The sequence below is a fragment of the Streptomyces sp. NPDC001137 genome (assembly GCF_040298885.1).
Classification (GTDB): domain Bacteria; phylum Actinomycetota; class Actinomycetes; order Streptomycetales; family Streptomycetaceae; genus Streptomyces.
In genome coordinates, this window is record NZ_JBEPBA010000044.1 from 1 (window position 1) to 48,857 (window position 48,857).

Annotated in this window: 48 protein-coding genes; 32 read left to right on the forward strand and 16 right to left on the reverse strand. The window is 70.3% G+C overall.

The annotated features are described in order from the left end of the window. Positions 1-249: helix-turn-helix domain-containing protein (locus ABT254_RS44635; protein ID WP_351483457.1), on the reverse strand; the 249-nt coding region annotated here is incomplete at its 3' end. A 188-nt stretch (positions 250-437) separates the two neighbouring features. On the opposite strand from ABT254_RS44635, the gene ABT254_RS44640 reads away from it, so the two are divergent. The 7 genes from ABT254_RS44640 (at position 438) to ABT254_RS44670 (ending at position 7,764) form a co-directional block, all read left to right on the forward strand. Beyond that, positions 438-842, forward strand: coding sequence for an ATP-binding protein (locus ABT254_RS44640; RefSeq protein WP_351483458.1), 405 nt, complete (start codon positions 438-440; stop codon positions 840-842). A gap of 61 nt (positions 843-903) precedes the next feature. Then, on the forward strand, positions 904-1,359 hold the full coding sequence (locus ABT254_RS44645) for a VOC family protein (RefSeq protein WP_351483459.1): 456 nt from the start codon (positions 904-906) through the stop codon (positions 1,357-1,359). Positions 1,360-1,925: 566 nt separating this feature from the next. After that, complete coding sequence (locus ABT254_RS44650; protein WP_351483460.1) at positions 1,926-3,557, forward strand: peptide ABC transporter substrate-binding protein; 1,632 nt, start codon at positions 1,926-1,928, stop codon at positions 3,555-3,557. A 138-nt stretch (positions 3,558-3,695) separates the two neighbouring features. Next, positions 3,696-4,625, forward strand: a complete 930-nt coding sequence (locus ABT254_RS44655) for an ABC transporter permease (protein ID WP_351483461.1) — start codon at positions 3,696-3,698, stop codon at positions 4,623-4,625. Continuing rightward, entirely contained in the window at positions 4,618-5,559 is a 942-nt protein-coding gene (locus ABT254_RS44660; protein ID WP_351483462.1) for an ABC transporter permease, read from the forward strand. The genes ABT254_RS44655 and ABT254_RS44660 overlap by 8 nt, the downstream gene beginning before the upstream one ends. Positions 5,560-5,570: 11 nt before the next feature. Beyond that, positions 5,571-6,623, forward strand: a complete 1,053-nt coding sequence (locus ABT254_RS44665; protein WP_351483463.1) for an ABC transporter ATP-binding protein — start codon at positions 5,571-5,573, stop codon at positions 6,621-6,623. Beyond that, a complete protein-coding gene (locus ABT254_RS44670) occupies positions 6,616-7,764 on the forward strand; it encodes an ABC transporter ATP-binding protein (protein WP_351483464.1) in 1,149 nt (382 codons plus the stop codon). Before ABT254_RS44665 ends, ABT254_RS44670 begins: the two co-directional genes overlap by 8 nt. Before the next feature lie 101 nt (positions 7,765-7,865). Here ABT254_RS44670 and ABT254_RS44675 read toward each other — a convergent pair whose 3' ends face one another. From ABT254_RS44675 to ABT254_RS44700, 6 genes are all read right to left on the reverse strand, one after another. After that, positions 7,866-8,864 carry an ABC transporter ATP-binding protein gene (locus tag ABT254_RS44675; protein ID WP_351483465.1) on the reverse strand — a complete coding sequence of 333 codons (999 nt, stop codon included), beginning with the start codon at positions 8,862-8,864 and terminating at the stop codon, positions 7,866-7,868. Next, entirely contained in the window at positions 8,861-9,859 is a 999-nt protein-coding gene (locus ABT254_RS44680; protein ID WP_351483466.1) for an ABC transporter ATP-binding protein, read from the reverse strand. The genes ABT254_RS44675 and ABT254_RS44680 overlap by 4 nt, the downstream gene beginning before the upstream one ends. Further along, positions 9,856-10,767 carry an ABC transporter permease gene (locus tag ABT254_RS44685; protein WP_351483467.1) on the reverse strand — a complete coding sequence of 304 codons (912 nt, stop codon included), beginning with the start codon at positions 10,765-10,767 and terminating at the stop codon, positions 9,856-9,858. Before ABT254_RS44685 ends, ABT254_RS44680 begins: the two co-directional genes overlap by 4 nt. After that, positions 10,764-11,840 (reverse strand): ABC transporter permease, encoded by a 1,077-nt coding sequence (locus ABT254_RS44690; protein ID WP_351483468.1) that lies wholly within the window; start codon positions 11,838-11,840, stop codon positions 10,764-10,766. Before ABT254_RS44690 ends, ABT254_RS44685 begins: the two co-directional genes overlap by 4 nt. Positions 11,841-11,843: 3 nt before the next feature. Next, positions 11,844-13,715 carry an ABC transporter substrate-binding protein gene (locus ABT254_RS44695; RefSeq protein WP_351483469.1) on the reverse strand — a complete coding sequence of 624 codons (1,872 nt, stop codon included), beginning with the start codon at positions 13,713-13,715 and terminating at the stop codon, positions 11,844-11,846. A gap of 288 nt (positions 13,716-14,003) precedes the next feature. Beyond that, positions 14,004-15,047, reverse strand: a complete 1,044-nt coding sequence (locus ABT254_RS44700) for an amidohydrolase family protein (RefSeq protein ID WP_351483470.1) — start codon at positions 15,045-15,047, stop codon at positions 14,004-14,006. A gap of 202 nt (positions 15,048-15,249) precedes the next feature. Here ABT254_RS44700 and ABT254_RS44705 point away from each other — a divergent pair, with 202 nt between their 5' ends. From ABT254_RS44705 to ABT254_RS44725, 5 genes are read left to right on the forward strand one after another with little or no spacing between them, the layout of a single operon-like run. Next, positions 15,250-16,884 (forward strand): peptide ABC transporter substrate-binding protein, encoded by a 1,635-nt coding sequence (locus ABT254_RS44705; RefSeq protein ID WP_351483471.1) that lies wholly within the window; start codon positions 15,250-15,252, stop codon positions 16,882-16,884. A gap of 6 nt (positions 16,885-16,890) precedes the next feature. Further along, on the forward strand, positions 16,891-17,814 hold the full coding sequence (locus ABT254_RS44710; protein ID WP_351483472.1) for an ABC transporter permease: 924 nt from the start codon (positions 16,891-16,893) through the stop codon (positions 17,812-17,814). Beyond that, positions 17,807-18,784, forward strand: a complete 978-nt coding sequence (locus ABT254_RS44715; RefSeq protein WP_351483473.1) for an ABC transporter permease — start codon at positions 17,807-17,809, stop codon at positions 18,782-18,784. The genes ABT254_RS44710 and ABT254_RS44715 overlap by 8 nt, the downstream gene beginning before the upstream one ends. Before the next feature lie 9 nt (positions 18,785-18,793). Next, positions 18,794-19,777: an ABC transporter ATP-binding protein gene (locus tag ABT254_RS44720; RefSeq protein WP_351483474.1), complete on the forward strand. Its 984-nt coding sequence runs from the start codon at positions 18,794-18,796 to the stop codon at positions 19,775-19,777. After that, the gene (locus tag ABT254_RS44725; protein ID WP_351483475.1) at positions 19,770-20,801 is read left to right on the forward strand and encodes an ABC transporter ATP-binding protein; all 1,032 of its coding nucleotides are present in this window, start codon (positions 19,770-19,772) and stop codon (positions 20,799-20,801) included. Before ABT254_RS44720 ends, ABT254_RS44725 begins: the two co-directional genes overlap by 8 nt. 122 nt (positions 20,802-20,923) lie before the next feature. Here the strand turns inward: ABT254_RS44725 and ABT254_RS44730 are convergent, their stop codons facing one another. Continuing rightward, positions 20,924-23,083 (reverse strand): S9 family peptidase, encoded by a 2,160-nt coding sequence (locus ABT254_RS44730; protein ID WP_351483476.1) that lies wholly within the window; start codon positions 23,081-23,083, stop codon positions 20,924-20,926. Between the two features lie 176 nt (positions 23,084-23,259). On the opposite strand from ABT254_RS44730, the gene ABT254_RS44735 reads away from it, so the two are divergent. The 8 genes from ABT254_RS44735 (at position 23,260) to ABT254_RS44770 (ending at position 30,848) form a co-directional block, all read left to right on the forward strand. After that, positions 23,260-23,454, forward strand: a complete 195-nt coding sequence (locus tag ABT254_RS44735) for a hypothetical protein (RefSeq protein ID WP_351483477.1) — start codon at positions 23,260-23,262, stop codon at positions 23,452-23,454. 47 nt (positions 23,455-23,501) lie between these two features. Continuing rightward, entirely contained in the window at positions 23,502-24,374 is an 873-nt protein-coding gene (mshB, locus tag ABT254_RS44740; RefSeq protein WP_351483478.1) for an N-acetyl-1-D-myo-inositol-2-amino-2-deoxy-alpha-D-glucopyranoside deacetylase, read from the forward strand. Further along, positions 24,371-24,781 carry a DUF6113 family protein gene (locus tag ABT254_RS44745; RefSeq protein WP_351483479.1) on the forward strand — a complete coding sequence of 137 codons (411 nt, stop codon included), beginning with the start codon at positions 24,371-24,373 and terminating at the stop codon, positions 24,779-24,781. The genes mshB and ABT254_RS44745 overlap by 4 nt, the downstream gene beginning before the upstream one ends. Before the next feature lie 154 nt (positions 24,782-24,935). Then, positions 24,936-27,218 carry a hypothetical protein gene (locus ABT254_RS44750; protein WP_351483480.1) on the forward strand — a complete coding sequence of 761 codons (2,283 nt, stop codon included), beginning with the start codon at positions 24,936-24,938 and terminating at the stop codon, positions 27,216-27,218. A 144-nt stretch (positions 27,219-27,362) separates the two neighbouring features. Next, positions 27,363-28,313 (forward strand): ABC transporter ATP-binding protein, encoded by a 951-nt coding sequence (locus tag ABT254_RS44755; RefSeq protein WP_351483481.1) that lies wholly within the window; start codon positions 27,363-27,365, stop codon positions 28,311-28,313. Continuing rightward, positions 28,310-29,041 (forward strand): ABC transporter permease, encoded by a 732-nt coding sequence (locus ABT254_RS44760; protein WP_351483482.1) that lies wholly within the window; start codon positions 28,310-28,312, stop codon positions 29,039-29,041. The genes ABT254_RS44755 and ABT254_RS44760 overlap by 4 nt, the downstream gene beginning before the upstream one ends. A gap of 5 nt (positions 29,042-29,046) precedes the next feature. Next, the gene (locus tag ABT254_RS44765) at positions 29,047-30,237 is read left to right on the forward strand and encodes a sensor histidine kinase (RefSeq protein WP_351483498.1); all 1,191 of its coding nucleotides are present in this window, start codon (positions 29,047-29,049) and stop codon (positions 30,235-30,237) included. Then, entirely contained in the window at positions 30,234-30,848 is a 615-nt protein-coding gene (locus ABT254_RS44770; RefSeq protein WP_115906111.1) for a response regulator transcription factor, read from the forward strand. Before ABT254_RS44765 ends, ABT254_RS44770 begins: the two co-directional genes overlap by 4 nt. Before the next feature lie 114 nt (positions 30,849-30,962). Here ABT254_RS44770 and ABT254_RS44775 read toward each other — a convergent pair whose 3' ends face one another. Next, entirely contained in the window at positions 30,963-31,814 is an 852-nt protein-coding gene (locus tag ABT254_RS44775) for a transglutaminase family protein (RefSeq protein ID WP_351483483.1), read from the reverse strand. 32 nt (positions 31,815-31,846) lie between these two features. After that, complete coding sequence (locus ABT254_RS44780) at positions 31,847-32,863, reverse strand: GNAT family N-acetyltransferase (protein ID WP_351483484.1); 1,017 nt, start codon at positions 32,861-32,863, stop codon at positions 31,847-31,849. 140 nt (positions 32,864-33,003) lie between these two features. On the opposite strand from ABT254_RS44780, the gene fdxA reads away from it, so the two are divergent. Then, the gene (gene fdxA / locus ABT254_RS44785) at positions 33,004-33,324 is read left to right on the forward strand and encodes a ferredoxin (protein WP_030929316.1); all 321 of its coding nucleotides are present in this window, start codon (positions 33,004-33,006) and stop codon (positions 33,322-33,324) included. A 140-nt stretch (positions 33,325-33,464) separates the two neighbouring features. Beyond that, on the forward strand, positions 33,465-34,556 hold the full coding sequence (locus ABT254_RS44790; protein ID WP_351483485.1) for a bifunctional succinyldiaminopimelate transaminase/glutamate-prephenate aminotransferase: 1,092 nt from the start codon (positions 33,465-33,467) through the stop codon (positions 34,554-34,556). Between the two features lie 64 nt (positions 34,557-34,620). Here ABT254_RS44790 and ABT254_RS44795 read toward each other — a convergent pair whose 3' ends face one another. Together ABT254_RS44795 and ABT254_RS44800 are read right to left on the reverse strand one after the other, a co-directional pair. Further along, on the reverse strand, positions 34,621-35,079 hold the full coding sequence (locus tag ABT254_RS44795) for an ATP-binding protein (protein ID WP_351483486.1): 459 nt from the start codon (positions 35,077-35,079) through the stop codon (positions 34,621-34,623). A 279-nt stretch (positions 35,080-35,358) separates the two neighbouring features. Continuing rightward, entirely contained in the window at positions 35,359-36,336 is a 978-nt protein-coding gene (locus ABT254_RS44800; protein ID WP_351483487.1) for a heavy metal transporter, read from the reverse strand. A gap of 85 nt (positions 36,337-36,421) precedes the next feature. Here ABT254_RS44800 and dapE point away from each other — a divergent pair, with 85 nt between their 5' ends. Both dapE and ABT254_RS44810 read left to right on the forward strand, forming a co-directional pair. Continuing rightward, the gene (gene dapE, locus ABT254_RS44805; protein WP_351483488.1) at positions 36,422-37,501 is read left to right on the forward strand and encodes a succinyl-diaminopimelate desuccinylase; all 1,080 of its coding nucleotides are present in this window, start codon (positions 36,422-36,424) and stop codon (positions 37,499-37,501) included. Positions 37,502-37,600: 99 nt separating this feature from the next. Continuing rightward, on the forward strand, positions 37,601-38,359 hold the full coding sequence (locus ABT254_RS44810; RefSeq protein ID WP_351483489.1) for an LOG family protein: 759 nt from the start codon (positions 37,601-37,603) through the stop codon (positions 38,357-38,359). 95 nt (positions 38,360-38,454) lie between these two features. Here the strand turns inward: ABT254_RS44810 and folP are convergent, their stop codons facing one another. Next, entirely contained in the window at positions 38,455-39,315 is an 861-nt protein-coding gene (gene folP, locus ABT254_RS44815; RefSeq protein WP_351483490.1) for a dihydropteroate synthase, read from the reverse strand. Positions 39,316-39,479: 164 nt separating this feature from the next. Between folP and ABT254_RS44820 the strand changes: the two genes are divergently transcribed. Together ABT254_RS44820 and ABT254_RS44825 are read left to right on the forward strand one after the other, a co-directional pair. After that, positions 39,480-39,836: a DivIVA domain-containing protein gene (locus ABT254_RS44820; protein WP_351483499.1), complete on the forward strand. Its 357-nt coding sequence runs from the start codon at positions 39,480-39,482 to the stop codon at positions 39,834-39,836. Next, entirely contained in the window at positions 39,833-40,414 is a 582-nt protein-coding gene (locus tag ABT254_RS44825; RefSeq protein ID WP_351483491.1) for a DNA-3-methyladenine glycosylase I, read from the forward strand. Before ABT254_RS44820 ends, ABT254_RS44825 begins: the two co-directional genes overlap by 4 nt. A 24-nt stretch (positions 40,415-40,438) precedes the next feature. Here ABT254_RS44825 and chcB read toward each other — a convergent pair whose 3' ends face one another. Beyond that, positions 40,439-41,242, reverse strand: a complete 804-nt coding sequence (gene chcB, locus ABT254_RS44830) for a 2-cyclohexenylcarbonyl CoA isomerase (protein WP_351483492.1) — start codon at positions 41,240-41,242, stop codon at positions 40,439-40,441. A gap of 376 nt (positions 41,243-41,618) precedes the next feature. On the opposite strand from chcB, the gene ABT254_RS44835 reads away from it, so the two are divergent. Continuing rightward, positions 41,619-41,786 carry a DUF3117 domain-containing protein gene (locus ABT254_RS44835; protein WP_003966491.1) on the forward strand — a complete coding sequence of 56 codons (168 nt, stop codon included), beginning with the start codon at positions 41,619-41,621 and terminating at the stop codon, positions 41,784-41,786. A 92-nt stretch (positions 41,787-41,878) separates the two neighbouring features. On the opposite strand, the gene ABT254_RS44840 is transcribed toward ABT254_RS44835, so the two are convergent. Then, a complete protein-coding gene (locus ABT254_RS44840; RefSeq protein WP_351483500.1) occupies positions 41,879-42,511 on the reverse strand; it encodes an O-methyltransferase in 633 nt (210 codons plus the stop codon). Positions 42,512-42,812: 301 nt separating this feature from the next. On the opposite strand from ABT254_RS44840, the gene sigE reads away from it, so the two are divergent. Together sigE and ABT254_RS44850 are read left to right on the forward strand one after the other, a co-directional pair. After that, a complete protein-coding gene (gene sigE / locus ABT254_RS44845; protein WP_078912335.1) occupies positions 42,813-43,517 on the forward strand; it encodes an RNA polymerase sigma factor SigE in 705 nt (234 codons plus the stop codon). Next, complete coding sequence (locus ABT254_RS44850) at positions 43,514-44,494, forward strand: anti-sigma factor family protein (protein ID WP_351483493.1); 981 nt, start codon at positions 43,514-43,516, stop codon at positions 44,492-44,494. The genes sigE and ABT254_RS44850 overlap by 4 nt, the downstream gene beginning before the upstream one ends. Before the next feature lie 62 nt (positions 44,495-44,556). On the opposite strand, the gene ABT254_RS44855 is transcribed toward ABT254_RS44850, so the two are convergent. After that, positions 44,557-44,823: a hypothetical protein gene (locus ABT254_RS44855; protein ID WP_351483494.1), complete on the reverse strand. Its 267-nt coding sequence runs from the start codon at positions 44,821-44,823 to the stop codon at positions 44,557-44,559. Positions 44,824-45,295: 472 nt separating this feature from the next. Here ABT254_RS44855 and ABT254_RS44860 point away from each other — a divergent pair, with 472 nt between their 5' ends. The 3 genes from ABT254_RS44860 (at position 45,296) to ABT254_RS44870 (ending at position 48,741) form a co-directional block, all read left to right on the forward strand. Then, positions 45,296-47,161, forward strand: a complete 1,866-nt coding sequence (locus tag ABT254_RS44860; RefSeq protein ID WP_351483495.1) for a S1C family serine protease — start codon at positions 45,296-45,298, stop codon at positions 47,159-47,161. A gap of 204 nt (positions 47,162-47,365) precedes the next feature. Next, positions 47,366-47,806, forward strand: a complete 441-nt coding sequence (locus ABT254_RS44865) for a sec-independent translocase (protein WP_351483496.1) — start codon at positions 47,366-47,368, stop codon at positions 47,804-47,806. A gap of 263 nt (positions 47,807-48,069) precedes the next feature. Further along, positions 48,070-48,741 (forward strand): hypothetical protein, encoded by a 672-nt coding sequence (locus ABT254_RS44870; RefSeq protein WP_351483497.1) that lies wholly within the window; start codon positions 48,070-48,072, stop codon positions 48,739-48,741. Positions 48,742-48,857 lie beyond the last annotated feature (116 nt).

A 48,857-nucleotide genomic window follows, 5' to 3' on the forward strand; every position in this document is an offset into this window, starting at 1 on the left:
CCGGTCGGTGGCCATGGACACGAGAGCGTCGATCAACGCCGCGTCAGTGCAGGCGTAGTGGGCCGCCAGACGGCGCACGCGTTCGGCGCTGACGCCGGCGACAGCGGACTCGATCTGGCTGATCTGCACAGAGTCGATGCCGAGCAACTCCGCTGCTGCGCGGGCCTTCATGCCTGTCGCCTCGCGCAGTCTGCGCAGTTCGGTGCCCAGCCGCACCCGGCGGACCGTGAGCTGCCTTTTCGGCGGCAACTGTTCCTCCTGCCCAACTGCCCTGCGGATGTCGCTCGTTCGGGGCCCAGAATACGGCAACGGCTTGCACCTTCCTAAGTTTAGGAAATACCGTCGGTGACGAACCGCACACGCAGCGGAAGTGCACCGCGGATGCGGCGATGCCACCCTGCGTGAAATCCCCACTCACCTACCGGAGTTGATGACGCATGCCCGAAACCTGGGACTACACCCTCTACATCCCGAACGACCTCAGAGCCGTCACGGTCTGCCGCCGCACGCTGCGCCTGATCCTGACCATCCACGGTCTGATCGGGCTGTCGGACACGGCCGAGCTCCTCGCGGCGGAGCTGGTCTCCAATGCCGTACGCCACACCAAGGGGCCCGCCGCCCTCCGGGTGCGCAGGTCCACGGAGGGCGCCGTGTGGATCGGGGCGTGGGACGCCGACCCCGAACCGCCGGAGCCGCCAAGGCCGTTGGAGCAGGTCGGGGAGGCGGAGGAGGGGCGGGGGCTCGGGCTGGTCATGGCGTGCGCGGACAACTGGGGGTGGCAGCCGTCGGCCAGGTTCGGCGATCGGGGCAAATTCATCTGGTGCGACTTGGCCGTGCCGTAGCGCGTTGGTCGACTCAGGCTGAAGCGGACTGACTGTCAGAACCGCCTGCGATGCTCCGAGGATGGAGATGACAGTGCAGCTGACGATCGACTGCTCCGATCCGCAGAGAATGGTGAGTTTCTGGGCCGAGGCTCTGGGCTACGTGCCTGAGCCTCCGCCGGGCGGGCACGCCTCGTGGCGTGCGTACTGGGCGGCGATGGGGGTGCCGGAGGAGGAGTTGCCGGCCGGTGCGGGGGACATCCCGGAGTCGATCATCGATCCCGAGGGACGTGGACCGAGGGTGTGGTTCCAGCAGGTTCCGGAGCTGAAGGTCGCCAAGAACCGGTGGCACTTCGACCTGAAGGTCGGTGGGGGGCGTGACGTCCCACTGGACGTCCGCACCCAGCGGGTCAACGCAGTGGTGGAACGGCTGGTCAAGAGTGGTGCCACCGTGCTGAGGATCAAGGATGAGCCGGACATGGGGCTCTACGCCGCCGCCATGCAGGACCCCGAGGGCAACGAATTCGACGTGGTCTGAGGGCCGATGGCCCGGGGCGTGACCCTTGGGGCGCCCCGGGTCCGGTGCGGAAGGGTAGGGAAAACCCTCGTTCTCGTCCTGGATCCGTCACGGCGGATCCGGCGGCATTACGCTGCTGCCAGCGTGGGCCCTGTCCGTCATCTGTGAGGGCCCGGCGAGCGGCCCTGTCGTGCGGGCTCGTTGGCTGAAAGTGGTGGGCCGTGCACCCCTGCACAGGTACCGCGATTCCGCAACTGAATTTTCATGCCGTTCGCGTTCGGTATACGGACATTCGAGCCCGATAGATGTGTAACAAGTCCGTTTCGCAGGGATCTTTCAGCAAACACTTTGTCCGGATTTTGGAAGATGTGCGCGTCAGGTGTGATCGAATCGAGACCTTGTGAGTGTGGTTCGGCCATGGCGCATGGCAGATAGTTAGGCGCGTAGAGCTCGGGTAAACGGGTCACACGCTGAAGGCGGCGTCGACTCACGAGCGCGGGGCACTTGACCATTTCAGGCACCGGTGACGGTGATGAGTCCTGTGCCCCCCCATGTGGTGAACCAATGGACTCATGAGGAGGAGCCCCATGCGTGGTGCCAAGAGCGCCAAGTGGGTTGCGATAGCCGCGGTTGTGGCGCTGGGTGCGACGGCCTGTGGCGGTGGGAGCAGCGACTCGGGCAGCGGTGGCTCGAAGAAGGTCGACCCGGCTGGCGTCTTCAGCTACCAGAGCAACGAGCCGCAGCACCCGATCCAGCCGGCCAACGTCATGGAGACGGGTGGTGGCCGCATCACCGACGCCCTCTTCAGTGGCCTGGTCGACTACAACCCCAAGTCGGGCAAGCTGGAGAACCTCGTCGCCGAGTCCGTGAAGCAGGACGACGCCAGCCACTTCACGATCAAGCTGAAGCAGGGCTGGACCTTCCACAACGGTGAGAAGGTCACCTCGCACTCGTTCGTGGACGCCTGGAACTGGGGCGCCGACTCGAAGAACGCCCAGCAGAACGCCTCGTGGTTCGCGGACATCAAGGGCTACACCGACGTCCACCCGGACAAGGGCGACCCGAAGACCGACAAGATGTCGGGCCTGACGACGCCGGACGACTACACCATCAAGGTGGCGCTCGCCAACCCGGTGCCGTACTGGACCTACAAGCTGGGCTACAGCGCGTTCTACCCGCTGCCCAAGGTCTTCTACACGAACCCGAAGAAGTACGGCCAGGAGCCCATCGGCAACGGCGCGTACAAGTTCGCCAAGTGGAACCACAACCAGGACTTCCTGGTGAAGACGTACGCCAACTACGCGGGCCCGAAGCCCAAGAACGGCGGCATCGACTTCAAGTTCTACACGACCTCCGAGGCCGCATATCAGGACGCGGTCTCCAACAACCTGGACGTTCTGGACCAGGTCGCGCCGACCGACATGGCCAAGTACCACCAGGACCTGGGCAAGCGCGCGGTGGACGCTCCGCAGAACGCGATCCAGACCGTCGCCGTCGCCGAGTACGCGCCGACGATCAAGAACCTCAAGGACCGCGCGAAGTTCATCGAGGGCCTGTCCATGGCCATCGACCGGAACACCATCACCAAGACGGTGCTGGCCGGTTCGCGTGAGCCCGCCACCGGCTTCGTCCCGCCGGCCGTCGAGGGCTACAAGGCCAACGCCTGTGGCGAGGCCTGCACGTACAACCCGAAGAAGGCCAAGCAGCTGGTCCAGGAGTCGGGCGGCGCCAACGCCACCATCTCGATCCTGTACAACGCCGACGGCGGCCACAAGGAATGGGTGACGGCCGTGTGCGCCAACATCACCCAGAACACCGGCGTCAAGTGCGAGGGCGACTCGAAGGCCGACTTCAAGACGGCCCTGGACGTCCGCACCAAGAAGAAGGTCCAGAGCCTCTACCGCTCCGGCTGGGTGCAGGACTACCCGCTGAACGCCAACTTCCTCAAGGACCTGTACGGCAGCACCGCCGCGGGCAACGAGGGCGGCTACTCCAACAAGGAGTTCGACAAGCTCGCGGCGAAGGCTGACAAGGCCCCCACGCTCGAGGAGTCGGTGAAGCTGTACCAGGACGCCGAGGCGGCCCTGTACAAGGACATGCCGGCCATCCCGCTGTGGTACTACAAGACGAACGCGGGCTACTCGCAGAACGTCACGAACGTCAGCTACGACACCTTCGGCAAGGTTGTCTTCGGCGACGTCGAGGTCTACAAGAAGTAAGAGGCCGCAACGGTCGATTCAACGAGGCGCCCGCGCAGGCCGCGGGCGCCCCACCGTTCGTAATCGGTGGCCGCCCCGCACCCCTCACAAAGGCAACGCTGCGGGGCGGCCGCCGGAGCGGCTCACAATGGAGGCTCGATGGGGCGCTACGTCGCGCGGCGACTGCTCCAGATGATCCCGGTGTTCCTCGGGACCACTCTGCTCATCTTTCTGATGGTGTATTCCCTGCCCGGTGACCCCGTCCGGGCACTGTGGGGCGACAGACCTGCCGACCCCCAGGCGATGGCACGCCTGAAGCACGAGTACTGGCTCGACCGGCCGGTGTTCGAGCAGTACTGGCACTACATCAGCAACGTGGTCAGGGGGGACTTCGGCACCAGCTTCGTGACCGGGCGCAAGGTCGTGGACGTCATGTCCGAGGTCTTCCCGGTGACGATCCGGCTGGCCCTGGTCGCGTTCACCATCGAGATCGTCGTCGGTCTCGGCCTGGGACTCCTGTCCGGCCTCAACCACGGCAAGCTCTACGACAAGCTGGTGCTGGTCGTCACCCTGCTGCTGGTCTCGATCCCGATCTTCGTGCTCGGTTTCGTCGCCCAGACGGTCTTCGGCAACCAGCTCGGCTGGGTGACCCCGACCGTGCAGGACTCCAACAACATCGGTCAGTTGATCCTGCCCGGTATCGTCCTCGGCTCGCTGTCCTTCGCGTATGTCGCCCGGCTCAGCCGGACATCCATCGCCGAGAACCTCCGTGCCGACTACGTGCGCACGGCTGTGGCCAAGGGTCTGCCGCGTCGCCGCGTCATCGGTGTCCACCTGCTGCGCAACTCACTGATCCCCGTGGTCACGTTCCTCGGTACCGACCTGGGCGCGCTGATGGGTGGAGCCATCGTCACCGAGGGCATCTTCAACGTTCACGGCATCGGCAACACGCTGTACAGGTCGATCAACCAGTCCGACAACACGACGGTCGTCGGCATCGTGACCGTTCTGGTGATCGTCTACCTGATCTCCAGCCTCGTCGTCGACCTGCTCTACGCCGTCCTGGACCCGAGGATCCGTTATGCCTGAGGCACTCACGACCGAAACGGCCCTGGAAGAAGCGATCGCCGCCACGGCGACCCCCAGCTCCTCCCAGGACAAGCCGCGCAGCCTTTGGTCCGACGCCTGGCATGACCTGCGTCGCAATCCCTTCTTCGTCATCTCCGGCGTGCTGATCATTCTCCTGGTGCTGGTCGCCGCAGTGCCCGGGATGTTCACTTCGACCGATCCCCGGCACGCGGACCTGGCCCACCACTACCTGACCGGGCCCAACTGGAGCCACATCGGCCAAGCCGACTGGTTCGGGTACGACGGCCAGGGCCGCAGCGTGTACGCCCGGACGGTCTACGGCGCTCGCGCCTCGATCACCGTCGGTATCTTCACCACCCTCGGTGTCGCGGTCCTCGGAAGCGCCATGGGGATGATCGCCGGCTACTACGGCGGCTGGATCGACTCGCTGCTGTCCCGGCTCACCGACGTGTTCTTCGGCATTCCGCTGCTGCTCGGTGCGATCGTCGCCCTGAACGCCTTCACCCACCGCTCGGTGTGGACGGTGGTGGCCGCGATGGTCTTCCTCGGCTGGACCCAGATCACCCGCGTCATGCGCGGTTCGGTGATCACCGTCAAGCAGCAGGACTTCGTGCAGGCCGCGCGGGCGCTCGGCGCCGGTACCGGGCGGATCCTGCTGCGGCACATCCTGCCGAACGCGGTCGCCCCGGTGATCGTCGTCTCCACCATCGCTCTCGGTGGCTACATCTCGCTCGAGGCGACCCTGTCGTTCCTGGGCATCGGCCTTCCGGACAGCGCAGTCTCCTGGGGCAATGACATCTCGTCCGCGCAGACGGTCATCCGTACCGCGCCGCACGTGCTGTTCTTCCCCAGCGCGATGCTGAGCCTCACCGTGCTCGCGTTCATCATGCTCGGCGACGCGGTACGCGACGCCCTCGACCCGAAGATGCGCTGAGGGAGGCGTACGTGACGATCATCGAAGACGCCCCATTCGCGCCCGCCCCCAGGGAGGCCCATGACGGGCCACTGCTCGAAGTGCAGGACCTGCACGTCGAGTTCCACACCCGAGAGGGTGTCGTCAGGGCGGTCAACGGCGTCAACTACAGCGTCAGCGCGGGCGAGACGCTCGCCGTCCTCGGCGAGTCGGGCTCCGGCAAGTCCGTGACCGCGCAGGCCATCATGGGCATCCTCGACATGCCCCCGGCGAAGATCCCCCAGGGCGAGATCCGCTTCCTGGGCCAGGACATGCTCAAGATGTCCGCCGAGGAACGCCGCAAGATCCGCGGCAGGCGCATCGCCATGATCTTCCAGGACGCGCTCAGCTCCCTGAACCCGGTGCTCAGCGTGGGCTACCAGCTCGGCGAGATGTTCCGTGTCCACCTCGGTCTCTCCAAGAAGGAGGCCAAGGCCAAGGCGATCGAGCTGATGGACCGGGTGAAGATCCCGGCCGCCGCGGCCCGGGTGGACGACTACCCGCACCAGTTCTCGGGCGGTATGCGCCAGCGCATCATGATCGCGATGGCGCTGGCCCTGGAGCCGGAGCTGATCATCGCCGACGAGCCGACCACGGCCCTCGACGTGACGGTCCAGGCCCAGGTGATGGACCTGCTCGCGGAGTTGCAGCGCGAGTACAACATGGGTCTGATCCTGATCACCCACGACCTCGGCGTCGTCGCCGACGTCGCGGACAAGATCGCCGTGATGTACGCGGGCCGGATCGTCGAGACGGCCCCGGTCCACGAGCTGTACAAGCGGCCCGCGCACCCCTACACGCGCGGTCTGCTGGACTCGATCCCGCGCCTGGACCAGAAGGGCCAGGAGCTGTACGCGATCAAGGGCCTGCCGCCCAACCTGCTGCGTATCCCCACCGGTTGCGCGTTCAACCCGCGCTGCCCCAAGGCCCAGGACGTCTGCCGTACGGACGTCCCGGCGCTGCTGCCGGTGACCGAGCAGGACGGCGGCGAGCTGCCGGGCCGCGCCTCGGCCTGCCACTTCTGGAAGGAGACGCTCCATGGCTGAGCTCAGCAAGAACGACGAGCCCCAGGACGCCACGCCGAACGTCTCCGAGGTGGACGTGGTCGACGCGCACTCCGAGGAGGAAGCCGTCGCCGCCATCGAGGCGCCGGTGGAGCGGGGCGAGCCCATTCTCCAGGTGCGCAACCTGGTCAAGCATTTCCCGCTGACCCTGGGCATCCTGTTCAAGAAGCAGGTCGGCGCGGTCAAGGCCGTCGACGGTGTCTCCTTCGACCTGCACCAGGGCGAGACCCTGGGCATCGTGGGCGAGTCCGGCTGCGGCAAGTCCACGGTGGCCAAGCTCCTGATGAACCTGGAGCGGGCGACGGCGGGCGAGATCTTCTACAAGGGCCAGGACATCACCAAGCTGTCCGGCCGGGCGCTGAAGGCCGTCCGCCGCAACATCCAGATGGTGTTCCAGGACCCGTACACCTCGCTCAACCCCCGTATGACGGTGGGCGACATCATCGGCGAGCCCTTCGACATCCACCCCGAGGTGGCTCCGAAGGGCGACCGGCGCCGCAAGGTGCAGGAGCTCCTGGACGTCGTGGGCCTCAACCCGGAGTACATCAACCGGTACCCGCACCAGTTCTCCGGCGGTCAGCGCCAGCGCATCGGCATCGCCCGCGGCCTGGCCCTGAACCCCGAGATCATCATCTGCGACGAGCCGGTCTCGGCCCTGGACGTCTCCGTCCAGGCTCAGGTCATCAACCTGATGGAGCGACTGCAGGACGAGTTCAACCTCTCCTACATCTTCATCGCGCACGACCTGTCCATCGTCCGGCACATCTCGGACCGGGTCGGGGTGATGTACCTCGGCAAGATGGCCGAGATCGGCACCGACGAGCAGATCTACGAGCACCCGACGCACCCCTACACCCAGGCGCTGCTGTCGGCTGTTCCGGTGCCGGACCCGGAGGCCCGTGAGCACCGCGAGCGGATCATCCTGACCGGCGACGTGCCGTCCCCGGCGAACCCGCCGTCCGGCTGCCGCTTCCGCACCCGCTGCTGGAAGGCCGAGGACAAGTGCGCCGAGGAGGTGCCGCTGCTTGCGATCCCCGAGCGCTTCAAGGGCTCGGACTCCCCGGCGGCCCACGAGTCCGCGTGCCACTTCGCGGAGGAGAAGGACGTCGTGGGCGCGGCCTGACGTCCCCGCAGCACCCGTACGGTTCCCGGCACCCCGCAAAGGTGCCGGGAATCGGCGTTTTCCGAGGGACCGACAGCTCGGCCACGTGCCGCCGGTCTGCCTCAGGCCATGGTCCGCGCCCGCGCCCAATGACAAGCCACCTGCTCCCCGCCGCCCCCGCCCAGCACCTCCAGATCCTGGTTCCGGCAAGCGTCCGCGACCCCCGCCCGCTCCGCCTCCCCGCTCGCCAGCACCTGGCACCGGGCATGGAACCGGCACCCGGACGGAATGCGGGACGGATCCGGCGGCTCGCCGGTCAGTACCACGGGGTCGCCCCCTGCCTCCGGCAGGACCGACAACAGCGCCTGGGTGTACGGGTGCCGAGGAGCCGTCAGGACCTGCTCCACCTCGCCCGTCTCCACGATCCGGCCCAGGTACATCACCGCGACCCGGTCGGCGATGTTCCAGGCCAGGCCCAGGTCGTGGGTGACCACCAGGGCGGACAGGCCCAGTTCGGTGCGCAGCCGCAGCAGGAGGGCGAGGATCTCGCCGCGTACGGAGGCGTCGAGGGAGGCCACCGGCTCGTCGGCGACGATGAGTTCGGGTTCCAGGACCAGCGCGCCGGCGATCACGACCCGCTGGCGCTGGCCGCCGGACAGTTCGTGCGGGTAGCGCAGGAAGAACCGCTCCGGGGGGCGCAGGCCCGCGTGGGCGAGGGCCTCGGCCACGGCCGCCCGCTCGTTCCCCGTACGGCCGTGGATCCGCAGGCCCTCGGCGACCGCGTCGTACACCGTGTGCCGGGGGTTGAGTGAGCCGGTCGGATCCTGCAGTACGAGCTGGACGCGTCGGCGGTACGCCTTCAGCGCCCGGGAGGAGTACTCCAGGGGCTTCCCGGCGAACGTGATGCGTCCTGCGGCCGGTGTCACCAGGCCGAGCAGCGAACGCGCCAGCGTCGTCTTGCCACAGCCCGACTCGCCGACCAGCGCCACGATCTCCCCGGCCCGGATGTCCAGTTCGACACCGTCGACGGCCCGCGCCGCGGGGGCACCGTGCCGCCCGGGAAAGGTCACGTGCAGGCCCTGGGCGCTGAGCAGGGGCGGTGGCGGTGAGGTCGTCGTCATGTGGTGCTCCTCGCGTCCTCGGTCGGGCCGGCCGGTGGTGGGACCGCTGCCCCGACGTGCACACAGGCCGCCCTCCGCCCCCGCCCCGCGTCCCGCAGCCGCTGGTCCTCGGTGGTGCACTCGTCCAGGGCGACCGGGCAGCGCGGGTGGAAGGTGCATCCGGAGGGCAGCGCGGCGGGATCGGGCGGGTCGCCGGGCAGGCCGCTCGGGGCGAAACGGGAGGCCCGGTCGCCGATGCGCGGGAAGGCCGCCGAGAGGGCCTTGGCGTACGGGTGCCGGGCGTCCTCGTAGACCTGCCGGGCGGGGCCCTCCTCGACGACCCGGCCGGCGTACATCACCGCGAGCCGGTCGCAGGTGTCGGCCAGCACCGCGAGGTCGTGGCTGATCATGATCAGGCCGACGTCCTGCTCGGCGACGAGCTGTTCGATCAGCCGCAGGATCTGCGCCTGGATCATCACGTCCAGGGCGGTGGTCGGCTCGTCGGCGATGACCAGCCGCGGGTCGCAGGCCAGCGCCATGGCGATCATGACGCGCTGGCGCTGGCCGCCGGACAGCTCGTGCGGATACGCCGACGCGCGTCCCGCGGGCAGGCCCACCTGCTCCAGCAGCTCTCCGGTCCGCTTGCGCGCGGCGGCCGCCGTCGCCCCGTGGTGCAGCAGGATCGGCTCGGCGATCTGGTCGCCGACGCGGTGCACCGGGTTGAGCGAGTGCATCGCCCCCTGGAAGACGATCGAGGCGCCCGCCCAGCGCACCGCCCGCACCTGCCCCCACCGCATGGTCAGGACGTCCTCGCCGTTCAGCAGGATCTCCCCGGCCACCCGGGTCCCGGCGGGCAGCAGCCTCAGCAGCGCGAGCGCCAGCGTGGACTTGCCGCACCCCGACTCACCCGCGATGCCGAGCTTCTGCCCCGCCGCGAGGGACAGGTCCACGCCCCGCACCGCGGCCGCTCCACCGGCATACGTCACTTCGAGGTCCCGTACCTCCAGGAGTGTCAACGGGCCACCCCCAGCCTGGGGTTGAGGACGGACTCCACGGCGCGTCCGCACAGCGTGAAGGTCAGCGCTACCACCGCGATCGCGATGCCCGGTGGTACCAGGTACCACCAGTCGCCGGAGCTGACCGCACCGGCCTCGCGGGCGTCCTGCAGCAGGCCGCCCCAGGAGATGACCGTGGGGTCACCGAGGCCCAGGAAGGCGAGTGTCGCCTCGGCGAGGACGGACGAGGAGATCATCAGGGTGGTCTGGGCGAGGACCAGCGGCATCACGTTGGGCAGGACATGGCGGGTCATGACGTGCCAGTGCCCGCCGCCGAGCGCCTTCGCCCGTTCGATGTACGGCCGTGACTCCACCGCCAGCGTCTGCGCACGCACCAGCCGGGCCGTCGTCGGCCAGGACGTGACGCCGATCGCGAGGATCACCGTGCCCAGGGAGCGGGACATCACGGTGGCCAGCGCGATGGCGAGCACCAGCGCCGGCATCACGAGGAACCAGTCGGTGATGCGCATCAGCACGGTCGCGTACGGCCCCCGGAAGTGCCCGGCCGTGATCCCGACGACCGTGCCGATCACCACCGACAGCACCGCCGCGAGCAGCCCGACCAGCAGCGAGACCCGGGAGCCCCACACCACCAGGCCCAGCAGATCGCGCCCGAACCGGTCGGTGCCCAGCGGGAATTCACCGCTCGGCGGCTGGAGCGGACTGCCCGGCGCGTCGGTCACGCCGGCCACGTCCGAGCCGACCGTCAGCGGCGCCGTGAGTGCGGCCAGCGCGAACAGGGCGAGCGCTCCCAGACCGACCAGGCCGGCGCGGTGCGTGCGGTACTGCTGCCAGAACCGCACGGCGGAGCGGCGGCGGCGCTGCCAGGCCAGCCGGCGAGGGGTCTCCTGCACCGGTGCGGTCGTCATCGGCCCACCCGGGGGTCGAGCAGCGGATAGACCAGGTCGGCCAGAGTGTTCATGACGATCACCGCCGAGGCGAAGAAGAGGAACAGGCCCTGGACGAGCGGCAGGTCGGGGACGCTCAGCGCCTGGTAGAACAGTCCGCCCAGGCCTGGCCAGGAGAAGACCGTCTCGACCAGGATGACGCCCGCGACCGTCCGGCCGAGATTGACGAAGACCAGGGTGACCGTGGGCAGCAGCGCGTTCGGCACGGCGTGCCGGCGCCGTACTAGATCGTCCCTCAGACCCTTGGCGCGGGCGGTCGTCAGATAGTCGCTGCCCATCTCGTCGAGCAGCGCCGAGCGGGTCACCAGCAGCGTCTGGCCGTACTCGACGGCCACGAGCGTGAGCACCGGCAGGACGAGGTGGTGGGCCACGTCCAGGACGTACGCGAAACCCTCCTTGCCGCCCGACTCCATGCCGCCGGTCGGGAACAGCCCGGGGACGGGGCCGAGGCCCACGCCGAACACGATGATGACCAGCAGGCCCAGCCAGAAGGACGGCACGGAGTACAGGGTCAGCGCCAGACCCGTGTTCAGCCGGTCGCCGAGCCCGCCGTTCCGCCAGGCCGAGCGGGTGCCGAGGAACATGCCGAGCGCGGTGTAGAGCACGAAGGCCGTGCCGGTCAGCAGCAGGGTGTTCGGCAGGGCTTCGGTGATCTTGTCGATCACCGGCGTGCGGAACTGGTACGACGTGCCCAGGTCACCGGTGAGCGCCTTGCCGCAGTAGTCCGTGAACTGCCGCCACACGGGCAGGTCGAGCCCGAACTCCCTGCGGTAGGCGGCCAGTTGCTCCGCCGAGACGGGGCGGCCTCCGGTCATCGTCTTGACCGGGTCACCGGGGATCAGCCGGAACAGGAAGAACCCGGTGACCAGCACGGCGAGCAGCGACACGGCGGCGCCGCCCGCCTTGCCCGCCCCGTACCGCAGGTACGCGGAGGCGGTGCGGGCCCGTGGTCCGCGGGCCGCCGGACCGGCCGGGACCGGTACGGCGGCCTTGTCGACCGCGGCGGACGCCGCGTCAGGGGCGGTTGGCTGCATGGGCTACTCGCGGTCGTCCGCGGTGGCGCGGCGGCGCCGCGCGAGGAGCAGTCCGGCGCCGGCGAGGACCACGACACCCGCGGCGACACCGACGATCACCCCGGTCGAGGAGCCCCCGGAGGAGCCGCCCGAGTCGGCCGGGACCGCCGACCACCAGCTCCAGTAGCCGTCCTGGCCGTAGATGTTGCCGGCGGCCTTGGGCATCGTCTCGATCGACTTGATCTGGTCGGTGCGATAGGCCTCGACGGCGTTCGGATACGCCATGACGTTCATGTACCCCAGGTCGTACAGCCGCGACTCCATCTGCTTGACGATGTCGGCCCGTTTGGCGGAGTCGTACTCGGCGAGCTGCTTGGTGTACAGGCCGTCGTAGGTCTTGTCGCAGATGAAGTTGTCGGTCGCGCCGGTGTCCTTCGGGGTCGCCGGCAGGGCGGCGCAGGTGTGGATGGACAGCACGTAGTCCGGGTCGGGGTTGACGGACCAGCCGTCGAAGGCGAGGTCGTACTTGCCCGCGAGCCAGGGGTCGGTGACGTTGTCCAGGCAGTCGAGGGTCATGCCGATGCCCAGCTTGGCCCACCACTCCTTGAGGTACTGGCCGACCGCCTTGTCGTTGGGGTCGGTGGCGTGGCACAGGACCCGGTAGTTCAGCGGTTTGCCGTCCTTGCCGACCCGCTTGCCGTCGGCGTTCTTCTTGTAGCCGGCCTGGTCGAGGAGCTGTGCGGCCCTGGCGGGGTCGTAGGCGAGTGCCTGGCTCGCCGACGGTTTCCAGAAGTACGTCGAGAAGCGCGGCGGGATGTAGCCCTGGCCCTCGACCGCGTGCCCTTGGAAGACCTTGTCGATGATGGTCTTGCGGTCGACGGCCAGGAACAGGGCGTGCCGCACCCGCTGGTCGAGCAGTGACGGGTCGCCGTCGCCGAACTTCTTGCCGTTCTTGGCCTGCGCGCCCGGGTTGGTCGCGAGGGCGTAGAAGCGCCGGCCCGGGGCGTCGTTGACGCGGATGCCCTTCTGGCCCTTGAGGGAGGCCGCCTGGGCCGGTGTCAGGGCGGGCGCCCCCGCGACGAAGGAGACCTCGCCCTTGCGCAGGGCGGCCACGGCCGCGTCCTGGTCCTTGTAGTACTTGAAGACCAGCTCGTCGAACTTGGGCGCCCCGCGCCAGAAGCTCTTGTTGGCCTTCAGCCGGACGTAGCTGTCCGCCTTGTAGTCGGTGAGGACGAACGGCCCGTCACCGACGACGGGGAAGGACTTGTCGTTGTTGAACTTCGAGAAGTCCTTGACGTCCTTCCAGATGTGCTCGGGCACGATCGGCACATCGAGCGCCGTCATGGTGGCCTGGGGCTTCTTCAGCTCGACGACCAGCTTGGTGGGGCTGGGCGCCGTCACCTTGCGGAAGTTGGTGACGAAGCTGCCGTTCGCGGTGGCGGCCGCCTGGTCGGTCATCAGCTTGTTGAACGTCCAGGCGGCGTCCTCGGCGGTCACCTTCTGCCCGTCCGACCACTTCGCGTCGGAGCGGATCGTGTACGTCCAGGTGAGCTTGTCGGCGGACGGCTGCCAGCGCGTGGCCAGGCCCGGGACCGGGTGGGCGTCCCCGGGGTCGTAGTCGGTCAGGTACTCGTACGTCAGCCGCAGAACGCTCGTGCTGACCAGACGCACCGCCAGGAAGGGGCTCAGCGAGTCGACGCTCTGCGCCACGGCGACGGTGAGGGTTTTCTTGCCCTGGGCGGCCTCCGCGCGCTGGGGCGCCGGGTTGAGCGGAGTCGCGAGGCCCGCCGAGAAGGTCAGGGCGGCGGCGCCGGCGGCCGTCATGAGCCGGACCGTGTGCCATCGCGGCCTTCTCGGATGTGAACGCCTGGTGCCGTGCTGGTCTTGTGTGCTCATGGATCGTGACCTCACGTCATCGCTCGCACGGGGACGGCTGGTTCGGACTTCAGGAGCGGGTTTGGCCTGGTGACGGGCCGACTGGGTGATGAGTGTGTCTACCAGCGGCAGTCTGCGCACGTCAACGGCGCGTGAAACCAATGGTGGCCTGCGAAAACGGCGATTTGATGTTCGCTCGGACCGCTATTGGTCAAGACCTGTGAAGGGGGCCTGGTAGAGCGCTGACGCCGTCAACGGAGGGAACCGGCCACCGTGATGATGTCGTGACTTCTGCGAACGGACGACCCGTCAGCGGACCACAAGGCCGCGCAGCACGATGCGGCGTGGATGCCGCAGCACGGCGGGTTCACGGCGCGGGTCGGAGTCGTAGACGGTGATGTCGGCCAGGGCGCCCTCGGTGAGGCCGGGCAGTCCCAGGAACGCGCGGGCGGTCCAGCTCGCGGCCCCGACGGCGGCCTCGGCGGGCAGCCCCGCCGCGATGAGATGCTCGACCTCCGTGGCCACGTTCCCGAAGGGCGCGGAGTCGGTGCCGGCAAGAACGGTGACTCCGGCGTCATGGGCCTCGCGCACACGCCGGATCATGGTCGCGTGGCCCTTGTGCCACAGGCGCCCGCGCGGGGTGTCCCTGGTGCGGCGCGGGGCGCTCCGGGCGAAGGTGGTGAGCGTGGGGACGTACACCGTGCCGTGCGCCGCCATGAGGTCCACGCACTCCTCGGGCATCCCCATCCCGTGCTCGACCGAATCGACGCCCGCGCGCGCCGCGTTGACGGCACCCTGCCCGGACTGACAGTGCGCGGCGACCCGGCCGCCGGCCGCGTGCACGGCGTCGGTCACGGCGCGCAGCACTTCGTACGGCACCGGGTCCGCCTCGAAGTCCCAGTCGCCCACCAGCTTGCACCAACCGTCGTGAGCCCTTGCCTCCGCGACCGCGGCGGTGACCAGGTCGTCCGTCACGGTGTGGAAGGGGGCGCTCCTCGACAGTCCGGCCCAGGCCAGCCATCGCCCCGCGCTCACCATGCGCGGGCTGTCGGGGGCCTCCCGCATCCCGGCGGGTATCTCCCCCAGGAGCCCCGGGAAGCGCAGTGCCGTCGTCCCTGCGTCCCGGTGCAGGCCGACCTGCTTCGTGAACGCCTCGGCGTCGAAGGCCGGTTCGTCCTCGGAGGGGGCGCCCGGATGGGTGTGCACGTCGACGAGACCGGGCAGCAGGAACCCCCCGTCGGCGAGGGTGTCGGCCGGCTGCGACGGACGCTCGAAGGTGATGCGGTCCCCGAGCGTCCACAGGTCCCGGACCGAGCCACCGGGGAGCACGGTTCCGCGCAGATGCAAGGCCATGGGGCCGCAGTCTCGCCGTTGGACCTGCGGACGGCAAAACGGCGGCTCGTGCCCGGTACACCGTGTGCTCGTCGTAGACCGTGCGGCCGGTCCCCGGGTTCGGGGACGGCCCGTCCCACAGACGGGTGCGCCGAATGTGCGCCTCGTGTCATTTGCTCGGATATTGACCGGTAACGGACCGGCATTCCCGAGGAGGCATCCCATGCCCGGAGCCACGCACGCCACATGGGCCGCCGGCGTCGCGGCGCTCGCACTCGCCGCGACGGCCTGCGGCAGTAGCAGCAGCAGCAGCGGCGGCGGTGGTGACAGCAGTGCGGTGCTCAGCTCCTCCTGGGGAGACCCGCAGAACCCGCTGGAGCCGGCCAACACCAACGAGGTGCAGGGCGGCAAGGTCCTCGACATGATCTTCCGGGGGCTGAAGCGGTACGACCCGAAGACCGGCGCCGCCAAGGACATGCTCGCCGAGAAGATCGACACCACGGACTCGCAGAACTTCACCGTCACCGTCAAGAGCGGCTGGAAGTTCAGCAACGGCGAGGCCGTCACCGCCAAGTCCTTCGTGGACGCCTGGAACTACGGCGCGAGCCTCAAGAACAACCAGAAGAACGCGTACTTCTTCGGGTACATCGAGGGCTACGACAAGGTCCACCCCGAGACCGGCAAGCAGACCGCCGACACGCTCTCCGGCCTCAAGGTCACCGGCCCCCAGACCTTCACCGTCAAGCTCACCCAGAAGTTCTCGACCTTCCCGGACACCCTCGGCTACTCGGCCTACGACCCGCTGCCCCAGGCCTTCTTCTCCGACCACGCCGCCTGGATCAAGAAGCCGGTCGGCAACGGGCCGTACACGGTGGAGTCGTACACCAAGGGCTCGAAGATGTCCCTGAGGAAGTGGGACGCGTACCCCGGCACGGACAAGGCGCAGAACGGCGGGGTGGATCTCAAGGTCTACACCGACAACAACACCGCCTACACCGACCTGATGGCCGGCAACCTCGACCTGGTGGACGACGTCCCGGCCGCCCAGCTCAAGAACGTCAAGGCCGACCTCGGCGACCGGTATCTCAACACCCCCGCCGGCATCATCCAGACGCTCGCCTTCCCCTTCTACGACCCGGACTGGAACAAGAGCGGCTCGGAGAAGGTCCGCAAGGGCCTGTCCATGGCGATCAACCGCAAGCAGATCACCGACACGATCTTCCAGAAGACCCGCACCCCGGCCACCGACTGGACCTCACCGGTCCTCGGCACGAAGGGCGGCTTCCAGGACGGGCTGTGCGGGAGCAGTTGCGAGTACAACCCCAGCGAGGCCAAGAAGCTGGTCCAGGAGGGCGGCGGGCTCCCCGGCGGCCAGGTCAAGATCTCGTACAACGCGGACACGGGCTCCCACAAGGAGTGGGTGGACGCCGTCTGCAACTCCATCAACAACGCGCTCGGCAACGACAAGGCCTGCGTCGGCAACCCGGTCGGCACCTTCGCGGACTTCCGCAACCAGATCGGACAGCACAAGATGACCGGGCCGTTCCGGGCCGGCTGGCAGATGGACTACCCGCTCATCCAGAACTTCCTCCAGCCCCTCTACTACACCAACGCCTCCTCCAACGACGGCAAGTGGTCCAACAAGGACTTCGACAATTTCGTCAACCAGGCCAACAGCGAGACCGACACCGCCAAGGCGATCGGGCTCTTCCAGGACGCCGAGAAGGTCGTCCGCGACAACATGGCGGCCATCCCGCTCTGGTACCAGAACGGCAGCGCGGGCTGGTCCGACCGCCTCTCGAACGTCGCGCTGAACCCGTTCAGCGTCCCCGTCTACAACGAGATCAAGGTCGGCTGACCGCGCATGGGACGGTACGTGGTCCGGCGTCTGCTCCAGATGATCCCGGTGTTCATCGGGGCCACGCTGCTGATCTTCCTGATGGTGAACGTGATGGGTGACCCCATCGCGGGACTGTGCGGCGAGCGGCAGTGCGACCCGGCCACGGCCGCGCAGCTGAAGAAGGAGTTCGGTCTCGACAAGCCGGTGTGGCAGCAATACCTGACCTACATGGGGAACGTCTTCACCGGCGACTTCGGTACGGCGTTCAACGGCCAGGAGGTCACCGAGCTGATGTCGACGGCGTTCCCCGTCACCATCCGGCTGACGATCGTCGCGATCCTCATCGAGATCGTCATCGGCATCACGCTGGGGGTGATCACCGGTCTGCGGCGCGGCCGGCCGGTCGACACCTCGGTCCTGCTGGCCACCCTCGTGGTCATCTCCGTCCCCACCTTCGTGACCGGCCTGCTGCTCCAGCTGCTCCTCGGCGTCGAGTGGGGCTGGATCAAACCGTCGGTCTCCACCGACGCCACCTTCAGCGAGCTGATCGTGCCGGGTCTGGTCCTCGCGTCCGTCTCCCTGGCCTACGTCACCCGGCTGACCCGTACCTCCATCGCGGAGAACCGGCGCTCCGACTACGTCCGCACGGCCGTCGCCAAGGGCCTGCCGAGGCAGCGGGTGATCATCCGCCATCTGCTGCGCAACTCGCTGATCCCCGTGGTCACCTTCATCGGCACGGACATCGGCGCGCTGATGGGCGGCGCGATCGTCACCGAGCGGATCTTCAACATCCATGGCGTCGGCTACCAGCTCTACCAGGGCATCCTGCGCCAGAACACGCAGACCGTCGTCGGCTTCGTGACCGTACTCGTCCTCGTCTTCCTGGTGGCCAACCTGCTGGTCGACCTCCTGTACGCCGTACTCGACCCGAGGATTCGCTATGCCTGAGCAGCACGAGTCCGAGGGCGCCATCTCCTCCGCCGGCATGGGCGGCGCGATGGACCTCGCCGTGAGCGAGGGGGAGACGCTGGAGGGGACCCCCCGCGGCCCGGGCGGCACCGGCCCGGCGGGCAGGCCGCGCTCCCTGTGGTCGGACGCCTGGCGCGACCTGCGCCGCAACCCCGTCTTCATCGTCTCGGCGCTGGTGATCCTGTTCCTGGTCGTGATCTCCCTGTGGCCGTCGCTGATCGCCTCCGGCAACCCCCTCAAGTGCGACCTCGCCAAGGCACAGGAGGGCTCGCAGCCCGGGCATCCCTTCGGCTACGACGGCCAGGGCTGCGACGTCTACACGCGCACCGTGTACGGCACCCGCATCTCCATCAGCGTCGGCGTCCTGGCCACGCTCGGCGTCGCGCTCCTCGGCTCGGTCCTCGGCGGACTCGCGGGGTACTTCGGCGGGGGCTGGGACTCCCTGATGTCCCGGATCACCGACATCTTCTTCGCGATCCCGGTCGTGCTCGGCGGTCTCGTCCTGCTCTCCGTGGTCACCAGCAACACCATCTGGCCGGTCATCGGGTTCATCGTGCTGCTCGGCTGGACGCAGGTCTACCGCATCGCCCGCGGCTCAGTCATCACCGCCAAGCAGAACGACTACGTGCAGGCCGCCCGCGCACTCGGCGCCTCCGACTCCCGCATCCTGCTGCGGCACATCACGCCGAACGCCGTCGCCCCGGTGATCGTCGTGTCGACCATCGCGCTCGGCACGTACATCGCGCTGGAGGCGACCCTGTCGTACCTCGGCGTCGGTCTGAAGCCGCCCACGGTCAGCTGGGGCATCGACATCTCGGCGGCCTCCCCGTACATCCGCAACGCCCCCCACATGCTCCTGTGGCCGGCCGGCGCGCTGGCGGTCACCGTGCTGGCGTTCATCATGCTCGGCGACGCGGTCCGCGACGCCCTCGACCCGAAGCTGAGGTGAGCCGACGTCATGCTGCTCGAAGTGCGGGACCTGCACGTGGAGTTCCGGACCCGGGACGGGGTCGCCAGGGCCGTCAACGGGGTCGACTACGCCGTGGACGCGGGGGAGACCCTCGCGGTGCTCGGCGAGTCCGGGTCCGGGAAGTCCGTCACCGCGCAGGCGGTCATGGGCATCCTCGACATGCCGCCCGGGAGGATCACCGGCGGCGAGATCCTCTTCCAGGGCACGGACCTGCTGAAGCTGAAGGAGGACGAGCGCAGGAAGGTCCGCGGCGCCGAGATGGCCATGATCTTCCAGGACGCGCTGTCCTCCCTCAACCCGGTGCTCTCGGTGGGCGACCAGCTCGGCGAGATGTTCGTCGTGCACCGCGGGATGTCGAAGAAGGACGCGCGGGCGAAGGCCGTCGAGCTGATGGAGCGGGTGCGGATCCCGGCCGCAAGGGAGCGGGTCAAGGACTACCCGCACCAGTTCTCGGGCGGGATGCGCCAGCGCATCATGATCGCGATGGCGCTGGCACTGGAACCCGCGCTGATCATCGCCGACGAACCGACGACGGCGCTGGACGTCACCGTCCAGGCCCAGGTGATGGACCTGCTCGCCGAGTTGCAGCGCGAGTACCACATGGGGCTCATCCTGATCACCCACGACCTGGGCGTGGTCGCCGACGTCGCCGACCGGATCGCCGTGATGTACGCCGGCCGGATCGTCGAGACGGCCCCGGTGCACGACATCTACAAGGTGCCCGCGCACCCGTACACCAAGGGCCTGCTGGAGTCGATCCCGCGGCTCGACCAGAAGGGCCGGGAGCTCTACGCCATCAAGGGCCTGCCGCCCAACCTCATGCACATCCCGCCGGGCTGCGCCTTCCACCCCCGTTGCCCGATGGCCCAGGACGTGTGCCGGACCGACGAGCCGCCCCTGTACGAGGTGAACGGTGAGGAGCCGGCCCGGCGCAGCGCCTGCCACTTCTGGAGGGAGTGCATGAATGGCTGAGCCGATTCTTCAGGTCAGGGGCCTTTTCAAGCACTATCCGCTCACTCAGGGGATTCTCTTCAAGAAGCAGGTCGGCGCGGTGAAGGCCGTCGACGGCGTGGACTTCGAACTCGCCCGCGGTGAAACCCTCGGCATCGTCGGGGAGTCCGGCTGCGGCAAGTCGACGGTCGCCAAGATGCTGGTCAACCTGGAGAAGCCGACGGCGGGGGAGATCCGCTACAAGGGCGAGGACATCGCCAAGCTGTCCGGCAAGGCCCTGCGCGCCGTGCGGCGCAACATCCAGATGGTCTTCCAGGACCCGTACACCTCCCTCAACCCCCGGATGACCGTGGGCGACATCATCGGGGAGCCGTACGAGATCCACCCCGAGGTGGCACCCAAGGGCGACCGGCGGGCGAAGGTCCAGGAGCTGCTGGACGTGGTCGGGCTCAACCCCGAGTACATCAACCGCTATCCGCACCAGTTCTCCGGCGGCCAGCGCCAACGCATCGGCATCGCGCGGGGTTTGGCGCTGCGCCCCGAGGTCATCGTCGCCGACGAGCCGGTCTCCGCGCTGGACGTCTCCGTGCAGGCCCAGGTCATCAACCTGATGGACCGGCTGCAGAGCGAGTTCGAGCTGAGCTACGTCTTCATCGCGCACGACCTGTCGATCGTCCGGCACATCTCGGACCGGGTCGGGGTGATGTACCTCGGGCGGATCGTGGAGACCGGCAAGGACGCCGAGATCTACGACCATCCGACGCACCCCTACACCCAGGCGCTGCTGTCCGCCGTGCCCGTGCCCGACCCGGTGGCGCGGGAGCGCCGGGAGCGGATCATCCTCTCGGGAGACGTGCCGTCACCGACGAACATCCCCTCGGGGTGCCGCTTCCGCACACGGTGCTGGAAGGCGCAGGAGCGGTGCGCGCTGGAGGTGCCCCTGCTGGCGGTGCCGGCCGAGTTCCGGCATGTGAGCGGTCCGGCCGCCCATGACTCGGCCTGCCACTTCGCAGAAGAAAAGGCCGTCGTGCCGACCGAGGAGTAACACGCAGGCAACTTGGCCGACCCGGTTCCGATATACGGACGCGTCAGTCTCTAGAGCGTACGGCCGTGCGGGTGCCGTAAACGGGCCGGGGCTCGCCATGTAGCCCCGGCCCGTTGCCGTGCCTAAACCTGCCCCAGCGACCGCTTCAGGAAGTCGAGTTGGAGCAGCAGCAGGTTCTCGGCGACCGACTCCTGCGGGGTCATGTGCGTGACGCCGGACAGCGGCAGCACCTCGTGCGGTCGGCCGGCGGCCAGCAGCGCGGACGACAGCCGCAGGGAGTGGGCGACCACCACGTTGTCGTCGGCGAAACCATGGATGATCATCATCGGGCGGTGCGGCTCGGCCGCGTCCACCAGGCCCGCGTCGTCGATGAGCGAGTTGCGGCGGTAGACCTCCGGCTGCTCGTCGGGGTGGCCGAGGTAGCGCTCCTGGTAGTGGGTGTCGTACAGCCGCAGATCGGTGACCGGGGCGCCCACCACGGCCGCGTGGAAGACGTCCGGGCGGCGCAGCACCGCGAGCGCCGCCAGATAGCCGCCGAAGGACCAGCCGCGGATGCCGACCCGCGTCAGGTCCAGCGGGAAGCGGTCGGCAAGCGCCCGGAGCGCGTCCACCTGGTCCTCGACGGTGACCCCCGCGAGGTCGTCGCGGACCGCTTTCTCCCAGGCCGGGGAGCGGCCGGGGGTGCCGCGGCCGTCCGCGACCACGACCGCGAACCCCTGGTCGGCGAACCACTGCGAGGTCAGATGCGGATTGTGCGCGGCCACCACCCGCTGGCCGTGCGGACCGCCGTAGGGATCCATGAGGACCGGGAGCGGACTCTCGCCGTCGTGATCGCGGGGAAGCAGCACGGCGCACGGGATGCGCCGTGCGCCCCCCTCGGTGAGGGTCACCCGCGGGGTCATCCCGGGGTCCTCCGCGTACGAGGCGACGGTCGCCGTCTTCCCCCAGCCTCCGGCCGGGGGGACCCCCATCTCCCTTCGGTCGCCGTCGCGAAGCACCCGCACGCGGGCGCCCGGCCGGTCCGGCGCGGCGGACACCAGCACGGTCACGCCGCCGGCGCGCACCGCCGAGTGCACGCCGGGCTCCTGCGAGACCCGCTCCAGGCCGAGTTCGTTGACACGGTAGACATGCACCTCGCCGGTCTCGGGCGCCTCGGCCTCCTCGCCGGCGGACGCGGCGATCAGCACGTTGTCGTCCGAGACGTCCAGCACCGCGCGGACATGCAACTGCGGTCCGGTCAGCGGGCGTTCGCCCACCGCCAGGACCCGCGCACCGCCCTCGTCCACGATGCGCACGAGCTGCCCGGAGGGGCTCCAGCAGGGCACCCCGGGGAAAAGATCAAGCCAAACCTGATCTTCGTCCGCGTGCACCAGCCGGGTCGCGCCCGTCTGAGGGGTCACGGCCAGGAACAACTGGCTGCGCTGGTCGCGCGCTTGCACGAGCAGCAGAGGTGTGCCCGCCTCTGACCAGTGCACATGCGCCAGATACGGATAGCGCGCCCGGTCCCAGACGACCTCCGTGCGCACCCCGTCCAGACCGATCACGAACAGCCGTACGTCCGCATTGTCGGTGCCCGCCGCCGGGTAGGCGACGTGCTGTGGCTCACGTTCCGGGTGGGCCGGGTCGGAGATCCACCAGCGCCGTACCGGCGTGTCGTCCACGCGCGCGACCAGCAGCCGGTCCGAGTCCGGGGACCACCAGAAGCCGCGCAGGCGTTGCATCTCCTCGGCCGCGATGAACTCCGCCAGCCCGTAGGTGACGTTCGCCGACTCCGGCTCCGCGAGGGCCCGTTCGTCCTTGCCCTCGGCACCCACCACCCGCAGTGCACCCTGTGCGACGTACGCGACATGCCTGCCGTCGGGGGAGGGGCGCGGGTCGATCGCCGGTCCGGGGGTGGGGAGTTCACGTGCCGTACCGGCCCGCAGCTCCGCCGTGAAAAGCCGCCCTGACAAGGCAAAAGACGCCAACTCCACGGCCGCGTCGGTGGCGTAGCCGACGATGCCGGCGCCACCCTCGCGGCTGCGCTCGCGGCGCGCCCGCTCCTCGGGCGGCAGGTCCTCGGAGGCGCCGCCGAGCAGGGCGCGCGGGTCGGCCGCCACGCGCTCCCCGCCGTCCTGTACGTCGAGCACCCACAGGGAATTCGCCCTGTCCGTACCGGAGGTGGAGCGCAGGAACACGACACGGGTGCCGTCGGGCGCCACGGTGAAGGCGCGCGGCGCGCCCAGGGTGAACCGCTGGGTGCGGGCGTGCCTGCGGGGGAAGGAGTCGGACGTCGTCGTCATGCCCTGACCATATTGGCCATGCGCCCCCTTGTGCGGCTGTGCGCCGATCGATGCGCGCGGTCGGATAGTTATGATCACTAGCGCATAGTGGGTATCAACCTGCTGTTTGTTGTGTGGTTTTGTCCGGCCCCTAAGTCCGACCCCCGCGCTCTTGGGACCTTTGGAGGTGAGCCGCCGTGGCACTCTCGATTTCGGCGGTGGTGCTGCTGGCGATCATCGTCTTCCTTCTGATCAAGAAGTCAGGACTGAAGGCGGGGCATGCGATCGTCTGCATGTTGCTCGGGTTCTACATGGCGTCCTCGACGATCGCTCCCACCATCAGTGAGCTGACGACGAACATCGCGGGGATGATCGGCAGCATCAAGTTCTGACGCCCGGGCTGCACTGCGCTGTCGGTGCCGCCTCGTAGGCTGGCTCCATGACGGAACAGCCCTCCCGGCGTCTGCTGCTGGTGCATGCGCACCCGGACGACGAGTCGATCAACAACGGCGCGACCATGGCCGCCTACGCGGCCGGGGGTGCCCGCGTGACCCTGGTCACCTGCACCCTCGGTGAGCTCGGCGAGGTCATTCCGCCGGAGCTCGGGCACCTCACCGGCACCGCCCTGGGCGAGTACCGGCTGCGGGAGCTCACGGCCGCCATGCGCGAGCTCGGCGTCGAGGACTTCCGTCAGCTCGGCGGCCCGGGCCGCTACCGCGACTCCGGGATGATGGGTCTGCCCGACAACGACGACCCGGCCTGCTTCTGGCAGGCGGACGTGGACGAGGCGGCCGCCCACCTCGTCGAGGTGATCCTGGAGGTACGTCCCCAGGTCCTCGTCACCTATGACGACAACGGCGGATACGGCCACCCGGACCACATCCAGGCCCACCGCGTGGCCATGCGCGCCACCGAACTGGCCGCGCGGGCAGGGTGGGAGATCCCCAAGGTGTACTGGAACCGCGTGCCGCGGTCCGTCGCCGAGGCCGCCTTCGCCCGCCTTGCGGAGGATCTGCCCGGTCTGCCCTTCTCCAAGGCGGCCGTCATCGACGACGTACCGGGTGTCGTGCCCGACGACCGGATCACCGCCGAGATCGACGGCACCGCGCACGCCGCCGCCAAGGCCGCCGCGATGCGGGCCCACGCCACCCAGATCGAGGTCGCGCAGCCGTACTTCGCGCTCTCCAACGAACAGGCGCAGCCCCTCTTCACCACCGAGTACTACGAACTGGTGCGCGGGGCGGCCGGAGAGCCGAGAGAGACCGATCTCTTCGCCGGGACCGAGTCCGGCGGTGCCGAGGAGGCGTCATGACGGAGCGCGGTTCCCTGCTCGCCCAGCCGCTGCAGCGGCCCTCCGCCGGACGGACGCTCCTGTACGTGGGCCTCTTCGTGCTCGGTGCGGTCGTCGGCGCGGCCGGTGCGCTGGTGCAGGCCGGCTGGTTCCCCGGCGGGCTGCTGCTCGCCCTCGCCGGCGAGGCCGGGCTCTGTGTGGGCGGCGGACGGGCCACCGGCAGCCGCGGCGGGGCGATCGCACCTGCCGCCGGATGGATGATCTCCGTCATCCTGCTCACCGCCAGCAGACCCGAAGGGGACTTCCTCTTCGGCGCGGGAGGCGGCTCCTATCTCTTCCTCCTCGGGGGGATGGCCGTCGCTGTGATCTGCGCCACCCTCGGACAGGGGCGGCACCCAGGTGCCCGTGACGTCCGACTTGGCAAGTGACGTACCACTTCGCCATTAACCGAGCGTGGGAGTCCCGTGTGGGTTTCCCCGGCGGTCATGGGATACGCGCCAGAAGTGGCCAGTATGGTGGTGCGCGCCGCCGAGCCGCCCGTGAGGTTGTGTCGGGCGGCGGAGCCAACCGGGAGAACCTGCCTTGAGTCGTGAAACTGACACTCCGTCCTCCGGGCCCAACGGGCGCGGCCAAGCCGCATACCCGTCGGGCACGCCGCCGTACGGGACCCCCACGGCTTCCGACGCCGGTACGGATGCGGGCCGTTCGGCCACGCAGCCGGAGGACCGCAAGACCGAGACCACGCTGACGACCCGGATCCGGATCAACATCCCCGGGTCGCGGCCCATTCCGCCGGTCGTCGTGCGTACGCCCGTCGCGGGCGCCGAAGGCTCCGACGACACCGGGGAGACCGAGGCTCCGGCGCCCGGTGCCACCCAGGCCATGGGCACCGTCGAGCCCCCGGCCGAGCCCGCCCAGCCCGCCGAGGACAGGACGAGCGGGTGGTTCGCGCCCCGCAAGTCGACGCCCGCCAAGGGCGGTCAGGGCGGCGGCTCCACCAACGGCGCCGGTCTGCCGGGCGGTTCGGGCGCGGGCGCGCCTGCCGCCCCGGGTGCCGGTCCCTTCGGCGCGGGTGCCCCTTCCGGCGGCTCACGTCCGGGCACCGGTCGCCCCGGCGGTGTGGTCGGCTCCATGAGCGTGCCGGGCGGCTCCCGGCCCGGCGGTGCGGGCGGCGGCCGCCCGGGCGGGACGAACGGCGCCGGGCTCCCCGGCGCGACCGGCGGCCCCGTGGCCCCCGGGCACGGCGGCGGCACCGGTTCCTTCGACGTCACGGAGGCGCTGGCCGCGGGCCCGCTCGGCAACGGCGCGCGCCCGGGCAGCCGGGGCGGCGAGCCGAGCCGTGACGAGCTCCCGTACTTCTCGGACGGCGAGCGCGACACCCAGAACGGGCAGAACCGGCAGAACGGCCAGGGCGGTTACGGCGGCCCGGGCGCCGCGAGCGACTTCAACGCGCCGAACGGCCGCGGCGCCCAGGGCCCCGCGGGCCCGACCGTCGGTCCGGTCACCGGTGACGGCCCCGTGACCTCGCCCTTCGGTACCGGACCCGGCCCCCAGGGCCCCGGCGGCTCCGGCGCGCCCGCCGGCCTCGGCGGCCCCGCGGGCATCGGCGGCCCCGGCGGTCCCGGAACCATCGGCGGCCCGCACGGCGCGGGCCTCGGCCCCGGTGGCGGCCTCAGCGACGACACCGCGATCCTCACCCCGCAGAAGCCGGCCCCCGAGCCGGGCCAGCAGGGCTTCCCGGCGCCCGACAACATCTCCGGACACACCGTCACCAGTGGCGTCCCGGTCGGGTCGCCCGGCGCGAGCTCGCCGTTCGGCCCCGGCTCCCACACCGACGGACCGCTGCCGCACACGCCCCCGAAGCTGCCCGAGCCGGCCGGACAGAACAAGCCGGCCGCTTCAGCGCCCAAGAAGCAGAAGAAGGGGCGCAACAAGCTGGTGCTGCTCGGCACCGGCGTGGTCATCGTCGGCGGTCTCGCGTACGGCGCCGGCCTGCTGATGAACCACTCCGACGTGCCCAAGGGCACCACCGTGCTCGGCGTCGACATCGGCGGCGGCACCCGCGACGAGGCCGTCAAGAAGCTCGACGCGGCCTTCGGCGACCGGGTGAACAAGCCGCTGAAGCTGTCCGTGGCCGGCAAGACGGTCGAGCTCAAGCCGGACCAGGCGGGCCTCCAGTTCGACGAGCAGGCCACGGTCGCGGCGGCCGCGCAGGCCGACTACAACCCGATCTCCGTCATCGGCTCCCTCTTCGGCAACCACCGGGTCGTCGACCCGGTCATGCCCGTCGACGAGGAGAAGCTGACCGCCGCCCTGAAGGCCACGGCGGGCGGCTCCGGCTCGATGACCGAGGGCACGATCGAGTTCAGGTCCGGCAAGGCCGTCGCCGTCTACGGCAAGGCGGGCAAGGGCATCGACGCCGCCAGGTCCGCCCAGGCGGTCGAGGAGGCGTACCGCAGCCAGGTGGAGACCAACGCCACCGACCCGGTCACGGTCGTGACCACGACCCGACAGCCGACGGTCACGAACGCCGAGGTCGACCGGGAGATGAAGGCCTTCGCCGAGCCGGCGATGTCGGGGCTCGTCACGGTCAAGGCCGACTCGGGCGGCTCCCCGGTGGCCTTCAGCCCGCAGAACTCCCTGTGGAAGTTCCTCGGCGTCCAAGCCGTGGGCGGCAAGCTGGTCGACAAGCCGGACCTCACCGCGCTGAAGAACCTCTACGGGGGCGCCTTCGACGGCGTCCTGATCACCCGGGGCACCGGCAAGAAGACAGCCGTCACCCCCCAGGACGTCTACGTCGCCCTGCGCCAGGCCCTGCTGAGCAAGACCAACCGGGTCGGGATCATCCAGACCGACCCGAGCTGACGTCAGGCCCGGAAAGGGGGCACCCGGCAGGCGCCGGGCGCCCCCTTCGCCGTATGTCACGGTCCGCCGTATGACATCTGTCATCCGGCGGTCAGGACCGCCGACACTGCCGTGACCTGGGCCTGCGCGGCCACCATGGATCCCATGACGACGACAGCGAAAGCGACCACCGCCCCGGTGGTCGGCTTCGACCAGGTGAGCAAGACGTACGGGACCGTACGGGCCGTCGACGGGCTGACCCTGGCCCTGCACCCGGGGGAGACCGTGGCCCTGCTGGGGCCCAACGGAGCCGGCAAGTCGACCACCCTCGATCTGCTGCTCGGCCTCAAGAACGCCGACAGCGGCACGGTCCGCGTCTTCGGCACCAGCCCGCGTGAGGCCATCGTCGCCGGGCGCGTGGGCGCCATGCTCCAGAGCGGCGGACTGATGGACGAGGTCACGGTCGCCGAGCTGGTGAAGCTGGCCTGCGACCTGCACCCGAAGCCCTACCAGGCGAAGGACGTGCTCGCCCGCGCCGGCATCTCGCAGATCGCCGACCGCAAGGTCAACAAGCTCTCCGGCGGCCAGGCCCAGCGCGTCCGCTTCGCCCTCGCCACGGCCGGCGACAGCGACCTGATCGTCCTCGACGAGCCGACCACCGGCATGGACGTCTCCGCCCGCCAGGCCTTCTGGGCCACCATGCGCGAGCAGGCCGACCAGGGCCGTACGGTCCTGTTCGCCACGCACTACCTGGAGGAGGCCGACGCCATCGCCGACCGGGTGCTGGTCCTGCACCGGGGCCGGCTGCTGGCGGACGGCACGGCGTCCGAGATCAAGGCGAAGGCCGGGGCGCGCAGGGTGTCGTTCGACCTGGAGGGCGCCATCGACGAGGCGCCGATCCGCGCGCTGCCCTTCCTGACCTCGATCACTGTGTCCAAAGGCGGCTCCGCCGCGGGCACCGGTCAGACCGTCCGCATCCAGTCCTCCGACGCCGACGCGACCGTCCACGCCCTGTACGGCCTCGGCGTCTACCCCCGCAACCTCGAAGTCGCCGGGCTCGGTCTGGAGCAGGCCTTCGTCGCCATCACCGCCGCCGAGGAGGCGAAGCAGTCGTGAACAGTCTGATCAAGCTGGAGCTCACGCGCGCCCTGCGCAATCGCAAGTTCCTGTTCTTCTCGGTGATCTACCCGTCGGTCATCTTCCTGCTCGTCTCCAACCAGACGGGGAAGGTCGACGGCAGCGGTCTGAGCGTCGCCTCGTACGTCATGGTCTCGATGGCCTCCTTCGGCGCCCTGACCGCGGTCCTCATGGGCAACAGCGAGCGCATCGCCAAGGAGCGGGAGGGCGGCTGGGTGCGGCAGCTGCGGCTGACCACGCTGCCCGGGCGCGGCTATGTCCTCGCCAAGACCGCCGGCGCCGCCGTCGTCAGCCTGCCGTCCATCGTGGTCGTCTTCCTGGTCGCCGCGGCCGTACGGGGCGTACGGCTGGACGCCTGGCAGTGGTGCGCGCTCACCGGGGCGATCTGGGCCGGCAGCCTGGTCTTCGCCGCGCTCGGCGTCGCCATCGGCTACCTGGCCACCGGGGACGCGGTCCGTCCGATCACGATGATCACGTACTTCGGCCTGTCGATCCTCGGCGGCCTGTGGATGCCGTCCACGACCTTCCCGCAGTGGTTGCAGGACATCGCCAAGTGGCTGCCCACGCACGCGTACGCTGCACTCGGACGGGCCATCGAACAGAGCCGGTCCCCCGAGACCAAGGACCTCGCCCTCCTCGTCGTCTACTTCGTCCTGTTCGCGGGCGGCGCGGCGTGGCTGTACCGGAAGGACACGCTGAAGGCGTGAGCACGATGACGGACGACGGGCTGCCCGCGGAACTGCGGGCCGAGAACGCGATCCGGGTCGGCCAGCCGCCCCGCAACCGGAGCGAGGCCACGCGCAAGCTGCTCTGGATCCTGCCCTGGCTGATCTTTCTCGGATCGCCGGTGCAGGACCTGACCTCCGGCCACCACACGCCCGCCGCGACCGCGGCGGGCTGGGTGGCCCTGGCCTCCTTCACCGGCGTCTATCTGGCGCTGGTCTTCCGGAACATGGGCCGCCCGTACTCCGGACGGGCCGTCGGCGCCCTCGTCGCCGTGCTCGGCACGCTCGCCCTGGTCCTGTGCCTCACCCTCGGCAGCGCGTGGATCGGCCTCTTCGTGTACGTCTCCGTCACCTGCGGCGCCACGCTGCCGCAGCGGATCGCGTACTGGGCGATCGGGCTGAACACCCTTGCCATGCTCCTGGTCCTGTTGCACTTCCGTGCGGACGACTGGAGCCTCGTCCTGGTGGTGCTGCTCCTGGGTTTCGCGATGATGGGCGTGAAGCAACTGGTGCGGACGACCATAGAGCTGCGCAAGGCCCGCGCCACGGTCGCCCAACTGGCCGCCAACGAGGAGCGTCTGCGCCTGGCCCGCGACCTGCACGACCTCCTCGGCCACTCGCTCTCCCTGATCACGCTGAAGAGCGAACTGGCGGGCCGTATGCTCCCCGACCACCCCGACAAGGCGGCCCAGCAGGTCGCCGACATCGAACAGGTCAGCCGCCAGGCCCTGGTGGACGTCCGCGAGGCGGTCAGCGGCTATCGCCGCCCGCGCCTGTCCGAGGAACTCGCCGGCACCCAGGTCGCCTTGACGGCGGCGGGCGTCACGGCCGAGGTCCCCGGCCGGCCGGACCTCACCGGAGTCTCCTCGGAGAGCGAGTCCGCCCTCGCCTGGGCGCTGCGCGAGGCGGTCACCAACGTCGTACGGCACAGCGGCGCCACCCGCTGCACGGTCGAGGTGCTGCACCGCCAGACCCTGGACGGCCCGGTCCTCGAACTCGCCGTCGAGGACAATGGCTCCGGCGGCCCCGGCAAGGGCCCGGGCAACGGTCTGACGGGCCTGACGGAACGCCTGGAGAAGGCCGGCGGCACTCTGGAAGCCGGCCGCGTCAAGCACGGCTTCCGCCTCGTCGCCCGCGTCCCCGCCGACACCCCGTCGGCCGTAGGATCCGGGGCATGAGCTCTACGATCAAGGTGCTCCTCGCCGAGGACCAGTCCATGGTCCGCGAGGCGCTGGCCGCCCTCCTCGGCCTGGAGGACGACATCGAGGTCGTGGCCCAAGTGGCCCGCGGTGACGAGGTGTTGGCGGCCGCCCGCGAGCACGCCGTGGACGTGGCCCTCCTCGACATAGAGATGCCGGGCTGCACCGGCATCGAGGCGGCGGCCCAGGTCCACAAGGCCCTGCCCGCCGTGAAACTGGTCGTTCTCACCACCTTCGGCCGTCCCGGCTACCTCCGCAGCGCCATGGAAGCAGGCGCCGACGCCTTCCTGGTCAAGGACGCCCCGGCAGCCCAACTGGCAGAGGCGGTACGCAAGGTGCTGGCGGGGGAGCGGGTCATCGACCCCACCCTGGCGGCAGCGGCCCTGGCAGAGGGCGCCAACCCGCTGACGGACCGCGAGCGGGAGGTCCTGCGAGCGGCGGCGGACGGTTCGACGAACGCAGAACTGGCGGCAGCACTGCATTTGTCGCAGGGAACGGTCCGGAATTACCTCTCGACGGCAATCCAGAAACTGGCGGTAAGAAACAGAGCCGAAGCCGTCCGGATCGCACGGGAAAAAGGCTGGCTGTAGCTCCCTCAGGGGTGCGGGGCTGCGTTGATATGCGGCTCCGCCGCGTGGGCGCGACAAGCCACCACGCACTGGCACTCGCACAATTACACAGGCCCCACGGCGAATGGGCGAACTTCAGTTGAGCATCGCCCGAGCTGCTCGGGCCTGCCCCCGCACACGCTCCGCGGCAGCCTCATCCACCGCACCGATCAACTCCGCGTACTCCTCCAACTCCACCGCCCCCTCGACGAAGTCCCCCCGCTGGACAAGCAACTGAGCCCGCTCATACCGCAACCGCGCCGGATGCGAGGGCAACAGCAGCGACAGCTCGACCGCCCACAGCGACACATCCGACCGCTCGGGCCGAGCGGCCGCCCACGCCCGGATGTTGTTGAGGATCCGCAGAACCACATCCAGCGGATCCGCCGCCGTCAACATCGACGGATCCAGTGCGGCCCCCGTGGCCCCGGCCACCAACAGCTCGGCGTCGCCGGCACTCAGCACCCGCCCCCCGTCGAACGGGTCCACCAGCACCTGCTGCTCCCGAGGCCCGAACCCGACCACGAAGTGCCCCGGCAGTGCGACCCCGTACACCGGCGCCCCCGCCCGCCGGGCGACCTCCATCCACACCACCGACAGCAGGATCGGCAGCCCGCGCCGCCGCCGCAGCACCTCGTGCAGCAGCGAGGACTCCAGGCGCTGGTAGTCGGCGGGGGAGCCGCGGAAGCCGTCCTGCACCCCGAGCAGGTGGTGCAGCGCCGTTGCCCACGCCATCGGACCGCCCGGCCGGAACGGCACCCGTCCCGCCAGCCGGTCCAGCTCCATCTGCGCGGCGTCCAGGCCCGCCTCGTCCAGTGCCCCGTCCGCCTCCGCGCCCACCAGCAGGCACAACGTCGACAGATCGGGCCGCTCGGAGCGCGCCTCCTCGGCGAACCGCCGCCGCAGTTCGGCGGACCGCTCGGGCGGTGGGGGGTATGGGGGACGCATAGCAGCCTCGTGCCCTCTCCCGGCGATCGGTACTACTGGCCGCTGCCGGGAGCCGCCGGCTCCCGGTAGTGGTGGTACGCGTGGTGCGCGGCGAAACCCATCCCGGCGTACAGCGCCCGCGCTCCCGCGTTGTCCTCCTCGACCTGCAGCCAGGCGGCCGAGGCGCCCTCGTCCAGCGCCCGCCGGGCCAGCGCGGCCATGACGGTGGTGGCCAGCCCGCGCCGCCGCTGCTCCGGATCCACCTCGACGGCCGCGAAGGACGCCCATCGCCCGTCCACGACGCACCGCCCGATCGCCGCGGGCGCCGCACCCTCCGACGGGCCGGGAACCGTCGCGAACCACACCGAGGGGCCGCTCCCCAGCACCTTCAGCGCCACCTCGCTCACCCCCTTGCGCCGGTACCGCGCAAGCCACGCCTCGTCCGCCTTCCGGGACAGCAGGACCCCGGAGGCCTCCGCCCGGTCGGCGATGGGCGCCAGCGCCCCGATCCACAGCTCGGCGGTCACCTCACGCACCCACCCGCGCCGCTCCAGCTCCGCGCACAGCAGCTCCTGCGTGCCTTCGGCACCGGTCGCGGTCTGGATGTACGCGGGCAGCCCACGCTCGCCGTACCACCGTCGTACGACGTCGAGGGCCTCGTCGAGCGGCACGCCCGGGTCGCCGAGCGGCAGCACCGAATTCGCCCGCCGGGTGAACCCGGCCGCGGCCCGCAACTCCCACTCGCCGAGCCGCTCGCTCTCCACCGGCCGCCAGGCGCGCGAGGCGACGTGCGCGAGCTCCTCGTAGGAGGCGGCGGGACCCCGTCGACGGGCCGGTGCGGTGGGCACGACCTTTCCCGCGACCAGGGCGGATTCCGGAATCCGGACGCTCTCGCCGCCCCTGCGTGTGATCAGCAGCACACCGTCGTCCCATGATGTGAGAACACCCACCGTGTCGGTGAACTTCTCCTCCGGGCGAGCAGGTTCGATCAAGCGTCGTACCGAGACCCGTTTCCCCACGTCAGCAGCGGTGATACGAACCTCGAGACGTCCGCCGGCCGAGATTTCCACAGGTCAGTTCACCCCTCCTGTTCGGATCATGCCCAAGAACGGAGATACTAGGGGCGGGCATCGACGACGCCGCGCTCCCGCGCGCCAGGCGGCGGAGCCTACGGAGGCCCGCCAGCGCCCTATCGAGGAGGAACGACAGCGTGACCTACGTCATCGCGCAGCCTTGTGTCGACGTCAAGGACAAGGCGTGCATCGAGGAGTGCCCGGTCGACTGCATCTACGAGGGCCAGCGGTCCTTGTACATCCACCCGGACGAATGCGTCGACTGTGGTGCCTGTGAGCCGGTCTGCCCGGTCGAGGCGATCTTCTACGAGGACGACACTCCGGAGGAGTGGAAGGACTACTACAAGGCGAACGTCGAGTTCTTCGACGAGCTCGGCTCCCCCGGCGGCGCCAGCAAGCTGGGCCTGATCGAGCGGGACCACCCCTTCATCGCCGCGCTGCCGCCGCAGGCCGAGTAGCCATCTGAGCGGCCCGCACAGATCGTGCCGCCTCGGTCCCGTACGGCCGTATCGCCCTGGTGATCGCCGTACGGGACCGAGGCGTTTGCCGTACCAGGGCCTTTGGGCCGTCTGCCGTACCAGAAAGTGAGCCAGATCCCGTGTCCGCAGTCTCCGACCGCCTGCCCACCTTCCCCTGGGACAAGCTGGAGCCGTACAAGAAAACGGCCGCCTCGCATCCGGACGGCATCGTCGACCTCTCCGTCGGCACCCCGGTCGACCCGGTCCCGGAGCTGGTTCAGAAGGCCCTCATCGACGCGGCGGACTCCCCGGGCTATCCCACGGTCTGGGGCACCCCGGCCCTGCGCGACGCGATCACCGGCTGGGTCGAGCGCCGCCTCGGCGCCCGTGAGGTCACGCACCGGCACGTCCTGCCGATCGTCGGCTCCAAGGAACTCGTCGCCTGGCTCCCGACGCAACTGGGCCTCGGCCCGGGCGACAAGGTGGCGTACCCCCGCCTGGCCTACCCGACGTACGAGGTGGGCGCCCGGCTCGCCCGTGCGGAGTACGAGGTCTACGACGACCCGACCGACCTCGACCCGACGAACCTGAAGCTGCTCTGGCTCAACTCGCCGTCGAACCCGACCGGCAGGGTGCTGGGCAAGGAGGAGCTGACCCGGATCGTCGCCTGGGCGCGCGAGCACGGGATCCTGCTCTTCTCCGACGAGTGCTACCTGGAGCTGGGCTGGGAGGCGGACCCGGTCTCGGTCCTGCACCCCGAGGTGAACGGCGGCTCGTACGAGGGCATCGTGTCCGTCCACTCCCTCTCCAAGCGCTCCAACCTGGCGGGCTACCGCGCGGCCTTCCTGGCCGGCGACCCGGCCGTGCTCGGCCCGCTCCTCGAGATCCGCAAGCACGGCGGCATGATGACATCGGCGCCCACCCAGGCGGCCGTGGTGGCGGCCCTCGGCGACGACGCCCATGTCCGGGAGCAGCGCGAGCGGTACGCGGCCCGGCGCACGGCCCTGCGCGCGGCGCTCCTCGACCACGGCTTCCGCATCGAGCACAGCGAGGCCAGCCTCTACCTGTGGGCGACGCGGGACGAGTCCTGCTGGGACACGGTGGCCCACCTGGCCGAGCTCGGCATCCTGGTCGCGCCGGGCGACTTCTACGGCACGGCGGGCGAGAAGTTCGTACGTGTGGCGCTGACGGCGACGGACGAGCGGGTGCGGGCGGCCGTGGAGCGGCTGTAGCCCCCGTGGACGTGACGAGGGGGCCCGGGACGCTGTCCCGGGCCCCCTCCGCGTTTCAGATGGCTCAGCCGCCGATCGGCAGGCCCTTGACCGGCAGGTTGCCGGTGTTCGGCAGGCCGCCCTTGGCCAGCGAGCCGGCCGGCAGGGCGCCGCCGTTCTGGCTCGCGGTCTGCGTGGTGACGCCGACGATCTCCCCGACGGAGCCCGCCGCGGCACCCGCCGCACGCTGCGCGGCCGGGGCCGCCTTCTTCGCCACGCTGCCGCCGGTCTTGCCCGCGGTCGGCACGGCCTTCTTGACCGCGTTGCTGCCGGCGGCGCCCGCGAGCCCGGTCACGTTCTGCGCCGCACCGTCGACGGTGTTGCCGACGCTCGCCCCGTCCAGAGCGGTCAGGCCGCCGACGTTCGGGGCGGCGGGCAGTTCGGGGGCCGCGCTGGCGGAGCCGGCCGCACCGACCCCGGCAGCCGCTCCCGCTGCGACGAGCAGCGCGGCACGGGCGATCCGACGGGTCAGGGGGAGGGACATGATGCTCCTTCGATGGATGTTGATCGTCCGGGCTCGGACGATGTGACTACCGCTCGAAGGCCCCGAAGGTTGCGGCGTCCCAACGTAAAGAGTTGGCAATGCGTCGCATTATCGGCTGCGGATAAAAACGGGCAAAAAGCGTCCGCCCGGAAAGCCTGCCGAATCCTTACATCCCTTTGTTCTCAAGGTCTTTGACGGATACAGGGGTGACGGTGCGAAAACCTGCCCACACCGTGGATCAAACATGCCCGGCATAACCCGTGCGGGTGACGGACCGTACTACTGCGCAGTGACGATTCGGACCGCGTCGGCGGCCTTTTCCGTCCCGCCGGCGCCTTCCGCGGCGGCCGTGTGCCACGGGTTGTCGGCATTTCCGGCGGTCCACTCCCGCCCGCCGTAGGAGACCCGCTCGATGTGCAGGGCGGAGGAGTTGGCCACGGCCCAGTGGGCGAGCTGCCAGCCGCGCCGGCGGACGCTGCGGCCCTTGGCGGGGCTCTTGCCGTCCGCGACGGGGATCGTGACGGTGCGGGCGCTCGTCCCCGTGCTCCCGGTCGGCGAAGGTGCCGGTGTCGACATCGCGTTCACTTCCACGGCGGCCGGCTGCAGTGCGTCGCGCCCGAAGTCCCGTACGAGAGCGGCCCGCACGGCGTCCGGACCCGCCGCCTGCGTGGTGGCGGGGAGGCCGGCGCAGGTCAGAGTGGCCGCCGAGTTTCCGGTGAGGGCGGCGGAGAGGAGGGTGGCGTCCGGCTCGTGCTTGGCGTACGCCTCGGGAAATCCGCTGCGCTGCACACGCTGCGCGGCGACCGTGAGGGGGAGCTTCGCGTAGTCGTGCACCTTGGCCAGGTGCCGGTAGAACATGCCCGCCGCGTACGTCGGGTCCAGGATCTGCTTCCTGGTGCCCCAGCCCTGCGAGGGCCGCTGTTGGAACAGGCCGAGCGAGTCCCGGTCGCCGTGCTCGATGTTGCGCAGCTGCGACTCCTGGAGCGCGGTCGCGATCGCGATGGTCACCGCCCGCTCGGGCATGCCGCGCCCGGTGCCCACCGCGGCGATCGTGGCCGCGTTCACCGCCTGTTCCGGCGTGAACTCGTACGCCGCTCCGTCCGCCGCGCCCGAGACCACTTTGCAGCCCGATCCGCCTCCGCCACCGGTGACGTACTGCACCGCGAGATAGCCCGCGACGGCGAGCAGGATCACGAAGGCCACCGCGACACGCAGGAGGCGGCCACGGCGTTTGAGGGTGGATGACGGCTCTGGCACGTCGTACAAGGTAGCGGAGGGCTCTGTGGCCCACGTGCCGGATGTGACCGGTGGGCCGGGGCGGTGGCGGGTTAGGGTCGACGGCATGGCCGACACCCCACTTGACCTCACCCTGGACGCCGCCGAGCTCACCGCGCAGCTCGTCGACTTCCCGTCCGAGAGCGGCACCGAGAAGCCCCTCGCGGACGCGATCGAGTCCGCCCTGCGTGCCCTGCCGCACCTGACGGTCGAGCGGTACGGCAACAACGTCGTCGCGCGGACGAACCTGGGCCGGGCGGAGCGGGTGATCCTGGCCGGGCACATCGACACCGTGCCGATCGCCGGCAACGTCCCCTCCCGGCTGGACCCCGACGGCGTCCTGTGGGGCTGCGGCACCTGCGACATGAAGTCGGGTGTGGCCGTGCAGCTGCGCATCGCGGCCACGGTCCCGGCCCCCAACCGCGACCTGACCTTCGTCTTCTACGACAACGAGGAGGTGGCGGCGGATCTCAACGGACTCAAGCACGTGGCCGAGGCGCACCCCGAGTGGCTGGAGGGCGACTTCGCGGTGCTGCTCGAGCCGTCCGACGGCGAGGTCGAGGGCGGCTGCCAGGGCACCCTCAGGGTCCTGCTGAAGACGACCGGCGAGCGGGCGCACTCGGCGCGCAGCTGGATGGGCTCCAACGCCATCCACGCGGCCGCGCCGATCCTGGCCCGCCTGGCCTCCTACGAACCCCGCCACCCGGTGATCGACGGCCTGGAGTACCGGGAGGGACTGAACGCGGTGGGCATCTCGGGCGGGGTGGCCGGCAATGTCATCCCCGACGAATGCGTGGTCACCGTCAACTTCCGCTATGCGCCCGACCGCACCGAGGAGGAGGCGATCGCCCACGTCAGGGAGGTCTTCGCGGACTGCGGAGTGCAGGAGTTCGTGGTGGACGACCACAGCGGCGCGGCCCTTCCCGGACTCTCGCACCCCGCCGCGGCGGCCTTCATCGAGGCGGTCGGCGGGACCCCGCAGCCGAAGTACGGCTGGACGGACGTCTCGCGTTTCTCCTCCCTCGGCATCCCCGCGGTCAACTACGGCCCCGGCAACCCGCACTTGGCGCACAAGCGGGACGAGCGGGTGGAAACCGCGAAGATCCTGGCGGGGGAGCAGCGGCTGCGGGCCTGGCTGACGGCATAGCCCGTACACCGCTCCACGGCGGACATGCCGGCGTCCCCCGTCCGTAACCCGCGTAGATCTACCCTGAGGTGGAAACACCTGCAAGCGGAGGGAGCGCACATGGCTACCGGGAACCCCGAGGGCAAGAAGGTGCCGCCGGATGAGCAGCGTCTCGGACCGGTCCTCCGAAGGCGCGGCCAGGTGACGGAGAGCACGACGGACCAGCGGCTGCTGGACGAGCGCGCTCCCACCGACTGGGTCCACACGGACCCCTGGCGGGTGCTGCGCATCCAGTCGGAGTTCATCGAGGGCTTCGGCACTCTCGCCGAACTCCCGCCCGCGATCAGTGTGTTCGGCTCGGCGCGCACACCCGTCGACTCCCCGGAGTACGAGGCGGGCGTCCGGCTCGGCCGCGGCCTGGTGGAGGCGGGCTGGGCGGTGATCACCGGCGGTGGCCCGGGCGCCATGGAGGCGGCCAACAAGGGCGCCTGCGAGGCGAAGGGCATCTCGGTCGGCCTCGGTATCGAGCTGCCCTTCGAACAGGGCCTCAACCCCTACGTCGACATCGGCCTGAACTTCCGCTACTTCTTCGTCCGCAAGATGATGTTCGTGAAGTACGCGCAGGGCTTCGTGGTCCTGCCCGGCGGCCTGGGCACCCTGGACGAGCTCTTCGAGGCCCTGACCCTGGTGCAGACCCAGAAGGTCACCCGCTTCCCGATCGTGCTGTTCGGGAGCGAGTACTGGGGCGGCCTGGTCGACTGGCTCAGGAACACCCTGATCGCCCAGGGCAAGGCGTCGGAGAAGGACCTCCTCCTCTTCCACGTCACGGACGACGTGGACGAGGCGGTCGCACTGGTCTCCAAGGAGGCGGCACGCTAGTCAGCCCGTCCGGCGTCTGAGGACGAGGCCCTTCAGGCCGATTCGGGGCTCCAGGGGGGGCGGAGCCCCCTGGCGGTCGGCTCCGCGGCGGGGCGCTACGCCAGCCCCCGCCGCGCCACGGCCGGCGGCCGGTGCCCGGCGATCGACGCCACCATGTCCAGCACCTGCCGGGTCTCGGCGACCTCGTGCACCCGGTACACCTGCGCGCCCAGCCACGCCGACACGGCCGTGGTGGCGAGCGTCCCCACCACCCGCTCCTTCAGCGGCTTGTCCAGGGTCTCGCCCACGAAGTCCTTGTTGGACAGGGAGACCAGGACGGGCCAGCCCGTGTCGACCATCTCGCCGAGCCGCCGCGTCGCCTCCAGGCTGTGCCGGGTGTTCTTCCCGAAGTCGTGCCCGGGATCGATCAGCACGGACTCCCGGGGCACCCCGAGCGCCACCGCCCGCTCGGCAAGACCCAGCGTCACCCGCAGGATGTCGGCCACGACATCGTCGTACGTCACCCGATGCGGACGAGTGCGCGGCTCGGCGCCCCCCGCGTGCGTGCACACCAGCCCGGCCCCGTACCGCGCCGCGACCTCCGCGAGGCCGGGGTCGACGCCACCCCACGCGTCGTTCAGCAGATCCGCGCCGGCCTCGCACACGGCCTCGCCGACCTCGGCCCGCCAGGTGTCCACACTGATGACCACGTCCGGGAAGCGCCGCCGCACCTCGGCGACGAACCCCACCGTCCGCCGCGCCTCCTCCTCGGCCGACACCTCGTCGCCCGGACCGGCCTTCACCCCGCCGATGTCGATGATGGCGGCGCCCTCCGACACCGCCTGCTCCACGCGCGCGAGGGCGGGCTCGTCCCGGAAGGTCGCTCCCTGGTCGTAGAAGGAGTCCGGGGTCCGGTTCACGATCGCCATGATCACCGGCTCGTGCGCCTCGAACGCGCGCCTGCCCAGCCTGAGCATCCCCTGTGACCTCTCGTAGTACGACCTGGGTGAGACCGGTTCCTCGGCCGCCTGCGACCCTAACTGTCAGACTCGCATGGCACGATCGGACCCTGACACATTCAGCTTCATCTTCAGCTTCATCCAGCTTCCGAACATCGAGCGTGGGGACCACAGCGATGGTTATGTTCTTGTTCCTGGTCGTCGCTCTCGCCGTCGTGGTCGCCGCCGTGACACTGGCCGTGGTGGGCGGCGGGGAGAGCGAGGGCCCGTTGCCCGAGGTCGCCCCGGAGCGGCTCCAGGACCCGCTGCCGCTGGACCGGCCCGTCGGCCGCACGGACGTCGACAGCCTCCGCTTCCCGCTCGCCGCCCGCGGCTACCGCATGGCGGACGTCGACGACGCCCTCAACCGCCTCGGTGCCGAACTCGCGGAGCGCGACGCCCGTATCGCCGACCTGGAGTCCGCGCTGGCGGGCGCCCAGGCCGCCGCACACCACGTCTCCATGGACAAGCCGGTGCGCGGCCGGGAGGACCAGCAGTGAGCGACGGCACCGCAATCGCCGGGCCGGACGGCGCCCTGCGCTGCCCCTGGGCGCTGTCCACCGAGGACTACGTGGCGTACCACGACGAGGAGTGGGGCCGCCCGGTCCACGGCGACGACGCCCTCTACGAGCGCCTCAGCCTCGAGGCCTTCCAGTCGGGCCTTTCCTGGATCACGATCCTGCGCCGCCGCCCCGGCTTCCGCGCGGCCTTCGCCGACTTCAGGATCGCCAAGGTCGCCGCCTTCACGGAGACGGACCGGGCCCGCCTCCTCACCGACCCCGGCATCATCCGGAACCGAGCCAAGATCGACGCGACACTGGCCAACGCGCGGGTGCTGGCGGAGTGGGAGCCGGGTGAGCTGGACGAGTTCATCTGGTCCTACGCCCCGACCCCGGGACCGGCCCCGAAGACTCTGGGGGACGTGCCGGCGGTCACCCCCGAGTCGACGGCCCTTTCAAAGGCACTGAAGAAGCGAGGCCTCCGCTTCGTGGGGCCGACGACGGCGTACGCATTGATGCAGGCGTGCGGGCTGGTGGACGACCATCTGGAAAGGTGCGTCGCGAGGAGCGCCCCGTAAGGGGCGCGCACCCCGCAACGGAGCTCACCGCCCCAAGTACTTCGGCTTCTCCTTGTTCACAAACGCCTGCACCGCGATCACATGGTCCTCGGAGGACCCGGCCCGGGTCTGCAACTCGTCCTCCTTGTCCAGCGTCTCGGACAAGGTGTGCGAGAACCCGTAGGCCACCGCCTCCTTGATCGCCGCATACGCCACCGTCGGCCCCTCGGCCAACGCCCGAGCCACCTTCTCCGCCTCGGCATGCAGCTCGCCGGCCGGCACCAGCCGGCCCGCGATCCCCAGCTCGTACGCCTCCTGCGCCTTGATGCTCCGCGGGAAGAGCAGCAGGTCGGCGGCGCGCCCCGGGCCGACGACCCGCGGCAGGGTCCAGGACATGCCGGAGTCGGCGGTCAGCGCGACCCCCGCGAAGGACGTGTTGAAGGCTGCGGTGTCCGCGACGACGCGGTAGTCCGCGGCGAGGGCGAGACCGAAGCCGGCCCCGGCGGCCACCCCGTTCACCCCGGCCACCACCGGCTTCGCCATCCCGGCGATCGCCCGCACGACGGGGTTGTAGTGCTCCTTCACCGTGCTCATCGTCTGCCCGGACCCCGTCTCCCGGTCCTGCGCCAGCAGCCCGATGTGCTCCTTGAGGTCCTGCCCCACACAGAACGCCCGCTCCCCGGCGGCGGTCAGCAGCACCGCCCGTACCGCGTCGTCCTCGGCCGCGGAGCGAACCGCCTCCCGCAGGGCGACCTTCGTCGCGATGTTCAGCGCGTTCATCGCCTCGGGGCGGTTCAGCGTGATCGTCGCGAGTCCGTCGCTCACCTCGTAGAGCACGGTGTCGGCCATGGTGTGTCCCCTCGGCTGTCGCGGTTCAGGCGTACCGGCCGGTACGCCCCTGTCCGTAGGACAGCATGGCGGAGATCACCGCCGGGGGACCGGAGTGGACGTGTGACCTGCGTCAAAGAATCCGGGACGGTTCCCGGTCGGCGGAACTCCGTGCGGCCGCGCAGTATCGCAGTCACATCGCCGAATTGAGTGGTTTTGCTCGCGCGCGTTGCCCAAGCGATGCCGACTGATGTTGGTCATCGGGTCCTGAGATGCGGGATAATGGCTGGGAAGCAATGTGTTCGATGCCGGTGTCGCGTGTCCCACGCTGGACAGGCGTGCCCTCCCAGGGCCGTCGGCTTTTGACGATGAGCTGGTTTCAGGAAGGGGAACGAGCATGGCGGCCATGAAGCCGCGGACGGGCGATGGCCCGCTCGAGGTGACCAAGGAGGGGCGGGGCATCGTCATGCGCGTTCCGCTCGAAGGCGGCGGTCGGCTCGTCGTCGAGCTGACCCCTGACGAGGCCGACGCGCTCGGCGACGCCCTCAAGAAGGTCGTCGGCTGACGCGGAAGCGACCATACCCTTTCAGTTGCCCCGGCATCCAAGTGGTGCCGGGGTTGCTGTTTCCCGGACTTTTCCACTCGTGTTCCGGCCCCTCACCGCTTGACCGCGCACAGCAGTCCGTCACCCACCGGCAGCAGCGAAGGCACCAGCTCCTGGCTCTCGCGCACCGCGCGCAACAGCTCCCGCAGCCGCAGGACCTCCGTGGGCTGCGGGCCCGAGTCCACCGTGCGGCCGTTGGCGAAGACGCCCTCGAAGATCACGAGGCCGCCGGTGCGCAGCAGACGCAACGATTCAGCGAGATAGTCGAGGAACTCCAGACGGTCGCCGTCGCAGAAGACGAGGTCGTAGCCGGCGTCCGCGAGCCGGGGCAGGACATCCAGGGCGCGGCCCGGGATGAACCGGGCGCGGTTGCTTGCGAAACCGGAGGCGCGGAAGGCCTGGCGGGCGAACTGCTGGTGTTCCGGCTCAGGGTCCACCGTGGTCAGCACCCCGTCCGGGCGCATGCCGTGCAGCAGATGAATGCCGGAGACGCCGGTGCCGGTGCCGATCTCCGCCACCGCCTTCGCGTCCACCGAAGCCGCCAGCAACCGCAGCGCGGAGCCCGTGCCGGGCGACACCGAGCGCAGGCCCGCCTCACGGGCCCGGTCGCGGGCCCAGCGCAGCACTTCGTCCTCGGCGACGTAGGCGTCGGCGAACGCCCAGCTCGTCTGCCGGTTGCCGGTAATGACCCTCTCCTGTCCCCGTGGTTGCCTGGGCGTGACTGTATCCGTTGGGGCCGGGAACCCGCAGATGGGACCGGGCGTTTAGAGGGGTAGGAGACGGCACGGGGGGACACAGTTGGATCACGATGAGGGGCAGCGGCCCGAGCAACTGCGGAAGCAGGGGCCCGAGCGGTATCAGCCCAGATCAAATTCTCGTAAAACCGCTTATCCGGAGCTAACGGGCGAGGTGGCTATGGTAGGGGCTCCACTGGACACCACCAGAGCCGACAGGGGAGGTGCGGCTGCGCCTGTGGATCGGGGAGGAGTGCTGCGGCGCTTTCTCGGGTCGGCAGGCAGGCCGAAATCCGTGAACGACACCGCTGCTGACCCCAGCCACGCCGCTGACCACGCCCAGACCGCGACTTTCTCCACCGACGCGGACGGGCAGGCGTGGACTCCGCCCACCTGGGAGGAGATCGTCAGCACACACAGTGGCCGCGTCTACCGACTCGCCTACCGCCTCACCGGTAACCAGCATGACGCCGAGGACCTCACCCAGGAGGTCTTCGTCCGCGTCTTCCGGTCCCTGTCGACCTACACGCCGGGCACCTTCGAGGGCTGGCTGCACCGGATCACCACCAACCTCTTCCTGGACATGGTCCGCCGCAAGCAGCGCATCCGCTTCGACGCCCTGGGCGACGACGCGGCCGAGCGGCTGCCGAGCCGTGAGCCGTCCCCCCAGCAGGTCTTCAACGACGCCCACTTCGACGCGGACGTCCAGCAGGCCCTCGACACCCTCGCGCCCGAGTTCCGCGCCGCGGTCGTCCTGTGCGACATCGAAGGACTGTCGTACGAGGAGATCGCCGCAACCCTCGGCGTCAAGTTGGGCACGGTCCGCTCCCGGATCCACCGCGGCCGCTCGCAGCTGCGCAAGGCTCTCGCACACCGTTCGCCGGAGGCCCGGGCCTCCGAGCGGCGTTCCTTCGTGCCTCGTGTACCCGCACTGGGGGGAGGGGGCGCGACCGCGTGAGTGGCACACGACCCAGCCCCGCCGAAAGGCGTCTGGCCGAGCAGCATCTGGGAGACCGACTCTCCGCCCTGGTGGACGGAGAGCTCGGTCATGAGTCGCGCGAGCGTGTCCTCGCCCACCTGGCCACCTGCGCCAAGTGCAAGGCGGAGGCCGATGCGCAGCGACAGCTGAAGAACGTGTTCGCGGAGGCGGCTCCGCCGCCGCCCTCCGAGAGTTTCCTGGCCAGGCTTCAGGGCCTTCCGGGGGGAGGTGATCCGGACGGTGGTGGCTCGCCGTTCGGCGGGGGAGGACTCCTCGGGAGCACCCCCGGAAGACCGGGCGCCGCCGGGGTCTTCGGCCTGAAGCGGGGTGAGCGCTTCGAGTTCGACTACGTCCCCTCCCCTTCCTCGCACGCCCCGATGCTCCCGCCGTCCGCGGACCGCGGCTTCCGCATACACGACGTCAGCCGGCACGAGGCCGAACGCTCGGCCTCGCGCGGGATGCGGTTCGCGTTCGTCGCCGCGGGCGCGGTGTCGCTCGCCGCGGTCGCGCTGGGCGGCGTCACGACGGGCACCCCGGTCGACACCACGGACGCGCGCGGCGGCACGGGGGCGGGCAGCAATGTGACCCCGATGCGTACGCAGGGGACGGGCGCCGCGACGGCTCCCGAGACCCAGCGGCGCCGTGGCGGCGGCCCGCTGCTCGCGCAGGGCCGGCAGTCGCTCGGTGACGCCCCGGTGGCCCCCACCCAGGTGTCCGCACCGCTGCTGCCGGGGGTACCGAGCCCCGCCACCGCGGCGCAGACCGTGCACACGCTGACCACCCCCGTGATGGCGGGCGCCGCAGTGATGTCCCCGCTGATACGTCCGCTCACCACGACCCCGCTGCTCACCCTGACCTCGTGGTCCACGGCCCCCGAGGCCTCGTCCCCCGGCCTGCTGGCCGCACCCGTCCCCGACTCGGCCTCCGCTCCCTCCTCCCCCCACGCCTCCCGCTGACCGGCCCCTGCGCGACGGCCCGCGAACCTGGTTGAATCCAGGGTGGACCGCGCCCACGGCAGTCAGCCGCGCGCGGAGTCGACGACTGAGGCCACCGCCGACGTGCCGTGCTGCGCCGTGGCCAGCTGTGGGGAGAGCATGAACGAGGGGAAGCCCACGAAGCCGAAGTGGTGGAACCGGCCACGCCCGCAGACCCCTGCGGCGCCTGCACCGGGGGCCGCGGAGACGGCACTGGGTTCGGCGGCGGGGCGGGTGGAGGCTGCGGCTACCGGTGCCGGTTCACCGGCGTCCGTGGGCGCAGCTCCGGATTCAGCGGCGGTCGTGAACACGGCGGCAGGACCGGCCGAGGGGTCGACGGCCGTCGTGGATGCGGCGGGTGCCGCTGCCGGTTCGCCGATGTCTGTGGATGCGAGTCCGGATTCGCCGACGGTCGCGGCTGCGGTTGCTGGCTCGACGGTGGTCGCCGACTCCGCGGCCGGTCGCAGTGGGGCTGCGGATGCCGGGCCGCGACCCGTGGCCGGGACGGCGCCGGTGGACGGTGGGGCAGCTCCGGCACACGGTGCCGGCGGCGACTTCGAGTTGGACCCGCCGGCCGTGGACCGCAGTGGGGCAGCCGCCTCCGAGGCTGCCGCGGAGCCCGGTCGGCCGGAGGGCGCTGACGACGTCCCTGCGGCTGTGCCCGAGGGAGACGTCGAGCTCGGCCAGCCGGAAGGTTTTTCCGCTGAGGCCGCGGCTGTTGCCGGGAGCGAGGGCTCGGTTTCCACGGGCGGAGGCGCTCTCCCCGACGGTGACTTCGAGCTGATGGCTCCGCAGGATACGGCCGGGGACCGCCTCGCCGTCGGCTCGCTGAGCACCCCCGAGGGACAGGACCCTGAGGAGCCGCGCACCGGGGGAGACTTCGAGCTGCACCCGCCCGCTGAGGCGGCCTCCTTCGCGGACCGGGGCCTGGATGCCCCCGCCCCGCCCGCCGCCGAGCGTCCCCGACCGCTGCACGACCCTGATCCCTACAGCACCCCGCCCTACGGCGAGCCCGGCCCCTGGGCCCCCGCTCCGCCGGTACAGCACCCGGCGGCCAGAACCGCGCAGGGCACAGCGATACCGACGCCGCCCCACGGCGCCCCGGCCCCGATGCCGCCGTCGCCTCCCGGAACGCCGGTCACCCCCGGAACGCCGGTCACCCCCGTGGCGGCCTCCACGCCCCCGGCCGCCCCGGCGCCGCCCCACGGTGCCCCGGCTCCGATGCCGCCGTCGCCTCCCGGAACGCCGGTCGCTCCCGTGGCGGCCTCCACGCACCAGACCGCCCCGACCCCGGTGCCGCCACCGGCTCCCGGTGCACCCGTCGCCGGCGTACCGGCCCCCCTGGCAGCCCCCGAGCCCCACGGTGCCTCCGCCCCCACGCAGCCTTCCGGCACGGCGGCCCAGCCGGCGCCTCCTGCCGTGTCCGATCTTGCCGGTACGCCCGGCGCCCCGCTCCTGTCCACCCCCTGGCAGAACTACGACCCCTGGGCTGCCGCCCCCCTCCAGCAGACCGGGGCTGCCGTCGAGCGGCGGCGGGTGCGGAGCGGGCTGGTGGGGGGTGCTTTGGCGCTGGCGCTGGTGTCCGGCGTGGTCGGTGGGGGTATCGGGGCGTACCTCGAGCGCAACGGGGGCGTAGGGGCCGTAGAGCTGCCGCAGGCCGGGAAGGAGCCCGCCGGGCGGGCTCCGGACAGTGTGGCCGGGATCGCCGCCCGGGCTCTGCCCAGCGTGGTGACCCTGCATGTGACGGGCGCCGACGAGTCCGGTACCGGAACAGGGTTCGTGCTCGACGACCAGGGTCACATCCTCACCAACAACCACGTCGTCGAACCGGCCGCCGGGTCCACGGGCGGTACGGGCGAGATATCCGTGACCTTCAACAGCGGGGACACCGCCAAGGCCACCATCGTGGGGCGGGACAGCGGCTACGACCTGGCCGTCGTCAAGGTCAGCAATGTGCGCGGGCTGAAGCCCATGGCCCTCGGCAATTCCGACAATGTCCAGGTCGGCGACCCCGTCGTCGCCATCGGCGCCCCCTTCGACCTGGAGGGCACCGTCACCGCCGGCATCATCAGCGCCAAGGAACGCCCCATCACCGCCGGCGGCGACAGCTCCGACGGGAGCGACGTCTCGTACGTCGACGCGCTGCAGACCGACGCGCCGATCAACCCCGGCAACTCCGGCGGGCCCCTCCTCGACTCGAAGGCCCGTGTCATCGGCATCAACTCCGCCATCCGGTCCGCCGACAGCAGCACCGACGAGAGCGGCCAGGCCGGTTCCATCGGGCTCGGCTTCGCCATCCCCGTCAACCAGGCCAAGCGGGTCGCCGAGGAACTCATCAACAACGGCAGGGCCACCCACCCCGTCATCGGCGTCACCCTCGACATGGACTACTCCGGGGACGGCGCCCGCGTCGGCACCAAGGCCTCCGGTGGCGGCCCCGCCGTCAGCAAGGGCGGCCCGGGTGACAAGGCCGGCATCAAGGCGGGAGACATCATCACCGAGGTGGACGGCGAGCGCGTGCACTCCGGCGAGGAGCTGATCGTCAAGACCCGCGCCCACCGCCCCGGCGACCGCCTGGAACTGACCGTGCGGCGCGGCGGCGAGGAGAAGAAGATCTCGCTGGTGCTCGGTTCCGCCGGCGGCGACTGATGGACACGAACCTCACAGGTACGCCCCCCACCACCGCCCCACAGGCAAACAACCCCCCAAAACCGCGCACGAAGACGCACTCGGAAAGCTCGGGACGGTACCGGTCGTACGGGATCGCCGGGTACCGTGGATCCGGCCCGGACCACGGAAGACCCGCACAGACCACCGAGGGCCGAGGACCGAGGACATCGCAAGGAGCTTCAGGTGTTCAATGACATAGGACCGCTCGAGCTGGTGACGCTCGTTGTCCTTGCCGTGCTCGTCTTCGGTCCGGACAAGCTCCCGAAGGTCATTCAGGACGTCACACGGACGATCCGCAAGATCCGTGAGTTCTCGGAGAGCGCGAAGCAGGACATCCGCAGTGAACTGGGCCCGGAGTTCAAGGACTTCGAGTTCGAGGACCTGAACCCCAAGACGTTCATCCGCAAGCAGCTGGACAACGACGAACTGGGGCTCAAGGAGATCCGCAACGGTTTCGACCTGAAGAAGGAGATGGCCGAGGTCACGGACGCCGTCCACGGCACCGAAGCGCCGTCCTCCTCGTCCCCCTCCTCCTCGACCTCCGGTTCCACCGGCGGCCGTGTCGACATGACGAAGAAGCCCGAGGAGATCGACCGCCCGCCCTTCGACGCGGACGCCACCTGAGAACTCGGGCCTCTGAGCCGTACGCCCCGGCTGATCCCCTGCGCCGTACCCGCGCCCTACGTGACGCGTTTCATAGTCCACGGCGCCTCCGCACGGCCTGAACCAGCCTTCGGCGCGACCCACGCGCCGGGCGGTTTCCGTGCTGTCCTGAGCGGGGTGGCTATGCTGCCGAGTTGTTGTGCGGACCGTACTTCGAGGAGTAACGCCGCCCGAAGGGGGGCGGGCCGCTCCGGTCCGACGAGAACGAGGAGGCGTCCGGGCACATGGAGACGACGAGTCAGGCAGTCGCGCAGGCGCCGGCCGCGGAGGGCCAGGAACAGCTGCCCTCCGCCCGGCGCACGGTCGACGGCTACCTGCTGGCGCCCTTCCCGTGGTACGGCCTCGACGAGGCCTTCACGGGTCCGCGCTGGCTGATGCAGGTCGGGATGGCGGCCGACGACGCTGTCGAGCACGGTTCGATCGGGCACGGCGACGAGCCCTCCGTGAAGAACGAGTACGCGGTCGGGACGGCCGGAGAGCCCAAGGAGAAGTTCGCGGTCGTGGTGACGGTCGCGGCCAACCCCGTGCGGCGCAGCGCGGACGGCACGGGGCTCCTGGAGGCCACCTCGGTGTCCTCGGCGGCCTGGCTCGCGGGTGTGGGGCTGCTGTCCTTCACCTGGCCGGGCCAGATGGACCACTCCCTGCGGGACGACTGGCTGGAGCAGCAGACCGAGACGGCCTGGGCCCTCGCGGACGACCTGGCCGGTCCGGACTGGTCGACGCTGTCGCTGCCGGTGGACGGCGTCCCCACGCCGTTCCACTACCGCGAGTCCGAGTTCGGCTGGGTCCTCGCGGGTTCCACGCAGCAGGGGGTGCACGTGGGGGCGTACGGGAGAGGCATGAGCGCATACGGCCTGGGCTTCGCCATGATCAAGGACATCAGCACGTACGCCTAGTGGCTCATACGGCAGAGGGGGCGCTGTCCACGGGAAACTCCTCGGCGATGCAAGGAAGGTGGTTCGAGTCCGTCACGGTCCTGGCCGCGCGCTCTCTGCTCAGTAGGGCGTCCAGC

What these genes read in the sequence shown, in the direction of transcription:
- ABT254_RS44640 (WP_351483458.1), top strand. Translation starts at nt 438, where the DNA reads ATGCCCGAAACCTGGGACTACACCCTCTACATCCCGAACGACCTCAGA.
- ABT254_RS44645 (WP_351483459.1), top strand. Translation starts at nt 904, where the DNA reads ATGGAGATGACAGTGCAGCTGACGATCGACTGCTCCGATCCGCAGAGA.
- ABT254_RS44650 (WP_351483460.1), top strand. Translation starts at nt 1,926, where the DNA reads ATGCGTGGTGCCAAGAGCGCCAAGTGGGTTGCGATAGCCGCGGTTGTG.
- ABT254_RS44655 (WP_351483461.1), top strand. Translation starts at nt 3,696, where the DNA reads ATGGGGCGCTACGTCGCGCGGCGACTGCTCCAGATGATCCCGGTGTTC.
- ABT254_RS44660 (WP_351483462.1), top strand. Translation starts at nt 4,618, where the DNA reads ATGCCTGAGGCACTCACGACCGAAACGGCCCTGGAAGAAGCGATCGCC.
- ABT254_RS44670 (WP_351483464.1), top strand. Translation starts at nt 6,616, where the DNA reads ATGGCTGAGCTCAGCAAGAACGACGAGCCCCAGGACGCCACGCCGAAC.
- ABT254_RS44675 (WP_351483465.1), bottom strand. Translation starts at nt 8,864, where the DNA reads ATGACGACGACCTCACCGCCACCGCCCCTGCTCAGCGCCCAGGGCCTG.
- ABT254_RS44685 (WP_351483467.1), bottom strand. Translation starts at nt 10,767, where the DNA reads ATGACGACCGCACCGGTGCAGGAGACCCCTCGCCGGCTGGCCTGGCAG.
- ABT254_RS44690 (WP_351483468.1), bottom strand. Translation starts at nt 11,840, where the DNA reads ATGCAGCCAACCGCCCCTGACGCGGCGTCCGCCGCGGTCGACAAGGCC.
- ABT254_RS44695 (WP_351483469.1), bottom strand. Translation starts at nt 13,715, where the DNA reads ATGAGCACACAAGACCAGCACGGCACCAGGCGTTCACATCCGAGAAGG.
- ABT254_RS44700 (WP_351483470.1), bottom strand. Translation starts at nt 15,047, where the DNA reads ATGGCCTTGCATCTGCGCGGAACCGTGCTCCCCGGTGGCTCGGTCCGG.
- ABT254_RS44705 (WP_351483471.1), top strand. Translation starts at nt 15,250, where the DNA reads ATGCCCGGAGCCACGCACGCCACATGGGCCGCCGGCGTCGCGGCGCTC.
- ABT254_RS44710 (WP_351483472.1), top strand. Translation starts at nt 16,891, where the DNA reads ATGGGACGGTACGTGGTCCGGCGTCTGCTCCAGATGATCCCGGTGTTC.
- ABT254_RS44715 (WP_351483473.1), top strand. Translation starts at nt 17,807, where the DNA reads ATGCCTGAGCAGCACGAGTCCGAGGGCGCCATCTCCTCCGCCGGCATG.
- ABT254_RS44720 (WP_351483474.1), top strand. Translation starts at nt 18,794, where the DNA reads ATGCTGCTCGAAGTGCGGGACCTGCACGTGGAGTTCCGGACCCGGGAC.
- ABT254_RS44725 (WP_351483475.1), top strand. Translation starts at nt 19,770, where the DNA reads ATGGCTGAGCCGATTCTTCAGGTCAGGGGCCTTTTCAAGCACTATCCG.
- ABT254_RS44730 (WP_351483476.1), bottom strand. Translation starts at nt 23,083, where the DNA reads ATGACGACGACGTCCGACTCCTTCCCCCGCAGGCACGCCCGCACCCAG.
- mshB (WP_351483478.1), top strand. Translation starts at nt 23,502, where the DNA reads ATGACGGAACAGCCCTCCCGGCGTCTGCTGCTGGTGCATGCGCACCCG.
- ABT254_RS44745 (WP_351483479.1), top strand. Translation starts at nt 24,371, where the DNA reads ATGACGGAGCGCGGTTCCCTGCTCGCCCAGCCGCTGCAGCGGCCCTCC.
- ABT254_RS44755 (WP_351483481.1), top strand. Translation starts at nt 27,363, where the DNA reads ATGACGACGACAGCGAAAGCGACCACCGCCCCGGTGGTCGGCTTCGAC.
- ABT254_RS44765 (WP_351483498.1), top strand. Translation starts at nt 29,047, where the DNA reads ATGACGGACGACGGGCTGCCCGCGGAACTGCGGGCCGAGAACGCGATC.
- ABT254_RS44770 (WP_115906111.1), top strand. Translation starts at nt 30,234, where the DNA reads ATGAGCTCTACGATCAAGGTGCTCCTCGCCGAGGACCAGTCCATGGTC.
- ABT254_RS44775 (WP_351483483.1), bottom strand. Translation starts at nt 31,814, where the DNA reads ATGCGTCCCCCATACCCCCCACCGCCCGAGCGGTCCGCCGAACTGCGG.
- ABT254_RS44795 (WP_351483486.1), bottom strand. Translation starts at nt 35,079, where the DNA reads ATGTCCCTCCCCCTGACCCGTCGGATCGCCCGTGCCGCGCTGCTCGTC.
- dapE (WP_351483488.1), top strand. Translation starts at nt 36,422, where the DNA reads ATGGCCGACACCCCACTTGACCTCACCCTGGACGCCGCCGAGCTCACC.
- ABT254_RS44810 (WP_351483489.1), top strand. Translation starts at nt 37,601, where the DNA reads ATGGCTACCGGGAACCCCGAGGGCAAGAAGGTGCCGCCGGATGAGCAG.
- folP (WP_351483490.1), bottom strand. Translation starts at nt 39,315, where the DNA reads ATGCTCAGGCTGGGCAGGCGCGCGTTCGAGGCGCACGAGCCGGTGATC.
- ABT254_RS44820 (WP_351483499.1), top strand. Translation starts at nt 39,480, where the DNA reads ATGTTCTTGTTCCTGGTCGTCGCTCTCGCCGTCGTGGTCGCCGCCGTG.
- chcB (WP_351483492.1), bottom strand. Translation starts at nt 41,242, where the DNA reads ATGGCCGACACCGTGCTCTACGAGGTGAGCGACGGACTCGCGACGATC.
- ABT254_RS44835 (WP_003966491.1), top strand. Translation starts at nt 41,619, where the DNA reads ATGGCGGCCATGAAGCCGCGGACGGGCGATGGCCCGCTCGAGGTGACC.
- ABT254_RS44860 (WP_351483495.1), top strand. Translation starts at nt 45,296, where the DNA reads ATGGCTCCGCAGGATACGGCCGGGGACCGCCTCGCCGTCGGCTCGCTG.
- ABT254_RS44870 (WP_351483497.1), top strand. Translation starts at nt 48,070, where the DNA reads ATGGAGACGACGAGTCAGGCAGTCGCGCAGGCGCCGGCCGCGGAGGGC.